Origin of the sequence: Dyella terrae (genome assembly GCF_022394535.1) — a bacterium.
Lineage (GTDB): Bacteria > Pseudomonadota > Gammaproteobacteria > Xanthomonadales > Rhodanobacteraceae > Dyella.
Window position 1 is genome coordinate 1,727,238 of record NZ_CP089414.1, and the last position, 57,190, is coordinate 1,784,427.

The 57,190-nt window shown below is 61.5% G+C and carries 56 protein-coding genes and 2 tRNA genes (2 of these 58 only partly in view); 26 read left to right on the forward strand and 32 right to left on the reverse strand.

What is annotated here, in order from left to right; genetic code table 11:
• Positions 1-920 carry the 3' portion of a homocysteine S-methyltransferase family protein gene (locus DYST_RS07195; RefSeq protein WP_102302286.1) on the forward strand. The gene continues 160 nt to the left of window position 1, outside the view, so 920 of the gene's 1,080 nt are visible here — the last part of the coding sequence; its start codon lies off the left edge, out of view; the stop codon is at positions 918-920.
• A 156-nt stretch (positions 921-1,076) separates the two neighbouring features.
• Positions 1,077-3,761 carry a methionine synthase gene (gene metH, locus DYST_RS07200; RefSeq protein WP_239950987.1) on the forward strand — a complete coding sequence of 895 codons (2,685 nt, stop codon included), beginning with the start codon at positions 1,077-1,079 and terminating at the stop codon, positions 3,759-3,761.
• A 110-nt stretch (positions 3,762-3,871) separates the two neighbouring features.
• Here the strand turns inward: metH and DYST_RS07205 are convergent, their stop codons facing one another.
• Complete coding sequence (locus DYST_RS07205) at positions 3,872-4,213, reverse strand: lipid-A-disaccharide synthase N-terminal domain-containing protein (protein ID WP_102302589.1); 342 nt, start codon at positions 4,211-4,213, stop codon at positions 3,872-3,874.
• A 131-nt stretch (positions 4,214-4,344) separates the two neighbouring features.
• Between DYST_RS07205 and DYST_RS07210 the strand changes: the two genes are divergently transcribed.
• Positions 4,345-4,419, forward strand: a tRNA-Val gene (locus DYST_RS07210).
• Between the two features lie 141 nt (positions 4,420-4,560).
• Here the strand turns inward: DYST_RS07210 and DYST_RS07215 are convergent.
• Both DYST_RS07215 and DYST_RS07220 read right to left on the reverse strand, forming a co-directional pair.
• Complete coding sequence (locus DYST_RS07215) at positions 4,561-5,046, reverse strand: RidA family protein (protein ID WP_239950989.1); 486 nt, start codon at positions 5,044-5,046, stop codon at positions 4,561-4,563.
• Between the two features lie 105 nt (positions 5,047-5,151).
• Positions 5,152-5,745: a TetR/AcrR family transcriptional regulator gene (locus DYST_RS07220; protein WP_239950990.1), complete on the reverse strand. Its 594-nt coding sequence runs from the start codon at positions 5,743-5,745 to the stop codon at positions 5,152-5,154.
• Positions 5,746-5,967: 222 nt separating this feature from the next.
• Here DYST_RS07220 and DYST_RS07225 point away from each other — a divergent pair, with 222 nt between their 5' ends.
• Complete coding sequence (locus DYST_RS07225; protein WP_239950992.1) at positions 5,968-6,369, forward strand: nuclear transport factor 2 family protein; 402 nt, start codon at positions 5,968-5,970, stop codon at positions 6,367-6,369.
• A 22-nt stretch (positions 6,370-6,391) separates the two neighbouring features.
• Positions 6,392-7,147, forward strand: coding sequence for an SDR family oxidoreductase (locus tag DYST_RS07230; protein WP_239950994.1), 756 nt, complete (start codon positions 6,392-6,394; stop codon positions 7,145-7,147).
• 79 nt (positions 7,148-7,226) lie between these two features.
• Here the strand turns inward: DYST_RS07230 and DYST_RS07235 are convergent, their stop codons facing one another.
• Positions 7,227-8,123: a LysR family transcriptional regulator gene (locus DYST_RS07235; RefSeq protein WP_239950996.1), complete on the reverse strand. Its 897-nt coding sequence runs from the start codon at positions 8,121-8,123 to the stop codon at positions 7,227-7,229.
• Between the two features lie 248 nt (positions 8,124-8,371).
• Here DYST_RS07235 and DYST_RS07240 point away from each other — a divergent pair, with 248 nt between their 5' ends.
• The 5 genes from DYST_RS07240 (at position 8,372) to motB (ending at position 13,865) form a co-directional block, all read left to right on the forward strand.
• Positions 8,372-9,445, forward strand: a complete 1,074-nt coding sequence (locus DYST_RS07240) for an alkene reductase (RefSeq protein ID WP_239950997.1) — start codon at positions 8,372-8,374, stop codon at positions 9,443-9,445.
• A gap of 108 nt (positions 9,446-9,553) precedes the next feature.
• Positions 9,554-10,753, forward strand: a complete 1,200-nt coding sequence (locus DYST_RS07245; protein WP_239950999.1) for an SGNH/GDSL hydrolase family protein — start codon at positions 9,554-9,556, stop codon at positions 10,751-10,753.
• Positions 10,754-10,837: 84 nt separating this feature from the next.
• Positions 10,838-11,584: a 2OG-Fe dioxygenase family protein gene (locus DYST_RS07250; protein ID WP_239951001.1), complete on the forward strand. Its 747-nt coding sequence runs from the start codon at positions 10,838-10,840 to the stop codon at positions 11,582-11,584.
• Positions 11,585-11,976: 392 nt separating this feature from the next.
• Complete coding sequence (motA, locus tag DYST_RS07255; RefSeq protein WP_239951003.1) at positions 11,977-12,846, forward strand: flagellar motor stator protein MotA; 870 nt, start codon at positions 11,977-11,979, stop codon at positions 12,844-12,846.
• Positions 12,843-13,865: a flagellar motor protein MotB gene (motB, locus tag DYST_RS07260; protein WP_239951005.1), complete on the forward strand. Its 1,023-nt coding sequence runs from the start codon at positions 12,843-12,845 to the stop codon at positions 13,863-13,865. The genes motA and motB overlap by 4 nt, the downstream gene beginning before the upstream one ends.
• A gap of 10 nt (positions 13,866-13,875) precedes the next feature.
• Here motB and DYST_RS07265 read toward each other — a convergent pair whose 3' ends face one another.
• Positions 13,876-14,805, reverse strand: coding sequence for a LysR family transcriptional regulator (locus DYST_RS07265; protein WP_239951007.1), 930 nt, complete (start codon positions 14,803-14,805; stop codon positions 13,876-13,878).
• A 109-nt stretch (positions 14,806-14,914) separates the two neighbouring features.
• Here DYST_RS07265 and DYST_RS07270 point away from each other — a divergent pair, with 109 nt between their 5' ends.
• Both DYST_RS07270 and DYST_RS07275 read left to right on the forward strand, forming a co-directional pair.
• Positions 14,915-15,559 (forward strand): NADPH-dependent F420 reductase, encoded by a 645-nt coding sequence (locus DYST_RS07270; RefSeq protein WP_239951008.1) that lies wholly within the window; start codon positions 14,915-14,917, stop codon positions 15,557-15,559.
• A gap of 71 nt (positions 15,560-15,630) precedes the next feature.
• Entirely contained in the window at positions 15,631-15,963 is a 333-nt protein-coding gene (locus tag DYST_RS07275; RefSeq protein ID WP_239951010.1) for a YnfA family protein, read from the forward strand.
• 27 nt (positions 15,964-15,990) lie between these two features.
• Here the strand turns inward: DYST_RS07275 and DYST_RS07280 are convergent, their stop codons facing one another.
• Positions 15,991-16,608, reverse strand: coding sequence for an HAD-IA family hydrolase (locus DYST_RS07280; RefSeq protein WP_239951012.1), 618 nt, complete (start codon positions 16,606-16,608; stop codon positions 15,991-15,993).
• A 157-nt stretch (positions 16,609-16,765) separates the two neighbouring features.
• On the opposite strand from DYST_RS07280, the gene DYST_RS07285 reads away from it, so the two are divergent.
• From DYST_RS07285 to DYST_RS07310, 6 genes are all read left to right on the forward strand, one after another.
• Complete coding sequence (locus tag DYST_RS07285; protein ID WP_239951013.1) at positions 16,766-17,485, forward strand: hypothetical protein; 720 nt, start codon at positions 16,766-16,768, stop codon at positions 17,483-17,485.
• A gap of 109 nt (positions 17,486-17,594) precedes the next feature.
• Positions 17,595-18,110, forward strand: coding sequence for a Spy/CpxP family protein refolding chaperone (locus DYST_RS07290; protein ID WP_102302302.1), 516 nt, complete (start codon positions 17,595-17,597; stop codon positions 18,108-18,110).
• 50 nt (positions 18,111-18,160) lie between these two features.
• Positions 18,161-18,853, forward strand: coding sequence for a response regulator (locus DYST_RS07295; RefSeq protein ID WP_239951014.1), 693 nt, complete (start codon positions 18,161-18,163; stop codon positions 18,851-18,853).
• A 4-nt stretch (positions 18,854-18,857) separates the two neighbouring features.
• Positions 18,858-20,090 (forward strand): sensor histidine kinase, encoded by a 1,233-nt coding sequence (locus DYST_RS07300; protein WP_239951015.1) that lies wholly within the window; start codon positions 18,858-18,860, stop codon positions 20,088-20,090.
• Between the two features lie 513 nt (positions 20,091-20,603).
• Entirely contained in the window at positions 20,604-21,005 is a 402-nt protein-coding gene (locus tag DYST_RS07305; protein ID WP_239951016.1) for a YkgJ family cysteine cluster protein, read from the forward strand.
• Between the two features lie 79 nt (positions 21,006-21,084).
• On the forward strand, positions 21,085-21,240 hold the full coding sequence (locus DYST_RS07310; RefSeq protein WP_239951017.1) for a hypothetical protein: 156 nt from the start codon (positions 21,085-21,087) through the stop codon (positions 21,238-21,240).
• Positions 21,241-21,349: 109 nt separating this feature from the next.
• Here the strand turns inward: DYST_RS07310 and DYST_RS07315 are convergent, their stop codons facing one another.
• The 8 genes from DYST_RS07315 to DYST_RS07350 all read right to left on the reverse strand — a co-directional run bounded on the left by DYST_RS07315 (position 21,350) and on the right by DYST_RS07350 (position 26,370).
• Positions 21,350-21,562, reverse strand: a complete 213-nt coding sequence (locus tag DYST_RS07315) for a cold-shock protein (protein WP_102302306.1) — start codon at positions 21,560-21,562, stop codon at positions 21,350-21,352.
• Positions 21,563-22,097: 535 nt separating this feature from the next.
• The gene (locus DYST_RS07320; RefSeq protein WP_239951018.1) at positions 22,098-22,745 is read right to left on the reverse strand and encodes a GNAT family N-acetyltransferase; all 648 of its coding nucleotides are present in this window, start codon (positions 22,743-22,745) and stop codon (positions 22,098-22,100) included.
• Positions 22,746-22,934: 189 nt separating this feature from the next.
• Entirely contained in the window at positions 22,935-23,312 is a 378-nt protein-coding gene (locus tag DYST_RS07325) for a hypothetical protein (protein ID WP_239951019.1), read from the reverse strand.
• A 127-nt stretch (positions 23,313-23,439) separates the two neighbouring features.
• Positions 23,440-24,033, reverse strand: coding sequence for a histidine phosphatase family protein (locus tag DYST_RS07330; RefSeq protein ID WP_239951021.1), 594 nt, complete (start codon positions 24,031-24,033; stop codon positions 23,440-23,442).
• Between the two features lie 166 nt (positions 24,034-24,199).
• The gene (locus tag DYST_RS07335; protein ID WP_239951023.1) at positions 24,200-24,628 is read right to left on the reverse strand and encodes a hypothetical protein; all 429 of its coding nucleotides are present in this window, start codon (positions 24,626-24,628) and stop codon (positions 24,200-24,202) included.
• 120 nt (positions 24,629-24,748) lie between these two features.
• A complete protein-coding gene (locus DYST_RS07340) occupies positions 24,749-25,075 on the reverse strand; it encodes a nucleotide pyrophosphohydrolase (RefSeq protein WP_239951025.1) in 327 nt (108 codons plus the stop codon).
• Positions 25,076-25,261: 186 nt separating this feature from the next.
• The gene (locus tag DYST_RS07345; RefSeq protein ID WP_239951027.1) at positions 25,262-25,675 is read right to left on the reverse strand and encodes a VOC family protein; all 414 of its coding nucleotides are present in this window, start codon (positions 25,673-25,675) and stop codon (positions 25,262-25,264) included.
• Positions 25,676-25,893: 218 nt separating this feature from the next.
• The gene (locus DYST_RS07350; RefSeq protein ID WP_102302313.1) at positions 25,894-26,370 is read right to left on the reverse strand and encodes an Lrp/AsnC family transcriptional regulator; all 477 of its coding nucleotides are present in this window, start codon (positions 26,368-26,370) and stop codon (positions 25,894-25,896) included.
• A gap of 119 nt (positions 26,371-26,489) precedes the next feature.
• On the opposite strand from DYST_RS07350, the gene DYST_RS07355 reads away from it, so the two are divergent.
• Both DYST_RS07355 and DYST_RS07360 read left to right on the forward strand, forming a co-directional pair.
• The gene (locus DYST_RS07355; protein ID WP_239951029.1) at positions 26,490-27,155 is read left to right on the forward strand and encodes a glutathione S-transferase family protein; all 666 of its coding nucleotides are present in this window, start codon (positions 26,490-26,492) and stop codon (positions 27,153-27,155) included.
• A gap of 346 nt (positions 27,156-27,501) precedes the next feature.
• Positions 27,502-27,753, forward strand: coding sequence for a hypothetical protein (locus DYST_RS07360; protein ID WP_239951031.1), 252 nt, complete (start codon positions 27,502-27,504; stop codon positions 27,751-27,753).
• A gap of 134 nt (positions 27,754-27,887) precedes the next feature.
• Here DYST_RS07360 and DYST_RS07365 read toward each other — a convergent pair whose 3' ends face one another.
• The 4 genes from DYST_RS07365 to DYST_RS07380 form a co-directional block, all read right to left on the reverse strand.
• Positions 27,888-29,747, reverse strand: coding sequence for a glycoside hydrolase family 2 protein (locus DYST_RS07365; RefSeq protein ID WP_239951033.1), 1,860 nt, complete (start codon positions 29,745-29,747; stop codon positions 27,888-27,890).
• Positions 29,748-29,776: 29 nt separating this feature from the next.
• Positions 29,777-32,173, reverse strand: a complete 2,397-nt coding sequence (locus tag DYST_RS07370; protein ID WP_239951034.1) for a GH92 family glycosyl hydrolase — start codon at positions 32,171-32,173, stop codon at positions 29,777-29,779.
• A 141-nt stretch (positions 32,174-32,314) separates the two neighbouring features.
• The gene (locus DYST_RS07375; RefSeq protein ID WP_239951035.1) at positions 32,315-35,509 is read right to left on the reverse strand and encodes a TonB-dependent receptor; all 3,195 of its coding nucleotides are present in this window, start codon (positions 35,507-35,509) and stop codon (positions 32,315-32,317) included.
• Positions 35,510-36,339: 830 nt separating this feature from the next.
• Positions 36,340-36,945, reverse strand: coding sequence for a M17 family peptidase N-terminal domain-containing protein (locus tag DYST_RS07380; RefSeq protein WP_239951036.1), 606 nt, complete (start codon positions 36,943-36,945; stop codon positions 36,340-36,342).
• Between the two features lie 199 nt (positions 36,946-37,144).
• On the opposite strand from DYST_RS07380, the gene DYST_RS07385 reads away from it, so the two are divergent.
• Together DYST_RS07385 and DYST_RS07390 are read left to right on the forward strand one after the other, a co-directional pair.
• A complete protein-coding gene (locus DYST_RS07385; protein WP_239951037.1) occupies positions 37,145-37,585 on the forward strand; it encodes a MarR family winged helix-turn-helix transcriptional regulator in 441 nt (146 codons plus the stop codon).
• Between the two features lie 39 nt (positions 37,586-37,624).
• Complete coding sequence (locus DYST_RS07390; protein ID WP_199178921.1) at positions 37,625-38,008, forward strand: hypothetical protein; 384 nt, start codon at positions 37,625-37,627, stop codon at positions 38,006-38,008.
• Between the two features lie 56 nt (positions 38,009-38,064).
• On the opposite strand, the gene DYST_RS07395 is transcribed toward DYST_RS07390, so the two are convergent.
• Together DYST_RS07395 and DYST_RS07400 are read right to left on the reverse strand one after the other, a co-directional pair.
• A complete protein-coding gene (locus DYST_RS07395; protein ID WP_239951038.1) occupies positions 38,065-38,736 on the reverse strand; it encodes a DUF998 domain-containing protein in 672 nt (223 codons plus the stop codon).
• A 209-nt stretch (positions 38,737-38,945) separates the two neighbouring features.
• On the reverse strand, positions 38,946-39,572 hold the full coding sequence (locus DYST_RS07400; protein ID WP_239951039.1) for a CGNR zinc finger domain-containing protein: 627 nt from the start codon (positions 39,570-39,572) through the stop codon (positions 38,946-38,948).
• A gap of 155 nt (positions 39,573-39,727) precedes the next feature.
• Here DYST_RS07400 and DYST_RS07405 point away from each other — a divergent pair, with 155 nt between their 5' ends.
• Entirely contained in the window at positions 39,728-40,420 is a 693-nt protein-coding gene (locus DYST_RS07405; RefSeq protein ID WP_239951040.1) for an alpha/beta fold hydrolase, read from the forward strand.
• A gap of 37 nt (positions 40,421-40,457) precedes the next feature.
• On the forward strand, positions 40,458-41,315 hold the full coding sequence (locus DYST_RS07410) for an alpha/beta fold hydrolase (protein ID WP_239951042.1): 858 nt from the start codon (positions 40,458-40,460) through the stop codon (positions 41,313-41,315).
• A gap of 212 nt (positions 41,316-41,527) precedes the next feature.
• Here the strand turns inward: DYST_RS07410 and DYST_RS07415 are convergent, their stop codons facing one another.
• The 4 genes from DYST_RS07415 to DYST_RS07430 all read right to left on the reverse strand — a co-directional run bounded on the left by DYST_RS07415 (position 41,528) and on the right by DYST_RS07430 (position 44,319).
• Complete coding sequence (locus DYST_RS07415; RefSeq protein WP_239951043.1) at positions 41,528-42,142, reverse strand: trimeric intracellular cation channel family protein; 615 nt, start codon at positions 42,140-42,142, stop codon at positions 41,528-41,530.
• 236 nt (positions 42,143-42,378) lie between these two features.
• Entirely contained in the window at positions 42,379-42,807 is a 429-nt protein-coding gene (locus DYST_RS07420; RefSeq protein ID WP_239951045.1) for a DUF4259 domain-containing protein, read from the reverse strand.
• Between the two features lie 702 nt (positions 42,808-43,509).
• A complete protein-coding gene (locus DYST_RS07425) occupies positions 43,510-43,857 on the reverse strand; it encodes an FxLYD domain-containing protein (protein WP_239951046.1) in 348 nt (115 codons plus the stop codon).
• A gap of 81 nt (positions 43,858-43,938) precedes the next feature.
• Entirely contained in the window at positions 43,939-44,319 is a 381-nt protein-coding gene (locus DYST_RS07430) for a VOC family protein (protein WP_239951048.1), read from the reverse strand.
• Positions 44,320-44,497: 178 nt separating this feature from the next.
• On the opposite strand from DYST_RS07430, the gene selD reads away from it, so the two are divergent.
• Positions 44,498-45,538, forward strand: a complete 1,041-nt coding sequence (gene selD / locus DYST_RS07435; RefSeq protein ID WP_239951050.1) for a selenide, water dikinase SelD — start codon at positions 44,498-44,500, stop codon at positions 45,536-45,538.
• 17 nt (positions 45,539-45,555) lie between these two features.
• Here selD and DYST_RS07440 read toward each other — a convergent pair.
• The 3 genes from DYST_RS07440 to selA all read right to left on the reverse strand — a co-directional run bounded on the left by DYST_RS07440 (position 45,556) and on the right by selA (position 49,020).
• Positions 45,556-45,652, reverse strand: a tRNA-Sec gene (locus DYST_RS07440).
• Positions 45,605-47,599: a selenocysteine-specific translation elongation factor gene (selB, locus tag DYST_RS07445; RefSeq protein ID WP_239951051.1), complete on the reverse strand. Its 1,995-nt coding sequence runs from the start codon at positions 47,597-47,599 to the stop codon at positions 45,605-45,607. The genes DYST_RS07440 and selB overlap by 48 nt, the downstream gene beginning before the upstream one ends.
• On the reverse strand, positions 47,596-49,020 hold the full coding sequence (gene selA / locus DYST_RS07450; protein WP_428993965.1) for an L-seryl-tRNA(Sec) selenium transferase: 1,425 nt from the start codon (positions 49,018-49,020) through the stop codon (positions 47,596-47,598). Before selA ends, selB begins: the two co-directional genes overlap by 4 nt.
• 72 nt (positions 49,021-49,092) lie before the next feature.
• On the opposite strand from selA, the gene DYST_RS07455 reads away from it, so the two are divergent.
• On the forward strand, positions 49,093-50,304 hold the full coding sequence (locus DYST_RS07455) for a permease (RefSeq protein ID WP_239951052.1): 1,212 nt from the start codon (positions 49,093-49,095) through the stop codon (positions 50,302-50,304).
• Between the two features lie 332 nt (positions 50,305-50,636).
• On the opposite strand, the gene fdhE is transcribed toward DYST_RS07455, so the two are convergent.
• From fdhE to DYST_RS07485, 5 genes are all read right to left on the reverse strand, one after another.
• On the reverse strand, positions 50,637-51,587 hold the full coding sequence (gene fdhE, locus DYST_RS07460; RefSeq protein WP_239951053.1) for a formate dehydrogenase accessory protein FdhE: 951 nt from the start codon (positions 51,585-51,587) through the stop codon (positions 50,637-50,639).
• The gene (locus DYST_RS07465; protein ID WP_239951054.1) at positions 51,584-52,243 is read right to left on the reverse strand and encodes a formate dehydrogenase subunit gamma; all 660 of its coding nucleotides are present in this window, start codon (positions 52,241-52,243) and stop codon (positions 51,584-51,586) included. Before DYST_RS07465 ends, fdhE begins: the two co-directional genes overlap by 4 nt.
• Positions 52,240-53,151 carry a formate dehydrogenase subunit beta gene (fdxH, locus tag DYST_RS07470; RefSeq protein WP_239951055.1) on the reverse strand — a complete coding sequence of 304 codons (912 nt, stop codon included), beginning with the start codon at positions 53,149-53,151 and terminating at the stop codon, positions 52,240-52,242. The genes DYST_RS07465 and fdxH overlap by 4 nt, the downstream gene beginning before the upstream one ends.
• A gap of 10 nt (positions 53,152-53,161) precedes the next feature.
• Positions 53,162-56,239, reverse strand: a complete 3,078-nt coding sequence (gene fdnG / locus DYST_RS07475) for a formate dehydrogenase-N subunit alpha (protein WP_275666941.1) — start codon at positions 56,237-56,239, stop codon at positions 53,162-53,164.
• A gap of 257 nt (positions 56,240-56,496) precedes the next feature.
• Positions 56,497-57,190 carry the 3' portion of a LacI family DNA-binding transcriptional regulator gene (locus tag DYST_RS07485; protein ID WP_239951057.1) on the reverse strand. Its footprint extends 383 nt past the window's final position, so the window shows 694 of its 1,077 coding nt (coding positions 384-1,077); its start codon lies off the right edge, out of view — the gene reads right to left on this strand; it ends in the stop codon at positions 56,497-56,499.

The window sequence follows — 57,190 nt, forward strand, 5'->3', positions numbered from 1 at the left end:
ACAGCACGCACGCGCATGACCACCCCGGCGATTGCGACCTCAAGGGCAACAACGACCTGCTCACGCTGACCACCCCGGACATTATCCGCGGCGTGCACGAAGCGTATCTGGCCGCCGGTGCGGATCTGGTTGAAACCAACACCTTCAACTCCACACGCATCAGCCAGGCCGATTACCACCTGGAGCATCTGGCGTACGAGTTGAACCGGGAAGGCGCACGCCTCGCCCGCGCCGCCTGCGACACGTTCGAAGCAAAGACACCGGACAAGCCGCGCTTCGTCATCGGCGTGCTCGGCCCGACCAGCCGCACCGCCTCGTTGTCGCCTGACGTCAACGATCCAGGCTTCCGTAACGTCACTTTCGAAGAACTGGTAAGCAACTACACCGAATCCACCGCAGGCCTGATGGACGGCGGTGCCGACGTGATCATGGTCGAAACCATCTTCGACACGCTCAATGCCAAGGCCGCGCTGTTCGCCATCAGCGAACTGTTCCGCGAGCGCGGTGTGCGCCTGCCCGTGATGATCTCCGGCACCATCACCGACCGCTCCGGCCGCACGCTCTCCGGCCAGACGGCCGAAGCGTTCTATTACTCGGTACAGCACGCGCGCCCGATCTCTGTGGGCCTCAACTGCGCGCTGGGCGCCGCCGACCTGCGCCCGCACGTGCAGGTGCTGTCCGACACCGCCACCTGTTTCATCAGCACGCACCCGAACGCAGGCCTGCCCAATGCCTTCGGCGAGTACGACGAAACGCCGGAGCAGATGGCCTCCGTGATCAGCGGCTTCGCCCGCGACGGTCTGCTCAATATGGTCGGTGGCTGCTGCGGCACCACGCCCGCACACATCAAAGCCATCGCCGATGCGGTGCGTGACGTCGCGCCGCGTGCCCTACCTGCCAAAGCGCAGGAGGCCGCATGACACTCCCTCTCCCCTTCGGGCGACCCGAAGGAAGTCCCGTGGGAGAGAGGGTTGGGGTGAGGGGTCAACCTGGCCTCAAGCTCGCACTTTTTGAACGGCTCGCAAGTCCCGCCCCTTCACCTCAGTCCTCTCCCCGCCGGGGAGAGGAGGAAAAGCATGATGCCCCGCTATACCCGCCTCTCCGGCCTCGAACCGCTGGTCATCACACCCGACCTGTTGTTCGTCAACGTGGGCGAACGCACCAACGTCACCGGCTCTGCCCAGTTCCGCAAGCTCATCAAGGAAGAGCGCTACGAGGAAGCGGTGGACGTCGCCCGCCAGCAGGTGGCCAGCGGTGCACAGATCATCGACGTCAACATGGACGAGGGCCTGATCGATTCGGAAGCGGCCATGACGCGCTTCATCAATCTGATCGCGGCCGAACCGGACATCGCCCGCGTGCCGGTGATGGTGGACTCCTCCAAGTGGACCGTGATCGAAGCCGGACTGCGCTGCCTGCAGGGCAAAGGCATCGTCAACTCCATCTCCATGAAGGAAGGCGAGGAGCTCTTCCTCGAGCACGCGCGCAAGGTGCAGCAGTATGGCGCTGCCGTGGTAGTGATGGCTTTCGACGAGCAAGGCCAGGCCGACACCTGCGAACGCAAGGTGGAGATCTGTACGCGTGCCTTCGAACTACTCACCACCAAGCTCGATTTTGCGCCTGAAGACATCATCTTCGATCCGAACATCTTCGCCATCGCGACGGGTATCGAAGAGCACAACAATTACGCGGTGGACTTCATCGAAGCCACCCAGGAACTCAAACGCCGCTTTCCGCATTCGCATATCTCGGGCGGCGTATCGAACGTGTCGTTCTCGTTCCGCGGCAACAACATGGTGCGCGAAGCGATCCATTCGGTATTCCTCTACCACGCCATCAAGGCGGGCATGGACATGGGCATTGTCAACGCCGGCGCGTTGATGATCTACGACGACCTGCCCGAGGAGCTACGCGATCGCGTCGAAGACGTGGTGCTGAACCGCCGCTCCGACGCCACCGAACGCCTGCTGGAAATCGCCGACAACTACAGGGCGAAGAAGGGCGAAGTCGTCACCGAGAACCTCGCCTGGCGCGATAAACCCGTACGCCAGCGCCTCAGCCATGCACTGGTGCACGGTATCGACCAGTACGTGGTGGAAGACACCGAACTCGCTCGTCAGGAATCCACCCGTCCGCTCGACGTCATCGAAGGCCCGTTGATGGACGGCATGAACGTCGTCGGCGACCTGTTCGGCGCCGGCAAGATGTTCCTGCCGCAGGTGGTGAAATCGGCCCGCGTGATGAAAAAGGCCGTGGCGCACCTGATCCCCTTTATCGAGGAAGAGAAGGCACGCACCGGCGAAGCCAGCAAGTCCAATGGCAAGATCGTCATGGCCACCGTGAAGGGCGACGTACACGACATCGGCAAGAACATCGTCGGCGTGGTGCTCCGCTGCAACAACTTCGACGTGATCGATCTCGGCGTGATGGTGCCGACGCAGAAGATCTTGGAAACGGCCATTGCCGAGAACGCCGACATCATCGGCCTGTCCGGCCTTATCACGCCATCGCTCGAAGAAATGAGCCAGGTCGCACGCGAAATGCAGCGGCAGAACTTCACCATCCCGCTGATGATCGGCGGCGCCACCACGTCGCGCGCGCACACCGCGTTGAAGATCGAGCCGCACTACAAATCGCCCACCGTATGGGTGAAGGACGCCTCACGCGCCGTCGGCGTGGCACAGTCACTCCTGAGCAAAGAGCTGGTCGACAACTTCATCGCCAAGGTAAAGGCCGACTACGCCGAAGTGCGCGAGCGCCATCGCAACCGCGCCGGCGGCAAGTCCCTCGTTTCGCTGGACAAGGCACGCGCGCAACGCTTCAACACCGACTGGGCCAGCTACGAGCCGCCGCAACCGAAGAAGCCAGGCATCACCATCTTCGACGATTACGATCTTGCCGAACTGCGCGAGTACATCGACTGGTCGCCGTTCTTCAACGCATGGGAGCTGGCCGGCCATTTCCCTGCGATCCTTACCGACGAAATCGTCGGCAAGCAAGCCACCGAGCTGTATAAGGACGCGCAGGCGATGCTGGACACGCTAATCGCGGAGAAGTGGCTGAAGGCCCGCGGCGTCATCGGGTTCTGGCCGGCCGCGAGCGTGGGCGATGACATCCGACTCCAGCGCGAGAATGGCGAAACTGTCGTGCTCCATCATTTGCGCCAGCAGGTGGACAAGCCCGTGGATCGGCCGGACTTCTGTCTCTCCGACTTCATCGCGCCCAAAAGCGCGGGCAAACACGATTGGATCGGCGGCTTCGCCGTGACCGCAGGCATCGGTATTGATGAGCACGTTGCGCGCTTCGAAGCCACGCACGATGACTACTCCGCCATCCTGCTGAAAGCGCTGGCCGACCGCTTCGCGGAGGCCTTCGCCGAGCGCTTGCATGAGCGCGTGCGACAAGAGTTCTGGGGCTACACACCCGACGAGTCACTCGACAACAAGTCGCTGATCGACGAGAAGTACAGCGGCATCCGCCCTGCTCCCGGCTACCCGGCCTGCCCCGACCATACCGAGAAAGGCACGCTGTTCACGCTGCTCGACGCCACCCACAACGCGGGCATCGAACTGACCGACAGTTTCGCCATGTTCCCGACCGCCGCCGTATCCGGCTGGTATTTCTCGCATCCGGACAGCCAGTATTTCGTGGTGGGCCGTCTCACCCGCGAACAGGTGGACGACTACGCCAAGCGCAAGGGTTGGACACGCGACGAAGCAGAACGCTGGCTGGCACCGAACCTGGATTACGACCCCGATTGAGGGCCTCTGAAGCGGGTCGCGCACATGGACTCTGTGCGCGATCTCTGTGTCTCCGCACATCGCAGCGATCGGTTATCGCCGCCGGAAATCTTCTGCAAGAAGGCTTTCCCTCAGACCTCACTCTCGATCAACGAGCGACGCTTCATCTCGCGCATGTGCACAACGAGGTTGTAGACGGACACGAACGACGGGAAGAAATTCGACAGGATGCCTACCGAGTCGTTCTTGCCGAAGATGAAGTAGGACAGCAGCAGCGCGCTGCCAACCACCGACAGCCACCAGAACGACAATGGCATCACCACGCGCTTGAGCTTGCGCGTGTAATACAGCTGCACGAACCAGCGGCTGGTGAACATCACCGACCCCAGAAGGCCCACCATTTTCCAGGGCGTCAGTTCGAACCGATGCAAGGCTTCGAGGACGTGGCTGAGTTCGTGAGTCAGGAAGTCCATGGGCGGATAGCTGGTAGCTGAAAAGCCGAGCATTGTACTGGTTCACCTTTCAATCAACTGCCATCCCGGGCACTTTTTTGTGTCAGAGGCTTGACCGGTTACCCCTCTCCCCGTATATTTGCGCGCTCGGCGGGCGATTAGCTCAGCGGTAGAGCACTGCCTTCACACGGCAGGTGTCGCAAGTTCGATCCTTGCATCGCCCACCATCAAGATTCTGGAAAAGCCACCCTTCGGGTGGCTTTTTTGTTGCGCGCCTCACGCGTAGTAACCGGGGTAACTACTCCAACTACACCCGCATTCGGGTGGCAGAGGACATCATCGGCTAGCGGCGCCAGTAACTCCTCACCTTACGGAAACAGCGAAAGCTCGCCTTCGACCTCCACCGGAATATTGAACGGCAACTCCGCCATGCCGACGGCACTGCGTGTATGCGCGCCCCGTTGCGGCCCGTAGAGCGCAATGATCAGGTCCGAGAAGCCATTGATCACGTTCGGTTGCTCGATGAAACCGGGCGCGGAGTTGACCATGCCAAAGATGCGATGCCAGCGCCGGATACGATCCAAATCGCCAATGCTGCGCTTGAGGCTCGCGAGCACGGAAAGCGCCACGAGGCGAGCGGATTGGTAGCCCTCGGCCACCGTGAGGTTGGTACCCAGCTTGCCGAATGGCGGCGCCATCAAGCCATCGGCACCCTGCGGCCCATGCCCCGAAAAGAACACGCGCGTGCCATCCACCTGCACGGCGTCGAACGGCAGGCGCAACCCAGCTGGCAGGGTGAAAGGTGGCGGCAGCGTCAGCCCCATGTCCGCAAGGCGTACATCGATCTCGCTCACAGGCACTCCGTCGTCAAGAAGGCTGGTTGAGTGGCTCACGCGCCTACGGCCATCCTTTCAGACGGCCATCGCTGCGTCAAAGACGAGCCGGCCAGAACAACCCCATCACTCCCGCATGGCTTGCAGCAACGGCTGGCGTCCATCCTTGAGTATTTCATCGGCGAGCGCTGGATTGGCCTCCGCGACGGCGCGCGACAACACCAGTGAGCCCACCATCTGACTGAAGAGTGCGATGGCTTTTTCCCGGTTGGCCTGCGCGTTCTCGCCGCCGATCATCTTCGCCAACTGGTCGACGTTCCACTCCAATCCCTGCGCATAGGCCTGTCGCGCTTCTGTGCCGAGTCGGCGTACGTCACCGGCGAACGCTGTCAACGGGCAGCCCGCCTCGATGTTGCCCCGATGGTCGCTGGACAGATACCACTCTACGTACTGCTGCATGGGGTCGACGGCTCCCTCCTTGGAGGCCTCAATGCCCGACACGAGCAAGGCCACGCCGTCCTCCATCGCCTTGTCCATGACGGCATCCACCAGCGCGTCCTTGGATTTGAAGTGGTTGTAGAAGCCGCCCTGGGTGAAGCCAGCCGCCTTGGTCAGCTCCGCCAAGCCTACGGCAGCCACTCCGCGCTCGCGAAAGAGTTTCTCCGCTGCGGCGACGATTGCCTTTTTGTTTTCAATGGCTTGCTGCTTTGAGACGCCCATTGCCCACTCCTTTCCGGTGACTACCGGGCACATATTTCAAATCACAATGGCGATCACCATTGACATTTGGCGAAAGCGGGCTCATTGTAACCGATGTCGATGGTGATCGCCATTGTGATCCATCCAAGGGCCTGAGGCAGCACCTCCCGCATCACGGTTGGACCGATACCTGCGCCGGGGCTCGTCGAGATCCGCACATCCGTCATCCAAGAGGAAACGACCATGTCAAAGACGTCACCCGAGCAGAACAAGGCCCTGGTCCTGAAGGCGTTCGACACGCTGTTCAACCAGCGCGACTACGCCGCCGCCGAGCGCTTCTGGTCTGACAGCTACATCCAGCACAGCGCGCATATCGAACCGGGCCGCGATGGCCTGATCAACCTGATCCGCGCCATCCCCGACACGCTGCGCTATGAGCACGGGCTGATTCTCGCCGAAGGCGACTACGTGATCGTGCATGGACGCTTCTCCGGCCATGGCCGCCCCGCCGCGTGGGTTGCCGCGGATGTGGTGCGCATCGAGAACGGCAAGCTCGCCGAACACTGGGACGTGTTGCAAGACGAAGCCACGCAAACCGAATCCAAGAGCGGACTGCCGATGTTCGGCAACCGCTTCCCCGCATAAACCTTTATCTCAGGAGAACATCATGAAACTTTCTGGCCACACGATCTTCATCACCGGCGGCGGTTCGGGCATTGGGCGCGGACTCGCTGAAGCGCTGCACAAGCGGGGCAACAAGGTGATCATTGCCGGCCGCCGGCGTAGCCATCTCGATGCGGTGATCGCCGCAAATCCAGGCATGGAGGCGATCGAGCTCGACATTACCGACCCAGCCAGCATCGAACGCACTGCAGCCACCTTGATCGCCGAGCATCCCGAGCTCGACGTGTTGATCAACAACGCCGGCATCATGCAGCCGGACACCGTGGCCGGAAAGATCGACGACGCGCTGCTGACGGCCACCATCACCACCAATCTGCTTGGGCCGATTCGCATGACCTCCGCGCTGATCGAACACCTCAAGCGCAAGGAGAACGCCGTGGTGGCGTACACCAGTTCCGTACTGGCCTTCGTGCCGATGGCAGTCACCGGCATCTATTCCTCAACCAAGGCCGCGCTGCACTCCTACGTGCTATCGCAGCGCTTCATGCTGCGTGGCACGGGTGTTCGCGTGCTGGAGATTGCTCCGCCGTGGGTGCGCACCGAGCTCATGAACAGCCAGGAAGCCGAGCAGGCCATGCCGCTGGATCAGTTCATTGCGGAAACCATCACCGTGCTGGGCACGGATGCGGATGAGATCCTGGTGGATGCCGCCAAGCTTTTCCGCGCCAACGTGGGCCCGAACGAGCACGACTTCGTCAACAACTTCAATAATCAGGCGCTTGCGCTGTTCGCCGCCTGAGCGGGCAACGGCACGTCGTCGCGCCTCAGAAGCAACGCCCCGCTACGGTGACGCAGCGGGGCGTTTTATGCCTCGCCGATCAGGGCTGGCGCGACCGCGCGTCGCCTCCGGCGAGGCGCTCTTTCAGGAATTCGATGAAGCGCTGTGTCTTTGCCGGAAGCAAGCGTGTCTCCGTAAGCGCATACACCGGCACGGGCTTGCCGTGCCATTGCGGCAACACGCGAACCAGCCGTCCCGCCGCCAGGTCATCCACCACCAGTTCGTCAGTGAGCATGACGATTCCCATGCCGAGCGTGGCAAGGCGCGCAATCAAACCAACGTTGTTCAACGTGAAGCGACTGCGGATGGTGACCTCGGCGGACTCCTTTCCGCGATGCAATACCCACGGCCGCTCCTTGAGGATGTTCAGACACTCGTGGCTTTCGAGGTCGGCGGGCTCAGCGGGTACGCCTGCGTGCTCGAGATAACGCGGCGACGCGTAGAGATGCGGAACAAACGACGCCAGCGGACGCGCGATCAGTTGCGAACTCGGCGGCTCGCCGATACGTATGGCGACGTCGAACGGTTCGCTCACCAGATCCACCTGGCGTGGCGTCAGATCCAAGTCGAAAGTGATGCCGGGATAGCGCTGCGCAAACTCCGCAATCAACGGCGCTATGTAGACAGTGGCGAAATCGACCGGCAGCGAGGCGCGAAGCACACCGCTCGGCTGCGCCAGCATCTCGCCCAACTGTTCGTGGGCCAGCCGTGCCTCGTCAACGATGCGCTTGCAGCGCTCGAAATAGACCTGGCCGGCCTCAGTCAGCTCGACCTTGCGCGTCGTCCGGTGCAACAGGCGAAGTCCAATGGCCTTCTCCAGCCCACTGATCCGTCGCGAGAGAGTGGAGTTGGGAACGCCGGTTGCCTCGGATGCGCCCCGGAAACCCCTGGCTTTGACGACTTCAACGAACAGCGCCATGTCGTTGAGGAGTTCCATTCTATTGCTCCATTAACGGATCAATGATCTCCACTATACCCGCTTTATCCCATGGATGATTTTCTCCAAGATGTGCTCCTACCCACCCAGGACATCGTCGTGAAACCAGACCGGCATGCGAGCGAGCCGTCATCCGGACCGACCGACGCGCACGCACACCCATTCTTGGCCGCTCGCGCTACGCATCGAAGCACGGCTTCATCCCTACGAAGCCATGCCCCCGGCACATCACTTTCGAGGACTGCATCATGAACACACTATTTTCATCCGTTCGCATCGGCGAACACGCTCTTCAAAACCGCCTCGTCATGGCCCCCATGACCCGTAGCCGTGCGCAGCTCGACGGCACGCCCGGCGATCTCGCCATCGAGTACTACGCACAACGCGCCGACCTCGGTTTGATCGTCACCGAAGGCACGCAGCCCTCGGACGACGGCCAGGGCTATCTCACCACGCCTGGCATCTATACCGACGCGCATGTCGCCGGTTGGAAGAAGATCACCTCAGCCGTGCACGCCCAAGGCGGCCGTATCTTCATCCAGCTCATGCATGCGGGCCGCATGTCGCATCCCGACAACACGCCGCATCATCGCCAGGGCGTCGCGCCCTCCGCGATTGCGCCGGGAGCGCCCATGTTCACGGCCAAAGGCATGCAGGACATCCCCACCCCGCGCGCCCTGCCCACCGAGGAGATCCGCCAGACCGTAGCCGATTTCCGCCATGCCGCGCGACGCGCGATTGATGCCGGCGCTGACGGTATCGAAATCCACGGCGCCAACGCCTATCTGGTCCACCAGTTCCTCGCCCCCAGCGCCAATACACGCACCGACGAGTACGGCGGCTCCATCGAGAACCGCGCGCGCTTCGCCATCGAAGTGGCCACAGCCATTGCTGAAGAGATCGGCCCGGAGCGCACGGCTATCCGCCTGTCGCCAAACACCACCATGTGGGGCATCGACGAGGGTGTGGATGGCCCGGAGCTCTATCGCTACCTCGTGACGGAACTCGACAAACTGGGCCTCGCCTACCTGCACATCATGCATTTGGGCAACGATACGCTGCTCGCCGACCTTCGCCAGCGCTGGAAGACATCGCTGATTCTCAACCGGCCGGGGCGTGCACGCGAGCAGATCGGCAGCGACCTGACATCTGGATTGGCGGATCTGGAATCCTACGGACAAATGGTCTTGGCCAATCCGGATTTCATCGCCCGGCTGAAGACGCACGCACCGTTGAACGACGCCGACCGCAACACCTTCTTCGGCGGTGGCGCGCAAGGTTACGTCGACTATCCCGCGTTGAGCGAAGCCATCACCGCATAAACAGCACCGCCATCGACGACGCCGGGTGCACATCCACGCACCCGGCACGCGCCGGTGCCGTAAGCATGAGAGACAATCTCAAACTCTCTCCTTGTTTGACGGTTGGATATGGACATCGATGGCGCCCCTCTTCTGACCACACCCATCACGGAAGCCATCCTGAAGGGTGCTGTAGAGCTGGAAATCACACCGCACGGATGGCTGCCACATCGCCTGCCCGCCTGGGCGCGCCGCCAGTCCGGTGATCCACAGTTGCTCATGGCGGAATCGCAACCATCCGGTATCCGCTTGGTGTTTCAGAGCGAGGCTACAGTCATCGAACTCGATGTCGTGCCTACGCGACGCATCTACGTCGGTTTTCCGGAGAGACCGCCAGGCATCTACGACCTGATGATGGATGGCCAGCCGTTCGAGCAGGCCAGCTCGAACGGCGGCAACACGATCAGCATCGATGTTGGCAGCGGCGCCGTCACGAAGATCGATGGGCCCATCGCCACCGTGCGCTTCGACGGATTGACGGCTCAGCGCAAAACGCTGGAAATCTGGTTGCCTTTCAACGAAACATGCGAACTTGTCGGCTTGCGTACGAACGCGCCCATCGAGCCCATGACGGAAAGAAAGCCGATATGGCTGCACCACGGAAGCTCGATCAGCCAGGGTTCCAACGCCGATCGTCCATCAGCTATCTGGCCCGCTCTCGTTGCACGCCATGGCGGCCTCGACCTCGTCAATCTCGGCTTTGGTGGTAGCGCGCTGCTCGACCCGTTCACCGCGCGAACCATGCGCGACATTCCGGCTGACTTCATCAGCGTGAAGTTGGGCATCAACCTGGTCAACACGGATGTCATGCGGCTTCGCGCCTTTGGTCCCGCCGTGCATGGCTTTCTCGACACAATTCGTGACGGTCACCCGGACACGCCGCTGTTGGTCGTTTCGCCGCTCTACTGCCCCATCCATGAAGACACGCCAGGTCCGGGCGCGTTCGATTTCGATGCGTTGTCAAAGGGCAACATCGCTTTCCGCGCCACGGGCAAGGAAGAAGAAAAGGCACAAGGCAAGCTGACGCTGACGGTGATACGCAACGAGCTGTCCCGCATCGTGCGGGAACGCTCGCTTACGGACCCTAACATCCACTACCTCGACGGCTTGGCGCTTTATGGCCCTGCCGACTTTGAGGAGCTTCCGTTGCCTGATCGGCTTCATCCGGATGCAGCAACCCATCGTCGCATCGCCGAACGTTTCACGCGCAGCGCCTGGGGCGATGGTGGCGCGTTCGCCAGCACAAAGAACACGCGGGTCTCCACCTAGTGCGCTCGATCACCACGAAACCTGGGCGCAGGCTTCCAGGCGCAACGTACGGCGCCGATGATCGCAACCGCTTAAGATAAGCACATGCACAACCCCGCCGACGTATTCGCTTCACCGCTGCTTGACCAGCTGAAATCGCCTGGATTCGCCTTCGTGGAAGGCAACGCCATGCGGCCACTCCTCGCTTCGATGGGCGAGTTGGCCGATTGGACGGATTTCGTGGAGAGCTGGAACCACTTGGAGCCCGATCAGTATCTGGCTGCCAAGGGACGGTTTCGCCGGCGACGTCACGCGACATTTTCCGCAGAAGCGGATGGCGTCGTGATGCCCGAGCCCCATCAGGCCCATTTCCAGAGCCTGCAGTACAACACTCTTCAAGGTGATATCGCGCGCTGGTTCGACCCCATCGCCACACCCGTCGCCAACGGCGCCACACTGCGCACCATTCTCCAGTTCTGCCACGATCTGTTCGGCAAAGCTGCGCCATCCATACGTCGCTGGCATATCGAAGTTCACCAGTTCCGCATCGAGGCCTCCGCCGACACGGCTGGCGAGCCGACACCCGAAGGCAGCCATCGCGATGGCGTGGACTACGTGCTGGTGTTGCTCGTCAACCGCCAGAACATCGCCAGCGGCACCACCACCATCCATGCACCCGATGGCCGGTTACTCGGCGATTTCACGCTGACCCATCCCCTTGATGCGGCGCTAATCGACGATCACAACGTCTATCACGGCGTGACACCGGTGAAGCCTTTCGATGCTGGCCAGCCTGCATGTCGCGATGTATTGGTCGTGACGTTCAAGGCGTCGGCCAACCAACCCGAATAGCTGGAAGTATCAGCGCCAGATCGGTATATCGAGGTAGCTGCTTCCCATCCAGCGGATGTCGAGTGGATCACCTGCGTCGGCGACGGTCTCGTCGGTGACGTCTTTATCTACTTTGAGCGTTGCCGTCGCGACGTTCGTTGGCCCCTGCTCGCTTAGCCCGTAATCGCTACTGTCCTGACGCTTCCCATCGCGCCAGCGACATTCGAGGCAACCTGTCCACCTTCGTTTGAACGTCCCCTGGGTGCACCTGCCCTCGAATGCGAGGAGTGTTCCCGGAAGCCGGGCAAGAATAGCGTGATCAACGGCCGTCCATGAGCGCGTTCTCAACTTTCCCCTTTCCACGCCGATAAAACGAGAGCGCGGAGTCATCGGCTCCGGATCCCGGAGCAAGTATGTTGGTCCTCATCGGTGCGGTGGTCGTCCTCGTGTGCGTGCTCGGCGGCTTTGTGCTGTCGCATGGACAGATCATGGCGTTATGGCAGCCCTATGAGCTGCTGATCATCGGCGGCGGCGCGGTGGGTGCCTTTCTTTCGGCTAACCCGCCCAAGGTCGTCAAGGCCGCGCTCAGCGATGCCATCGGCCTGCTGAAGGGCCCCAAGTACAACAAGCAGGACTATGTCGACCTGTTGTCGATGCTCTACGACCTGTTCAGCCTGATCCGCAAGGAAGGCTTGCTCGGCGTGGAGGAACATATCGAGGATCCGCAATCCAGCACGGTGTTCTCCGCCTATCCGCGCCTGCTGCGCGAGCACCACCTGATCGAGTTCACCACCGACTGCCTGCGCCTGATGGTGGGCGGCAGCATGAATCCGCACGAGCTGGAACAGCTGATGGATGTGGAATTGGAAACTCACCATCACGAAGCCATCGCCCCGGCACTGGCCATGACCAAGCTGGCTGACGCCCTGCCCGGCTTCGGCATCGTGGCGGCGGTGCTCGGCATCGTCACCACCATGTCGCAGCTCGACGGCGATACCTCGCGCATCGGCATGCACATTGCTGGCGCGCTGGTCGGCACCTTCCTGGGCATCCTGCTCTGCTACGGCTTCATCGGCCCGCTGGGCGCCGCCATGGAGAATCGGGTGCAGGAGGATGGCAAGGCCTTCGAGTGCGTGAAGATCGGCCTGTTGGCCAACCTGCGCGGCTACAACCCCAAGGTGTCGGTGGAGTTCGCGCGCAAGGTGCTCGCTTCGCAGTCACGTCCGCGCTTCCAGGATCTGGAGGAACACCTGAAGGCGCCGCGAGCCAAGGCGGCCACGTGAGCGAGCAAGGCGAACTGCCACCCATCATTATTCGCAAGGTCAAGCGGAAGGGTCACGGCCATCACGGCGGCGCCTGGAAGGTGGCTTACGCGGATTTCGTCACCGCAATGATGGCCTTCTTCCTGGTCATGTGGCTGATCGGCGTGGGTACGCGCCAGCAGCGCGCGGCGATCTCGGAGTACTTCAAAAACCCAAGCATGACGCAAGGCAACGCCACCATGGCGCCACCGGGCCGCACGGGCCCTGGTGGCGCCAGCAACAGCATGATCAAGCTCGGCGGTGCGATGGACTTGCCGCACGGCCCAGGACACGACAGCAAGGGTGCCGCGGCAGCCAGCGTCGACCCGAAGGAGATCGAGAAAGAAGCGCGCAAGCAGGAACGCGCGCGGCTCGAAGAACTGATGCAGCAACTCCAGGCGGCGATTCAGAGCAGCCAGGCGCTTGCTCCGTTCAAGGACCAGTTGTTGCTGGACATCACGCCAGAGGGCCTGCGCATCCAGATCGTGGACAAGCAGAACCGCCCCATGTTCGACCTGGGCAGCGCGCAGCTGAGGACGTACACCACGGCGATCCTCCAGGAGCTCGCCAGCTTCATCAATCGCGTGCCCAACCGCATCAGCCTTTCCGGCCATACCGACGACGCGCCGTACTCCAGCGATCATCACTACAGCAATTGGGAACTGTCTGCGGATCGCGCCAATGCAGCGCGCCGTGCCCTGCTCTCCGGTGGGTTGGCGGAAGACAAGATCGCGCGCGTCGTGGGGCTCGCCGCCTCGGTGCCGTTTGATCGCACCAACCCCGGCGACGCGATTAACCGTCGCATCAGCATCATCGTGATGAACCGGCAGGCCGAGGAAGCCTCGCTGTCACAGGAAGCGGGTCCGGTCGGGGACAAGACCGCGGCCGCCTCACTACCCGCCGTCACACAGGTCGTGGCCGCTGCACCTGCGGCTGCCGCCGTAAGCACGGTCGAACCCGTCACCGATGCCGCCGCGCGACCGCACCCCAGGTCACCCTGAGGCACCGCCTTCAGCCCGAATTTCCCGCAAAACGCTCGGCGTATTGATGCTGCTGGAAGTCCTCGACGACGTGGTCAATAAACACACGCGTCTTGGCGGATAGCGACAAGCGCGTCGAGTAGTAGATCGAGATCGATCCGGCATCGACGTACCAACGCGGCAACAGACGCACCAGCGAACCACTCTCCAGGTGAGGCAACACATCAGGCATCGCCAGCAAGGCAACGCCCAGGCCCTGCACCGCGGCCTCAGTCATCGGCCCGGGATCGTTGAACGCCACACGCGCCTTGAGCGGCACCACTGCTTCGTCGCCGCCCACATGGTGCATCACCCAACTGCGCAGCCGACCGGACGTGCCAGACCGCATCACGATGGCATCCCAATCGGCAAGATCGTCGGGCGACTTGGGCAGCTTTCTTCCCTTCAGATAAGACGGCGATGCCACCGCAACGATATGAGCCGGCGCCAGCGGTCGAGCCACCACGCCGGGCGAGAGTTCGAAGCCACCGCCGATAGCCGCATCGAATCCGTCGGCAACCAGATCCACTTGCCGACTGTCGAACTGCCAGTCGACACGCACGTCCGGATAGCTCTGCAGGAAAGCCGGCAAGGTCGGGATCAGATAACGCATGCCGAGCGACATCGGAACGCTGACCTTCAGCACACCCGCCGGCTTTCCCTGATCGGCATTCGCATCGCTGATGGCGGACTGCAACGCGTCCAGATTGCCGCGAACAGAGAGCAGGAAACGCTCACCCGCCTCGGTCAAGGCCAGCTTGCGGGTGTTGCGATGAAACAGACGCACGCCGAGGTTTCGCTCCAACTGCGCCACGTTGCGACTGATCGCGGCTGGCGTCAGGCCCATGTAGCGGGCTGCAGAGGAAAAGCCCCCGAGTTCGGCGCTACGGACAAAGGCTTCCAGGTTAGCCAGCGTCTCCATGACCACCTTCAAATATTCGTTGAAAATGATTCCATCGATTTAAGGCTACTCGCGAGGTAATCGAAATTCCATAGTGACGTCCAGGTCATAACCCCCTGGAGACTTCGTCATGAACACCCCTGTTTCCCCATCACACCCGGCTCCGGCCGACAACGCCCCCCGCATCGGCATCATCGGCGCGGGTCAGATTGGCTCCGCCTTCGCCCGGGCACTCGCCCGCCGCCATATCCCTGCCGTCATCGCCAACAGCCAGGGCCCGGCATCCCTGCTGCCACTGACCAGTGAGCTGGGGCCGTCCCTTCGTGCGGGTTCCCGCGAAGAAGCCGCCAAGGCCGACATCATCCTGGTTGCGGTGAACTGGTCGAAGCTGCCCGATGCATTGGCCGGACTCGATCTGCGCGGCCGCATCGTCATCGACGCCAACAACCCCATCGAACCGCCCACGTTCCAACCACTCGACCTCAAGGGGCGCACATCGAGCGAAGTCTTCTCCGATCTCGTTCCCGGTGCACGCGTGGTCAAGGCCTTCAATCACCTCCCTGCGCACTTGCTGGCCGAGGAAGCACAAACGGAAGGCGGTCGCCGCGTGCTCTTCTTCTCCGGCGACGATGCACAGGCTAAACAAGCCGTCGCGCAGCTGATCGATTCGCTGGGCTTCTTTGGCGTAGATCTTGGCAAACTCGTCGCAGACGGGCGACTGGCGGGCATCCCGGGCGGCCCCCTTGTTTTGCATGACCTCATCAAACGGGGTTGAGCCCTCAACTGGCAGACGATCTTCATTGTCTGGACAATGGCACGCGTTTCCACCGGAACGCGTGCCAACCCATGGTCGACTTCACCAAACAAGTCGCGTTGTTCGCACTCACCGCGCTGGCAGAGATCGTTGGCTGCTACCTGCCGTGGCTTGTGCTGAAACAGGCGAAGAGTGCGTGGCTGCTGCTGCCCGCCCTGCTCTCGCTGAGCTTGTTCGCGTGGTTGTTGACCCTGCACCCCACCGCCGCCGGTCGTACCTATGCAGCCTACGGCGGCATCTACATCGCCGTCGCGTTGGTCTGGTTGAGAGTCGTGGACGGCGTGAAGCTCACGAGCTGGGACGTTGGCGGCGCATGCATTGCGCTCCTGGGCATGGCGATCATCGTGGTGCAGCCGCAAGCCTGAAAGCCGCGCTTGGGAGCGCGAGCCCTGTCAGCTATCCGCTCGAGCACCCAACCGACGGAGTTCCTTCGCCAGCGCGTCGATATCGTTCTTGCCGTCATCGTGGAAGATCGCATGCATGCCCAGCGTGCGCGCCATCGCTACGTTGGGCTCACTGTTGTCGATGAAAATGCACTCCTCCGGTGCCACGGAGGCACGGGACATAGCGCTCAGGAAAATCTCCTGCCCTTGCTTGCTGCTGCCGACTTCCGCCGAGGCGACGATGGGGCTGAACAAGCTGTCCAAGTCCTGGTGCACCCGGAGATGATCCATACGGTCGATCGGATTGTCGGTAATGATCCCGATCGAATGGTGTGCCTGAAGCGTCCGGGCCAACGAAACCATGGCACCGTTCAACGGCGTGCTCTCGAAGGCCTCGAAAAGCAGCCCGATATCCAGATCACTGTTCAACGACTCGCACACCCCGGACCAGATATCGGCATGACGCGCGCGACCCGTGAACAGGTCGCCGGCATAAGGATGAAAGGCCGCATTGATCGTTGACAACGCGATGCCACTGGCCTCACTCAAATATCGACATGTCGTCAGCGAACCACTCTTGTCCGTGGTGAGGACGCCGTCGTAGTCAAAGAAAATCGTCCTGATCAATTCGCTCTCCTTTCGGCCGAAGAGGCCATGTTCCATCGGCGAGTGTACGCAGGCGGTCTTCATAATTCTTTACAGACCGTACATACCGCAGCCAAACCGACGACCTAGCGTGATGTCCCGCACGTCCCGTGCGCTTGGACAACGCGAAAGGATCGCCATGACTACCCGCATCGAATCGTTGCCGTACCCCACCGAGCATCAGGCAGCAACCATCCCAGCGGGCGGCGATGTTCGCCTCGCCGGGCTCGCCATCCTGGCAAGCGCCATTGTATCCACCGCCACGGTGGCGCTGGATCGGGGGGCGAGTGGCAATAACACGCAAGAAATCCTGCAGAGCATGCTGCAGATCCAGTCGTGGCATCAGAACGTACACGTGGTGGCGATGGCCTGCATATGCGGCCTGATGTACGGCTACACCGTGCTGTCTCAGCGACTGGATATGCGACGGCCCTCCGTACTGATCGGGCTCACCACCTACGCCCTGGGCAGCATGTTGATGTTGTTGGGCACCATTCTCGACGGCTTTATCAGCACGGGCATCGCAGCGGATTTCGTCAACGGCACACCAGAGGCGCAACAGGCCGCGCGTTGGATGATCCACGTGGTCGAATCCATCGCCTTGACCGACATCGCCCGAGTGGCATGGGTGCTGCAATCAGTGGCGGCCATCGCATGGGCCGTCGCCCTGTTTCGCGACGCTGGCACGCGACGCGTGGTGGGTTGCATCGGCCTGATCGCGGGAGGTCTGCCAGCAGTACTGGTGATCGCTGCCGGCTCGAAGATGGACCTCAGCGTGGTTGTCGGCACCTTGTTGCTGCAGGCCATTTGGAACGTTGCCGTGGGCGTGCTGTTGCTGCGTGAGCGGTCGTCGACCTGACGCGATTTCCGCTACTTCATATTTCTTTACCTGTGCTTCGTAAAGCACTCATGCACCGGGCTCAAGCTTGGCCCGGTCAACACAACTGACCCCACCCAGGAGGAAAACCATGGCTATCACGTCAACCACCTCAAAGAACCACACTCTGCGCACGGCACTGCTGGGCTTTATTGGCGGCGTCTCGCTCGCGGCAGGTATCGCCGTTCTCGCGAACGATGGCGGCGTCGCAGCCATGCACCACATGGCAGGACCTGTATCCCAGGCCGACATGGCCGCGCATATCGACAAGGTATGCCAGCACCTGTATATCGAGCTCGATGCAACGGACGTCCAGAAGTCCGCCCTGGATCCGATCTTCAAGCAAGCAGCCGCCGATCTGCTGCCCATGTTCCAACAGCTTCACACCGGCCATGCGCAAGTGCTAAGTCTACTGATGGCCCCCACTATCGATCGCACCGCGCTGGAGCAGGCGAGTGCTGCGCAAATCACCGTGCAGGGCCAGATAACACAGCGCATGACCAGGCTGGTGGAAGACAGCAGCAACGTATTGACGCCCGATCAGCGGCAGAAGCTGGTCGCGCACTTGACCCAGCATATGGCGACGAACGGGGCGATTCATGGTTGAAAACATTCGCCGGCGGCTATGATGTGGCTTTCGTCCTCAGAGCGGTAACCATGAGCGAACGCATCCTGGTTGTAGAGGACGATCCGCGTCTGGCCGGCATGCTGGACGAATACCTGCGCAACCAAGGGTATGTGGTGTCACAGGCGGCAAACGGGGCGCAGGCGCTGGAAAGACTCGGCGCAGACGTCCTGGATGCCGCCATCCTCGACCTGATGTTGCCTGATATGGATGGGCTCGACGTTTGCCGCAAACTGCGCGAGCGTTCCGACTTACCCGTGCTGATGCTCACGGCACGCGGCGATGCAATCGACCGCATCGTTGGCCTGGAGATCGGCGCCGATGATTACCTGCCCAAGCCCTTCGAGCCCCGCGAATTGCTCGCGCGGCTACGCGCCATTCTGCGTCGGCGCACAGCGCCAGCCTCAGGGGCGACCAAGGTGCTGGTGTTCGGCCAGTTGGAGATCGACGCCGATGCGCACGCGGTGAAGGTCGCCGGGCGCGAAGCCGATCTGACCACCTATCAGTTCGAGCTATTGCTCGCACTGGCGCAACACGCTGGGCGCGTGTTGTCACGCGAGCTATTGATGGACTTGGTGCGCGGCGAGCAGCCTGACGCGTTCGATCGCTCCATCGACGTGCATGTCTCGCGCATTCGCGCAGCCATAGAAGACGACCCCAAGTCGCCCAAGCGCATCATCACCGTGCGTGGCGCCGGTTACCTGTTCGCACGCAAGCAGGATTGAGCCCATGACGCGCCTCTACCTGCGCATCTACCTCACCGTCGTCGCCAGCCTGCTGGCCTACGCCGCCGCTTTTGCCTGGGTTTGGCACAGCAAGGGCGGTCCGTACGAGACGGCAATGCATTCTCAGGCACAAGTCATCCTCAATGCCCTGCCGCCTGCACAGGCGCCCGCGCTGGAGCAACAGCGATCCCTTGATAAGTTGGCGAAGGGGCAGCCGGGGCGCCTGGCATTACTGGATGATTCCCGACGACTGATTGTCGAGTCAGATGGAAGACCGAGCATCGACGACCAGCATGCTCTGCCCCACTCGAGCGAGTCACTGTGGACGCTGCATTTGCCTGATGGTCGCTGGCTGGAGGCAAGCCCGCCGCGCGATGGGCATCAGCCGCTGCACGTATTGCTGCTGAGCCTTTTGACGCTGGCCGCCATCATCGGTGTCCTGGTGCTGCCGGTCGTGCGGCGGATCACTGGTCGCCTGGAGCGACTGCAGCGGGCGGTAGAGTCGCTGGGCGCCGGCGATCTGCATGCCAGGGTTGCGGTGGAAGGTCGCGACGAGGTGGCGCGTCTAGCGGGCAGTTTCAATCAGGCCGCCGATCGAATCGAGGCGCTCGTCGGCCATCAGAAGTCATTGTTGGCCAACGCCTCGCACGAGTTACGCACGCCACTCACGCGCATCCGACTGGCGCTGGAACTTATCGGGCCCGCCGTCGATGAGGGGCGCCGAGATGGCTTAAAGCAGGACATCGGCGAGCTGGATGCCTTGATTGACGAAATTCTGCTGGCCAGCCGCCTGGAAGCGTTGCCGCATCTGGAAGCGATCGAACCGGTCGATCTACTGGCGCTCGCTGCGGAAGAATGCGCGCGCCACGACGGCGTCGACCTGGAAGGAACACCGGTGACCGTAAAGGGCGATCCGCGGCTATTGCTTCGGCTACTGCGCAACTTGCTGGACAACGCCACTCGCCATGGATTGCCGCCCGTCCAAGTGCGACTGCGGCTGACGGAAGGCCGCGCCGAACTTGTGGTGCGCGATCACGGCCCCGGGTTGACGGAAGACGAATCTCACCGAGTGTTCGAGCCGTTCTACCGAGGTAGCGCAGCACGCGACCGCGCCGGTACCGGGTTGGGACTCGCGCTGGCGCGGCAGATCGCGCGCCACCACGGCGGCGAGCTTGGCTGCCGATACGAACCCGATGGTGCTTTTGCCTTGGTAATGTCCATACCCGCTGAGATGTGACGCGGCTTTAGACGGCAAGGCGAGCGGCAAGCTTGAAATCCGATCACCAGCCAGGCCACGCCACAACCCGTTCGAAAACAGCTTCGAGGCGTTTCCGCCTACGGCCCGGATCCGCTCTTGGTGGTTCTCGAAAGCGTCCGATTTGGGTTGGCGACACTAAACGCCATCACACCTGGGACTTTTAACATTAAGCATCCCAAGGAAGCGTAACGTGGATCGTCCAATTGTCGTCAGGTGCCCCTATGGAAAAGGTCGATAAGCCGCTTTCGACGGTTTACATTCACTCGGTCTACTCGGGAAGCAAAACCACCCGTCTAGTGGACCAAAAGAAGTCCTTTCAATCGACCAGCCAGTTTGATCGTGATCCGGCCCATTCCGGCCAGGCACCAGAGCACCCGACCCCGGGTAGAAAGCCCTATCGCAAATAGTTGGCTCTGGACCGCGGCCACGGCTTGACTCTGGCCTGCTACCTGGGGGAAACGGCGCTTTACACCTGCTGGGGTACACTGCCTTATGAATAACCCCCAACGCCCTTCCCTACCGCAACAACACGTAGGGCCAGACTCAGAGCCGGGCGACCCTTCTGCGCATGCTCCCGCGAACAAGCTCCGCCTTGGGCGGGCGCATTGTTCCACCTGCCAAGCGGGGTGCTGCCGCCTCACGGTCGTCTTGCAGCCGGACGACCGCGTCCCCGATCACATCACCACGTATTCACCCGAAGGCCTGCACGTTATGAAACGTAGCGAGGACGGCTGGTGCGTGGCCCTGGATCGGGAACACATGAACTGTGGCATCTATGAGACGAGACCCTCGGTGTGCCGTCGCTTCGTCATGAATGGCCCCTACTGCAGAACCATTTATGCTGATTGGAGCAATTCCGTCGCCGTCAGTGCGCGGCCCAAGCCGGTCGCATAGCTTCTGCCCTTTCTTTCGCAACACCGGTGGATGCACCGCACGAGCCCGGCCACACATCACTACACACGAGGACGTTCCATTGGCAAAACCAAACTATTCCTTCGAAAAGCGCCAGCGCGAAATCGCAAAGAAGAAGAAACAGGACAACAAGCAGGCGAAGAAAGAGGCATCACGCGATGGTGCTGGTGCCAAGACGCCGCCCAGCGCGAACGCATCAACCGCCGAGGGCTCCTGAGCCCCACCGGCGATGGAGCACGCGCTGGCCCAATGCATTACGGGCGCGCGTTTGCGGTAAAAAAAAACCCGGCACATGGCCGGGTTCTTTTAGGTAGAGCCGGGGGTCGTTAGACCACCTGAACCTGCTCTGCCTGCAGGCCCTTCTGGCCCTGGGTCACAACGAAGGACACCTTCTGGCCGTCGACCAGGCTCTTGAAGCCCGACGACTGGATGGCGCGGAAGTGCACGAACACGTCGTCACCGCCCTTGTCACGGCTGATGAAGCCGAAGCCCTTAGCATCGTTGAACCACTTAACCGTACCGGTTTCTGTCTGAGACATGTCTATTTTCCTTGGAGCAAGTAAAGCCGCAAAGCGGCGGAAAGGCTGGTCGCAAGGAGGAAGGCGGTACAACGGTGTAGTGGAACTGCGACCTACAGCATCGGGCCACGATTCATGGTGACCCCTGAAACTCAGCCCGTGAAAGATAGGGCTCCTGGCGCCAAAGTGCAAACACCAACTAGTTTAGGGTACCCCTCGCACTGGGGATTCTACTGCCAGCACAGCCACTTACCCAAGAGTCGATCGATTCCGTCCGAGTGTGCTTTGAGGGCCAAAACGCAGGTTCCCGCCCTGCATCAAGCGCCCCGCCAATCATCCGCAGCGCCCTGGAGCGCTCCCAATGCTTTACGCCAGCAAGTTCGAAAAGGCTCCAAAGCAGACAACCAAGACGCCTTGGAACGATCTAACGAACGGAAAACGAGACCAAAGAACACCATGTCCCAAATAAGGACGAAGGCAAACGGGTAACGCCTGTTCGTGGCCATGCCCCCAACCCTCGCAAATACCGTACTAACTTGCGATCGCCAGCCTGACATCAAAACCCTGTGTCCGGAATGGTTGCAGCAGCGAAAGGTGCGATCACCGTCCAGCCGAGGCGCGTATAGAGACCGCGACCATCTTCGGTCGCAACCAGGAGCTGGGGGCCGGTGAAGCACCTCCTCGCGGATCCGAGAGCATTCATGACAGCGACGCCCAGCCCCTTTCGTCGGTGATCCGGCGCGGTCTCGATGCGATCGTAAATGAAGACATCCGTCGTCTCCGCCGCACAGCCGCTGGCGGCCACATCTCCATCCGGTGCGATGACGTGAACTTGGGTAACCGGCCCGTCCCGATGAAACTCCATCTCGTATCCGTCGGGCAAAGAGCTTGCTTCAAGGGCGGTCGCGGTCGCCTTCATAAAGTAATTCGCCGGCTGAATCTCCCAACGTTCGGGCAGCGCGCTTCGCAGTTCGTCGTTGGCGCCACACAACTTCAGATAGTGCTTTGGCGCCGTAATCTCAGATGCGATGTCGTGTAACCCTTCGCATAGCTGCGGAAAAACCCAGCGCTTCACTTCCTTCTCCGAATGGGTATCCACCCTAAAGCCCCCACGATCGTGGACAGGAAGCGGGGATTTTCTTGCCATCGAATGCGCTGTTTGCCACGCGAAAACAAGTTCCGGATCGAGATAAGGATTGACCATCGTTGGTTCCATGCAGTAGCTAGCTTGAGTGGTGCCGTGCGTTGCCTGATGTTCCCTCGTAGTTACCAGAGCTTCGACGGTTCAATCGTCGTATATCCGCCAGTCCAATGATCCATGCTTGTGCGACCCTCGCATTCTGCGTTGCGTCGAAAACGGGCGCTGCCCCGGCTCATCTTGGCTGAATCGAAATCAGGTCTCTACGTAGACCTCGTGCCAAAGTGTGACCCGTCCTTGTGGATCAAAAGAAAGCAGCAGCATGGCCTCAAACCTATCCACTGCGCCATCCAATCGCGTAACGCGCGCGGTCATGGCCACCACGATACTCGAGCCTTCAGCAACGTCCTCGTGGAGGTCATAGTCAATGGCTTGAATGTTTCGGCGAAAACCGTTTAGAAAATCCAGGTAATTCGAGTGGTTCGCGGGGTGAATGCGGCCGTTCGCCTTGATCACGAACTGCGTCGCAAAGACCTCTGCAATGTCGGATTCGCTAAGCGAGCTGGTTGAGGTCAAATGGCGCCGGTTCCAATCAAGCAATCGGCGAAGATTTTCTCTACTTTGGTTTTGCATCTTGCTTGTGTGCCTTTCGGATATCAGTAGATATTCGCGTGGGGTCCAGAGCGGACAGCCACGGCCAGTTCCAAATGCCATTGCTCGGCAACACACCCGTGTAGGCCATGCCGCTGTCAAAGCCGATTTATGGCTGGAGATTCCACTTGACGATGGCCCGGACTTCGCGCTCGAAGCCGAGCACGCTGACGGCCGCCGTATCGAGCGCCAGATGCGCGCCCAGCGATGGTTCACTCGTTGCCCAAACAGCGGCGAGCGTGCGCAGGAAGTGTGCGTGCGAGAACAGAGCGATGCTGCTTACATCGCGGCTCAGCAAGCGATCGATGAGTGCCTGCGCACGTGCGCCGACCTGCGCGGCGTTCTCGCCGTCGGGAATGGGTGATGTCCACACGGACCAGTCGGGCGCTTGCTCGCGGATATCCGCCGTCTTGCGCCCTTCATAGATGCCGTAGTTCCATTCGTGCAGTTCGGGCTCGATCTGCGCCTTATCGCCCAGGCCAGCGAGCCGGCACGTTTCAATGGCGCGCTGCATCGGGCTGGTCAGCACAAGGTCGAACGTCTGCCCCGCGAGCAGCGATGCGAGCGCGGAGGCCTGCCTGCGGCCTTGCTCGGTCAATGCGATGTCAGTAGTGCCTGTGTGCTGGCCGGACTTGCTCCATTCGGTTTCGCCGTGGCGAATCAGCCAGATGTGCGGGCCAGGCTTAGGGGTCATGTCGCTCATGAAGGTCCGATAGGAGTGCCAAGAACGCTATTGTGCGCTGATGGTCCCGGCTACGTCCTTAAAACCCCGGTGATGTCCAAACTTGCCGAACGCGACTAAAGCTCCACCCTGCTCAGCCTCGGTCAGCAACTGGAATTCCTGGTGCATCGACCCAGCTGATCGGTGACTAATCGTTGGCGAACAAAAGATAGTGAGCACCGACGGAACGATCCACCGTCAAAGGCACAAACAGCTCGCCGTTCATCGCAAAGATACCGCCCGGCGGCACAACATCACCACAGGCCAGCGCAACCCCAGGTTGTGCCCGGATGATGGCAATAAAGCTGTTGCCTTCGTCGGAGTAGCTACCCAAGCCAATCGCATCGCACATACCAGTCGATGGCGCGAAATAAGCGCGAACGGCTTCGACGGTCATGGGCATGTAGACCTCGATATGGTCCTGCCAGATATCCTCATCCTCCTCGTACATCCACATGCCGTAGCCATCGTCCTGGCGGTCGATGAACACTTGCTGGTCCACGTGCGTGCGGTAGCCGCCGATGAAGCTGTTGTAAGTACTCAAGTCATCGGGTGGTGGGGAAATGAAAACGCTCACTAGCGGCCTTCCTTGGGCATGGAGATGGAATGGGTGTTGGCATGGCACCTAACTCCCGTGTTCACGCGCGAGTTCGAGCGACCCAAAGCGGCGCCGAATTCGTCGCCGTGGAATCTTCTGCTATGTGCGAAGCTCGCTAGATACGTATTCGGCTAGCTCTCCGGTGTTTCTGACAAACTCCGCCTCTAAATCGATACCGCACTTATTTGCAAGAACAATAATCGACCATAAACAATCCGACAATTCATGACCAAGTTTTGCTTTGCAGTCGTCAATATCTCGGATACCAGCGTTTGCCTGGATCAGTTTTGCCAGGTCGCCTACGTCCCCTACGAAACCAAGCGCAAGCTCTCCTGTAGTCCAGATGCGCCCATACCTTTTGATCTCAAGCTGTTCGTAGAGTTCGTTTAGCTGTAGCGCTGACTTCTCAAGATCACTGAATTTCATGTTGATTGCACCTAACCCTGGTTATACGTCGCGGTGATAATGGCGCTCACTAACGTCCGCGTCGGGTCGAAATCAGGCCTTGTCACAGAGCCATGAATCAACCCATCCTGAAGTCCGCCTCGCTCTCGAAGCGGACTTTCTCTATGGACACGACCGGTGCGATACACCTGTTCGCTGCAGAATGACTTAGCCCTGCGGCGGGATGGCGCTCGGATCCATCCACATCACTTCCCAGATATGGCCGTCCGGATCTTCAAAGCTTCGGCCATACATAAAGCCATAATCCTGCACGGGCGTGGGGTCGGCCTTGCCGCCTGCGCCGCTCGCCTTGTCGACCATGCCGGTCACCTCGTCACGACCATCGGCTGACAGACACAACAGAACCTGTGCGTCGACATGGGCATCGACGATGCGCTTGTTCGTGAACTGACGCCATTTGTCATGGGTGAGAAGCATCACGTGGATCGTATCGGAGAGCACCATGCAGGCCGCAGTGTCGTCGCTGAAGGCGGGGTTGTTCACCGCGCCCACGGCTTCGTAGAACGCCTTCGATCGCTTGAGGTCAGTCACCGGCAGGTTGACGAAGATCATCTTGCTCATTATTGGTTCCTTTGGACGTCAGCCGCGACAGGATTGCCGCAGCACATGACCGACGAGTGGAAAGGGAAGAAATCGACAACACGTGCAAAATACAGATCCAGCGCGAGCAGGCCTATCCGTCTTTAGCAAACACACTTCGCCCTGCCTTGCACTTGGCTGACGACAGCGGTCTTTCGAGACTCCACATAAGCCAGCATGCACGGCTGGCGTAATGCCGCTCAGGCCGATGGCTCCAGCGGCACCAGCATGCCGCGCTTGAGCGTGCTCAGTGCCACCCGGGTCTGGAAACGACGAACATTCGCGTTGTCCGCGACGAGGCGTTGCATGAGGGCTTCGAAATCGTCGACGTCACGAGCTACGACAATCAGCACATAGTCGCCCGCACCCGTGACGTACCACGCCTCCTGAATGCAGGATTCGGCAACGATCCATTGCTTCAGGCTCGCCAATAACTCAGGCCGCTCTCGTTCCACTTCAACGTCAACGATCATCGTCAACGGGCGCCCCGCCCGCTTAGGATCCACCACCGCGACCTCGGCAAGAATGACGCCATCCTCCCGCAGGCGGACGATGCGTCGCTGCACCGCGGAGGCGGACAGGCCGACGTCCGCGCCAATCAGCTCGGCGGGCCGGCGCGCGTCCTTTTGCAGGACGCCCAGGATGCGTTGGTCAATCTTGTCCAGTTCACCGGTCACGTACGCGCGAACTCCATGCAAGACGCAGGAAACAGGCGTTGCCCCGCCCTAAGTTGCGGGCTGGCCGCGCGGGCGGACTCTAGCATAGCCCGCACCTTCAAGATCCAGAGCGCCGTTGCATGAAGCTCCACTATCAGTCGCATTCACCGTACGCACGAAAGGTGCTGGTGTTCGCTCACGAAGCTGGGCTGGCCGATCGCATCGACGTGATCCATCAGGAAACCAGCCCCGTGCAGCGCAACGATGAAGTGTTCGCCCTCAACCCGTTGGGCAAGGTTCCCGTGCTTGTCTGCGATGACGGCACGGTGCTGTTCGAGTCCAGTGTCATTTGCGAGTACCTGGATGATCTGCATGACGGAAGCAGGCTCATTCCATCGACGCCCTCGCGACGCTTTCCGGCCCTGCTCCGTCAGGCCGTCGCCCAGGGTTTGGCCGATGCCGGCATTGCGGCACGCTGGGAATCGGAACGACGTCCCGAGGCGCTGCGATGGCCGCCCTTGCTCGAAGGTCATCTGCGGAAGGTCATCGCCGTCTGTGACTATCTGGAAGACCATATCCCCCACAACGAGCAGGTGGATATCGGCGATATCGCGCTCGCGACCGCGCTTAGCTGGATTGCTTTTCGGCGTGTCCACGACTTTCAACCGGGACGCCCGCGGCTATCCGCGTGGTACCAGCGGTTCTGCGCGCGCCCATCCATGATCGCCACGCCACTCTTTGGCGACACCATCGACCAACCTTTGTCGGCAAGCACGGGAGCCACGCATGTCGTCGCCATGGTTTGACCTGTTGTGCCTGCATGGCTACATCACCGAAGTGCGATGGCTGCATCCGCGAATGAATCGTCCACCCGCCACGCCGCAACCCAAGCCTGTACCGCGGAGCACGGGTGCCGTGCTCGCAAGGCGAGCTGTGACGTCCTTACGGCTATGCCTTGGCATTGGTGATGGCGCTTTGCGCTCGCAATAACGGAAGACGCGCTCAAGTCAGATTCACTTCGAATTCAAGGGAAGTAAACCTGACGCCAAAACTCAGTCTGGCTCCCCGCGAAACGTCATCAGGTGACTAGTTCTTCGCTAGGACTTTTCCGATAGAAGCGCCATGGCGTTTCCTGCCCAATGCGATCTGGCCATGCCGGCCAGCATTCCAAAGAGCGGAGAGCGTGTTATGGGCATTCTGGATACCTTGGGCGAAGTAGTGGGCGCGGTAGCCGCCGTCGAAGCGGCTGAAAAGCTCGATCCGAACGCAGGCCTTCTGACCAAGGGCGTGGCGGCGATCGCTGGCTTCAAAGGCGCGGGGGCGCTGGAATCGACCCTGGCAAAGAAAGAGGGTGATGCCGATACCAACGAGGCCGAATCACAAGAGCCAGATTCGCAAGCCTGATTGACAAACGTAACAAAAGGGACCGGCAGTGACGCTGCCGGTCCCTTTTTGTTTGCGTCAATCAAGCGACGTCGCCAACCCCGGCGCAAGCACCATCGGAAGATCGATGGACTCGCCCTTCCACACGCAGGGTCTTAAGGTTGACCACCTGCGCGTATCGTCGCTTCGTTGGTCGCGCGCACTTTCGCCTCATCCACCTTTTCTATCTTGCGGTCATAGGTGAACAAGCCGTTGTGCTCACCCTCGACGTCGGTGATCTGTGTGTAGACGCTGCCAGACACACCCACGCCAGGGCCTTTATCACGCAGCACGGCGGTATTGGCGACGTAACCGTCGGTCAGCGCGGCGCTGTCCTTCACTGACCCGTACGGATTGATCGGCGTGTTCGGCCAGACATGACCGGGAACGCCAAGGGTCAGGCCACCGTGTTCGCCATCAATGGCGGCGCGTGTTGCGTCCGGGCTGGGTAAACCGGGCCCTTGATAGTCGTGCACGTCATAGACGTCGCCGGCGTGCGGGTCGCCCTTGGTGTCGCAGCAGTTGGCACCGCTACGCGCATCGACCAGACGCGAGGGATCACGCTGCTTGATCAAGCCAGCCAGCTCCGCCGCGGCAGGAATACTCCACTGACCCCAGCCCTCGTTGAACGGAATCCAGCCGATGATCGAGGTTTCACCCTTGAGCTGGTCGACGATGGCCGACACGTCGGTACGGAAGCCCGCCTTGTCGGCCGCACTGAGCGCGTCGTTGTGGCCGTTCGGCAGTGCTGGCATGTCCTGCCACACCATCAGACCGATGTGGTCGGCCCAGTAATACCAGCGCGCCGGCTCCACCTTGATGTGCTTGCGGATGGTGTTGAAGCCCAGGTCCTTGGTCTTCTGCACGTCGAACTTGAGCGCCGCATCGGTGGGTGCGGTGTAGATGCCATCCGGCCAGTAGCCCTGATCCAGCGTAGCCAGCAGGAAGGTCGGCTTGCCGTTCAACACGATGCGGTTGCGTCCGCCCACTTTCTCCACGGCGACGGAGCGCAAGCCGGCGTAGCTGGTCACCTCGTCACGTTGATCGCCCCGCGTGAGCGTGGCCTTGAAGGTGTACAGGAAGGGATCCTGTGGGCTCCACAGGCGCGGATGCGCGATGGCCAGATGCAACGGTTGGCAGGCCGACCCACTCGTTTCGCTCACGATCCCGCCATCAGTGTAGGCGGTCACATTGAGCGTCGCGCCTTTGCAGCCACCATTCAGCGTCGAGGTGACGGTGAAGGCGTCCAGGCTGCGCGTTGGCGTGAAGCTCAGCTGCGCGAGACTGGTAGCAGGCACCGGCTCCAGCCACACCGATTGCCAGATACCCGAGGCCGCAGTGTAGAAGATGCCTTCAGGCTTCAGCCGCTGCTTGCCGACCATCACGTTGGTACCATCCACCGGCGCATGCACGGCGACGATGATCTCCTGTGGCCCGCTCGCCCGAAGCCCCTGAGTGATGTCCGCGCTGAAGGACGTATAGCCACCGGCATGCTTCGCCACCTGTGTACCGTTGACGTACACCGTGGCCTCCTGCGCCACCGCACCAAAGTTCAGCCGTACGTGCTGGCCGTGTGCAGTGAATGCGGTCGGGATGTCCACCAGTCGACGGTAGGTCAGGAAGTCCGAATGCTTTTGCACGCCCGAGAGCACCGATTCGATCGGGTACGGCACCAGCACTTTGTCCTTCAGTGTCTGACCGAACTGCGGCGTGCCTTGCACATCGCTCGACGCGTATTGCCATAGCCCGTTGAGGCTCATCCATTGCGGATGCTCCAGCGATGGGCGTGCGAGCTGTGGGCGTGGATACTCAGGCAACGCATTGTCAGGTGACACCTCGGCAGTCCACGGTGTCGCCAACGGCGCCGCCTTGCCGTTCCAGACCATCGACTGATCCGGCGACGCGACGGCCATTGATGCAAAGCCCATCGCCACGATCATGCAGGCGCATGCGCCCCGTACTTTGATGCGGTCCATGATCCGTTCGTTCCTCATCGCGCCCGTGATCATTTCCGCTCCCCTGACATCGAGGACGGTGCATCGTGCGGATCGGCGCCCCATGCCTTATTCGGCTCTGGCCCCATCGTCAACACCAATGTAGCGCCGTTCGCGATGTCGGCATGGCTGAACCATGGCTTGGTCCACGGCTTGCCGTTGAGCGTGGCGGACTGGATGTACATGTTCTTGGCCGAGTTGTTGCGCGCGACGATCTCCAACACCTTGCCGTTGCCCATGTGCAGGCGAACCTTGTCAAAGATCGGGCTGCCGAGGATGTAATCGGGGCTGGCAGGATCAACCGGGTAGAAACCCATCGCGCTGAGCACATACCAGGACGAGGTCGAGCCCTGGTCGTCCATACCGGGGAAAGCGTAGCCACTGGCGTCGCTGCCATACATCTCGTCAAGAATGCGGCGCGCCAGCGCCTGCGTCTTCCAAGGTTGGCCGCTCCATGCATAAAGGTAGGCCGCCTGCTGGTCCGGCTGGTTGCCTTGCACGTACTGCCCGATCAGGCCTGTGCAATCTCGGCAGATACCCTTGGGTTGGTAAGGCGTGGAGAAAAACGCGTCGAGCTTGGCGTTAAATGCGTCGCGCCCGCCGAGCAGATCGATCAACCCCTGCACGTCGTGTGGCACCAGCCATAGCGTGGACCAGCCGGAGGCTTCTTTCATCATGAAGTTGTAGTACGGCTCGCCCGGATCGAATGGCGAAATCCACTTGCCGTCCGCCGTGCGGCCGCGTATGAAGCCCACCGCAGGATCGAACACGTTGCGGTAATTCGCGGCGCGACCCAGGAACATCTTCGCATCGTCCGCCTTACCGAGCCGGCTGGCGACGTCGGCTAGCGCGTGATCATCCCAAGCGTATTCGAGCGTGGTCGCGGCACCGGCCTTGCCATCCGCGTAGGGAGGGCTGGCATTGGCCGGCGGGAGGATGTCGGAGATCCAGCCGTTCTTCATGTACTCGGCAAGATAACCGCGCGGCCCCTTGGGATCGGTGGCGTTCTTGCGCAGGTACTCGTAAGCAGCCGCGTAGTCGAACGGAATACCGCGCTGCCAGGCACCGTCGTAAAGGAACACGGCGTGGTCGCCGTGGAACGAGGTGTCCATGTAGCCGCGTTCGCGTGCGCGATCCAGCTCAGAGCGCATGATGTCCTGCACGACATTCGGCTCGAGCAGCATCAGCAAGGTGATCTGGTTGCGACCCGTATCCCAGAACGGCACCGGGCCATAGCGGTCGTAGCTGGCGACCTGCACGCGGCCATCCTCACCGGTGAAGTGGTCGCCTTTGCGCGCGATCAACCGTGGGCTGGCGAAGGAGTGATACAGCGTCGAATAGAACAGCATGCGCTGCTTGGGCGTGCCGCCGGTGACTTCGACACGGTCGAACAGCTTCGCCCAGGCTGCGCGCGCCTGAGCGTGCACGCGATCGAAATTCGCATCAGGATCTTCGTCGCGCAGTCGCTGCTCGGCCTCGTCGGCACTGTGCCCATGAGCGACTCTCACCAGCACCTGCTCGCCGGCCTTCGTATCAAAAGTGACATAGGCGCCCGCATAACTGCCGGATACGGTACGTCGATCGGTTTGCACGTCTTGGTCACCGATCCCATAGCCCTGGTGTTCATGGTTCGCGCGGAACGTGCCGAAGCGGACGAATGGTCGCGAGAATTCAGCGACAAACCACGGGCCGTCCGCATCGTTGTCCACGCGGCCACCCGTGGTGACGCCGCGAATCGTGCGGTCGCCGACGACTTCCACGTCGCCACCCGGGCGACGCAGATTGATGATGACGTTCGAACGATGGCTTTCCGGAAAGGTGAAACGCATCAGGCTGGTGCGCTGCGTCGCCGTCAGTTCGACCCGAGTGTGGAACGTGGCCAGATCCACCGCGTAATAACCGGGCGAGGCTTTTTCACTCGCCTTGTCGTAATACGACTGCGCATAGTTCGGTGGCATGGTCCAATCGCCGACCACCGGCATGATCATCGGCGCAGCACGACCACCGTAGGTCGAGCCACCACCGGTGAAGCCGATCATCGTCGGGTTGGCGTAGTAGTAAGACATGGCCACGCCGGTGGGATAGCTCAGGTCGACATTCACGTTGACCGGTGTCGCCTCCGTCGCGCTTTGCGGCAGGCTGGCGCCCGGCGATGTCATGCCTGAGTACAACGGCTCGCCCGGCGGCGGCGCATTACCGATCAGCTCCTGCCGATCCAGTGGCGCGGTGCCGACCAGCGGGTTGGCTTCATCGACGGCCGACGACGCAGGTGGCGACGTGCTGTCGTTCTTGGCATACCCCACGCCGATGCTGCCAAGCGCGAATACCGCCAGCGCGAGAGGCCACGCGGTGCGCTGGCTGTGGGTCCACGAAACACTTCGGCGAAGTCGTGCAAGAGACGGATTCATGATCGCTTCCTGTCGGAAAGTAGGCGTATCCGCTGCGATGCGGACAGCGACCTTTCACCTCCCCCGCCAGGAGGAAGGTGAAAGGCGTAAAGGCCGATCGCTGCGGGGTCAGGCAGAACGCCCGACCCCGCATGCGGTTTCTCAGCCGCCATCTCCGAACTTGTAGGTCAGGCCCACGTAGTACTGACGTCCTGCATATTCGAGCTGATACAGGCGTGCGGTCGTATCGTCGCCAAGGTACTGGCGAGGCGTGGAACGCGTCAGGTTGATCACCGACGCGGTCACCATCAGGTGCTTGGTGAACTCGTAATCGCCGTTCAAGTCGATCTGGTTGTAAGGCTCCGTATAGATGGGAAGACCGGAGGAAAGGCCTTGCATGGTGCGGCCCGTCCAGTTGCTGGTGGCACGCAGCAGCAACCCGTTCTTTTCATAGAACAACGAAATGTTGCCCACGTACTTGGCGCTGCCGATCAGTTCCGATTTGCCGACCGCCGTGTCGCCGAGCGTCACCGCAGTTTCGTTGGTCTTGTTGAGCGTGTAGTTGACGGTGTAGCCAAAGCCCACGTCGAAGGTGTGCTGCGTGTAGAGCTCCACGCCCTTGGACGTGCCCGAGCGACCGTTAGCATTGGTGCTGTACTGCATGAAGTTCTGTCCGGTGCCGCCGACGTTCACCGTGACGTTGTTGACGGTGACCGGTACAACGAAGTTCTTCACGGTCTTCTGGAACACATCCACGCCCACGACTGATTCCGGCGCGTAGTACCACTCGCCCGCCAAGTCGAACTGGGTGGCGGTGAACGGCTTCAGGTCGGCGTTGGCGCCACTGCCGTACCAACCCGGCAACGGTGCACCGAACTGCTTGCGGTCGTTGTAGTAAGCCTGCGTGTTGTTCGTGAGGCTACCTAGCTGGGCCAGGTCGGTGTAGTTGGCACGGGCCATCGCCTGCGAACCAGCAGCGCGCAGCACGAAATCATCCGCGAAAGTCCACGCGATGTTGAAGCTCGGCAAGAGCTTGTTGTACCGCTTAGAGGTGGAGGCGTTGGAGAACGTCTGGACCACCGCTTGCTCGCGCGGCAGATACTGGAAATCGCCCGCCGCGCACGCACCACCGCCCGCGTTCACACCGCTGGCCGGACAGATCAGGATGTTGCCGTTCGCGTCGTGGTAGTACACGGCGTTGTTGGTGGTGATCTCGTCGGCGACGGTCAGGTCCTGCTTCGTGCTGACGAAGCGCAAGCCAAAGTTGCCGCGCAGCGAGCCCGTATCGAAATTCGCCTGGGCGTAGAGGGCCGAGATCTGCTCCTGCACTGTCGACTTGTCTTCGGGGTGGTTGTAGAGCACCCGGTCGTAGGTGGAGTTGAGGTAGTTGTAGTACGCCGGAAAATTGATCGCCGGGAACACATTGTCGTGGTACGCCTGCGTGTTTCCATCCAGATAATTCGGCTCGAGGAAGCCCGACGGCAGCTGGCCTGCATTGGGATCGCAGGTCTGGAACTGCAACTGAGTGCCCTTGCAGTACCAGCGCAGTTCGTTGTTCTGCTGCTCAGCGTGGTTGTCGCGGTACTTGGCACCGAACTGCAGCGACTTCAGCCAGGTGCTGTCCTCGAAGGCCCACGTAAAGTCCGCCTGCGCGAAATTCTGCGAGGTGCTGGTGTTGACCATGTTGGAACCGGTCGAGCCAAGATCCACCTGGCCCTGACCGGCAAGCATGTTCTGCAGCAGATTCGGCGACGCCGTGAGCGTCGGCGTACCGCTCAGGTTCCACGCGGCGCCGTTGCTTCCATCCACCCATTGGCCGTTGACGAAGTTACGCGGCTTGGCGGCCATGCTCAGTTCCACCGACGGACCACCCGTCGCCCACGTACGACCGACGTTGAACGTTCCGCTGAGGGCACCGCCGTTATCCCACTCGCCTTCAAGGTTGATAGTCTGCGAGGTCGCCTTCTCGACGGAGTAATTGCCCGTGACCCAGGGGATTTCCGTGGAGCAGACATCCACTGGCTGACGCGTTGCGCCGGTGACCGGGTTGGTCAGCGAATTGCAGCCCGTGCCCGCAGGCGGAAGGACGTAGTTCGCCCCGGTGACGACGGTATGCGACGGGTCGAACGTCAGGCCATTGGGCGCAAGCAATCTGCCCTGCTGGTTTGCGTAGGTATCGGTCGGCAAGCCCCACTCCGGAACCTCCAACGTGTTGGTGATCTGGGTCTGCTGCCGCTGGAAGCGGAAGTAGTTGCCCGTCAGCAGCAAGTGATCGATGGGCTTGAACTGCAGCGTCACCTGGGCGCTCTTGTTCTTCAGATCCAACTGGTTCTGGCTGGTGGCGAACTGCTGCGGCATCCAGTAACCCGAATAGCTCTTGCCGGACTGATCCGTCACGCCGCCACCGGGCCACAACGCAAGGTTGGGCGCCACAGCGGGGCCGTACTGTTGGCCATGCACATTGGTGGGCTGGGCGGTACACGTCGTGTAGTCGGTACAGTCGTTGGACCACCAGTGCCAGCTCGATGCATTGGACTGGTAATCGATGTCACGGCGCTTCTGGTACGAGCCGGCGACGAGGACGCCAAAGGTCTGGTCCTTGTTCTTCCATGACCACAGGGCCGAGCCCTGCGGCGTGACCTTGCCGCTGTTGTCGGAACCCGCGGCGTTGACGGAGACGAATCCGTCGTTCACACCCATCTCCAGCGGGCGACGCGTGCGCAGGTCCACGTTGCCGCCGATGCCACCTTCGTCCAGGCGGGCTTCCAGGCTCTTGTAGAGCTGGACGTCCGAGAACATGTTGGCGGGCATCAGCGTGTAGTTGAACGAGCGCGACAGGCCAGCCGACGTATCCGCCGAGGCCACGTAGTTGCCGTTCAATTCAGTGAGCGTCAGCTCGGGCGCAAGGCCGCGGATGCTGACCGTTTTGCCTTCGCCCGATTCACGCGTGATAACCACGCCAGGCACATGCGCCAGCGCGTCGGCAATGTTCTTCGCGGGGAACTGCGCGATGTTCTGCGCGTTAATCACCTCGACGATGGAGTTGGCGTCGCGCTTGTCCTGCATGTTCTGGTCGATCGACTGGCGATAGCTGGTGACCACCACCGCCGCGAGATCGGTGGGGTTGTTCGGGTCCGCCGTTTTGCTCTTATCGTCTTTCTTGTCCTTGTCGGACTTCTTTGCGTCTGCGCTGCCGGACGCTTGCGCGGTCGGCGGTGTGGTTGGTGTTGCAGCGGGCGCAGCGGACTGCGCAAAGGCATTGGCAGGTATTCCCAGGCAGCCACCAAAGGAAAGCGTCGCCAGGGCGAGCGCGACGTACAACGGATGGCGCTTAGACACGTACGGCTGATTAGTCATTTTTCTAAAGTCCCCTACTCGGTAAGCGCCCTTGTGGAGTTGGCGCGGCGATCCCCCGTTCGATCACGTGCTGCAGATGCGCGAGCTATGACTGCACGACGTTCTCCTTTCTTTTTTATTAGATCGATCCAAACAATGGGCGCAAAACGAGTGCCCGATGCTTCAGTGACGAATGCTTCAGGACGACAGATGAGCTAAGGCGAAGACCCAGGTCGGGCGTCGCCGCGTGTTCCGGTAAAACGGAGGCCTGACACGTGACTGACGACAACGCCGCCGGTGTGGGCGTTGTGGTGCGGAAGGCTATTCAGTGCGGCCGGTACGGATAGTCGTACCAGGCGTACTTTCCGAACCCGGCTGCTTGCGGGCAAACGAGGATAGCTATCGCCGCGTGCGCGGCGGCATTCAACAGCGCCCACGAGTGAGGGCACGCAGGCGGCACGCGGGTGGATCGTCACTTCAATGCAAACAGCTTTTGGTTTCATACGGCGGCCTCCCAGTCCCTCAACCTGCCTAACGGGAAGACGCACTAACCCGAGCGCACGCTTGACGCATGCGTTCTCAGCTCTCCCCGCCCCGTCCAAGCCGTTCAGATACGCCGCACTCGCGCCGTGAACTGATTCACATAACTTGGATCGATCTAAACCCCTTGGGTAGATTAAGACGCCGAAGACGCAACAAGTCACGCTGCGGCGCAAAAACGCCGCGACCGATGAATGGGTTCGGGTGCAAACGGGATCGTTGAAGTGCAGACAGAACACGCGTGAGGTTCAGAGCGGCCCTATTCATGGCTCTCTGAAAACGATCGGACTCTTTGCGGCGGACTGCGCGCGTCAACCCGTCTCGAGTTGCGCCAATGCGGCCCGAAATTGCTCCGTCGCCGCGGCAAAACCCGCAGCGCCCACATCGAACGCCCAGCGACGCAACGAGGGTGCGGGCGCCAAACCATAGGCCGCGATGCTCACTTGCGCATCGATGGTACGGGTAGCGGCCTTCATCATCACTGGCGCAACACCCGACGTCGCTTGAGGCGTCAGCCCCGAATCGAGCAGGCTCGGCGCAAACGCCGCGCTGCCCACGCCACGTTGCACAGCAGCGCTTATGGCAGTCGCTACTGCCCTGCCCGTCACCGCTGGCGTCCACGCGGATGGATCGCCCATGCCAATCACCATGACGGCCCGTGCAGCCATGCCCGCAGGCGGCTGGCTGATAAGCAGGGTTTCCATGGGCTCGCCGAGAAATACGCCTTCATCGCGCAGCCGCATCAGCATGCCCGATAGCGCTTGGTTCAAATGAAGCAGCCCGCCACGTGGGTTGCCATCCAGCTCGCGCGTGAACATGCAGGCAAACGAGAGATCCACATCCGCCATCACGCCATCCATGACGGCAACGTCGATGGATACCCCCTTCCAACGTCCTAGCGCCTGGTGCTCGGGCATGTGTCCTCCGGAGATCGTCGGGGCTTGATCATATCCCGCGCATACGCAAGCCCGATGTCATCGCCGCCACCGAAGGACTCGAACATCATCGCAGGTGTCATGACGCATCCATCCGCGCGCCACTCTCTTGCGTGGGTCCGTCTTAATCAATTTAACAGTTTAACTTGCAAGTTAAACTTTCTATCTATACGCTGGATGCATGATCAAATCTTCACCCAAAGCCTCCATGGAGGCGTCCGTCAACGAGTTGACGACCGCCATGGGCCAATTGCTACGCCGTTTGCGCTCGGAGACAGGCTCGGACGAACTCAATCTTTCGCAGCTTGGTGTGCTGGGCCGTCTGGATCAGCAAGGCCCCATGACCACGGCGGATCTGGCGCGCTCCGAATCGATGAAGCCCCAATCCATGGGAACCATTCTTGCCGGCCTGGAGCAGGAAGGCTTGGTGCAACGCAAGCCTCATCCTTCGGACGGACGACAGATTCTTTTTGCGATGACGGATAAAGCCGTCGGCATTCGGCGCAAGCGCGGCAACGCCAAGCGCGAATGGTTGCTTGCAGCACTGGCAACGCTGAACCCCGCCGAGCAACGAACCCTTATGGACGCTATTCCACTTATCAAACGCCTGAGTGAGTCGTAACGACGAGCCACCGAGCCCGTCTCGTTGATCGTCAACCGCATGAACACGCATGACTGCATTCAACGCCTTCGTGCCCAACTCGATGAGGATCACACCGTGGTGAACTGGCTTCACGATCTTTCGTACTTCTTCGGCGGCGTGTTTCTCGCCAATGCCGTCCCCCACTTTGTCAGCGGCATGATGGGCCGCGCGTTCCAGTCACCCTTCGCCCATCCTTCTGGCGAAGGCCTGTCTTCTTCGACGGTCAACGTCCTCTGGAGCTTCGTGAATTTCGTGCTCGCGTACGTGCTGCTGGTACGCGTCGGCAACGTCGATCTGCACGATATGCAATCGACGATCGCGTTAGGCCTGGGCGCGCTAGTGATTAGCCTGGCGATGGCAAGGCATTTCGGTCGCTTCAACGGCGGCAATCTTCACGGCTGAGTGCATATGCGCTCGAGCACAGCCCACGATCCTGCAAGGATCGTGGGCCTGTCGCACTACTCCGTCACGGGCAACGGCGTGCCTACCGAGTCATCCAAGACGCTGCGGCTTTTCATCAACATCACGCTGATGACAGCAAGCCATAGGCACCATATGAAAAACAGCGAGCGCTGGACGACGCCATAGAAAGGCCGTTCATGCAGCCAAAGCCAACTGTGTAGATCCAGCACGCTCAGATTGGCAAGAATGGCTATCCACAAGAGCGTGCCCATCGTCCACGAGAACGGCACAAGTCCGCGGACCGTCGTTTCGCGACGCCAGGTGAGCGCAAGAACCCAAGGCGCCTGATAACCAACAAACTCCGATAGCCCGAAAACACCATGCAGCGGATGCGGGTACGCGAAGATCCCCACACCCACCGACGAAACCGCCATGAACCCCGCCAGATAAGCCGCCACCGATGGCCGGCCGAGTTTGACTGAAGCGTCCCGAAGCCCCCAGGCAAACAGCAGCACGCAGACCGCAACCATGCAGAGCATGGCGGCGAATGGAATCCTTGCCGGCGAATCCATCTCTCCGATCTCGCTCACGGTTTGCCTGATCGAGTCGTATCCCGGAACCAGCAACGGGAGCAACACGAAGCCACCCCAAAGCACGAGCGCCGCCACCACGCCGAACGAAAGCCGGAGGTGAAGCAGGCGGTATGTGTCATTCGTCGATCGGGACATCGATGCAAGCCTCCTCATGGTGAGAGAAAGGGATGTCCGCCGTGCATCGGATCGGACACCTTGAGCCTACGAGTCACACGCCGGTGGATGTTCCGTATCCTTCGCGTGCCTCACCTCCTTATGAAGGATGCGCGGCTCGCTGCGTACACTCGGCTGAGTATGCGCTCTTGGTCAGATGCTATATCGATCATCGCGACAGGCGTCGCGCCTTAAGCTTCCGCCTCCTTCTGACGACGCCTATGGGCGGCCTGTTTTGCGCGATTGCCGCAGAACGCCATGCTGCACCAGCGACGGGCGTGTCCTCGCGTGTGGTCGGCAAAGAGCAAGGTACAGGCAGGCCCTTCGCAGGCTTTCACGTACGAGAAGTCTTCGTCGCAGATCAAGCGGGCCATCGCCTCGGCGATCGGCAGCAGCAACGCCTCAGGTGAATGCCAGCGGCGCTTCGCAGCCAACGTAAACACCGGCGCAACCTCCGACGGCTGAGCAACGATCTCGCTGTAGCGCTCGTCGCGGCGGAGCAGCTCATTCAAGGGTTCGAGTTCAACCAGATCTTCCGGTGTGAGTGGCCGCCCTTTCCGATCGCGAACGAAGGTACGGAACCACTCCCTTAACGCCCTCACCTGTCCGGCCAGTCGATCCATCTCGCCTGGAATCGCCCGCTCCCGAATAGCGCGAAGCACCTCGTCAGGCACGAGCTGCGCCTGCTGAAGCCAGCTCAACAGTCCCTCGCCATCGGCGAGCCAGTCGACAGGCGTATCGACGGGCGTCGCCACGGAGTTGAGGAAGTCCAGTCCGGTGGCATCGGCCAGGAAAAGGGCGGGCATGGTCGTGGTCATGGGAATCTCCTGGACTCAGCGTAACCGCCTCGTTGGCACTTGACAAGTTACTTTTCACAAGAATAACCTCTCAGTCGACATTTATCAGGTTACTCAGTCGGGCGCGGACAGCCTGACGAGAGAAGCACTTCATCCATCCCTGGGAGGGCGAAACCATGAAAGATCTATCGGCGACGGTGGTTATGGCCCACGGTGCCTGGGCCGCAGAATCGAGCTGGAAGAAGGTGGTTGATCTCATCCACCAAAAGTCCATCAAGGCGGTTACTTTCGAACTACCCCTGTCTTCCTTGGCCGACGATGTAAAGGCGCTCGATGGCGTGCTGGCGACGATCAACGGCCCCGTGGTGCTGGTGGCACACGCATACGCCGGTGCGGTGATCGCAGCCACGCAGAGTTCTAAGGTGAAAGCCCTGGTCTATATCGCCGGCCTTGCGCCGGATGAAGGCGAAACCGTCGCCGACGTGTTCAATCGCTTTGGACACGACGACAAAGCACCGACGTTGGTGCCAGCAAGTGACGGACGCATCTGGTTGCCGCCGGAGGCATTCGGAACAGCTTTCGCGCAACACGCCACAGCGCAAGAACAAAAAGCACTCGCCGCTGCTCAGCGCCCCATTTCACCAGCGTGCATCACGGTTCCCGTTGGCGCCCCTCTGTGGAAGCACGTACCAGCCTGGTACCTCGTGGCCCAACACGATCACATGATTCCTGAAAGAACGCAGCGCTTCATGGCCGAACGGATGAAGGCGCATATGCGTGCCTACCCCGTCGACCACTTGCCGAGCGTGACGGCGCCATCACAGGTAGCCGACCTGATCATCGACGCCCTGCGCAACACCACCACCTGATTCCCACTCGATGCAAATCAACGTAACGGAGATTGCCATGTCGACCATTCACTATCGCAGCGCTGCTATCCAAGGCCTTGACGTTTTCTACCGTGAAGCGGGCACACCCGGTAAACCGAAGTTGCTTCTGCTCCACGGCTTTCCAAGCTCTAGCCACATGTTTCGCGATTTGATCCCGCTGCTCAGCAACGACTTTCACATCGTTGCACCCGACCTGCCGGGCTTCGGAAAAACGGACATGCCATCGCGCGATACATTCAAGTACACCTTCGATCATCTGGCCGACATCATCGACGGCCTTACTGAAGCCATCGGTTTTGATCGCTACATCGTTTACGTGTTCGATTACGGTGCACCGACAGGTTTTCGCCTGGCGGTGAAGCATCCGGAACGAATGCAGGGCATCGTTACGCAAAACGGCAATGCCTACGTGGAAGGGCTGAGCGAAGACGGCTGGAACCCCATTCGTACGTATTGGGAGAAACCCACTGACGCCAATCGCAATGCGCTGCGCGCTTTTCTGACGCCGGAGTCGACGCGCTGGCAATACGTTCACGGCACCACTGACGAGTCACAGGTATCACCGGACGGCATCGCGTTGGACAACTACTACCTCGCTCGCGAAGGCGCGCATGACGTGCAGTTGGATCTTTTCTTCGACTACCAGAGCAATGTCGCCCTCTACCCCACGTTCCAGGCGTACTTCCGCAAACACCAGCCACGCTTGCTGGCTGTGTGGGGCAAGAACGACCCCTTCTTCCTGCCACCGGGCGCGGAAGCGTTCAAACGGGATATTCCCGACGCCGATGTGAGGTTCCTCGATACCGGTCACTTTGCGCTGGAGACGCATGCCGGCGAGATCGCGGAGGCCATCCGCGCTTTCTTCAAACCGTAAGCCCGTCAAAAATAGTTGTTGAGCGCGGTATCAAGCACATCCGCGTTATTCCGCCCCTTTTCGAAAATGCTGACATTCCACCCGAGCCCGATGCGGGCTCGGGACGGAGATCTATACGCTGTGGATGTCTCCAAGCTTGAACTCGAAGCCCGCGCCAGCATCCGCGACACGAGCTCTAACCGCGCATTCCGAAACAAAGCCGAGCGCTTCCTTCAGATAACCCGCGGCAACTGCCAGTTGAACCGAACCGCCGCGACTCGCAACACGAAGCACACGACACCACCAAGCACCGCCGCTACGGCCGGAGGACACCCTAAGCGACGACCGATAACGAGCACCGCCGCACCCAGCAAGGCCGCGCTAGCGTAGATGTTCGCGACCAGCACCATCGGTATCCGTGTAAGCAACATGTCGCGCATAACGCCTCCGCCACACCCCGTTATCGTACCCATCAGCGTCGCGATGAACGGGTTGATCTCAAAATCGAGCGCCTTCTCCGCACCGGCCACCGCGAACAACGCGAGGCCAGCCGCATCGAGCGTGGTCAGCACCATGGCAGGCACCGCCTCCACCTGCGTATGAAGCAAAAACGTGAACAGCCCCGCCGCGAACGCCAGCACGGGATAGCGCCAGTCGCGTATGGCGCTGGGCGGTGCTGCACCAATCAACAGATCGCGAATCACGCCACCACCCAGCGCGACCATGAATGACAGCACCAACACGCCGAGCAAATCCAATCCGGCATGGATGGCGGCACTGGCACCCTCGATCGCAAATACCACCGTACCGGCCAGATCAGCCCAGAGCACGACCTGCTTGCGAAGCATCACCATCCCCTCAATCACGTTGATTTGGCTCTGTTCTGAACACCCAAGCGCGATCGACAAGCACTCGGCTGCATATCCTCATGGTTGCGCTGTGTACGCCCGTTCCGGGTCGACAGAGGACATTAGGCTCACGCTTTTGGAAGATTGCGTAGCATCATCCTAGTCCGCCATGAGTCGGGAGCGGATATGCGCATCATGAAAACTACTGATTGAACAAGTCCGCGGTCCTGTGCAGTTCACTGACCGGAGCGGCTGTGCTTCAAGCCTTCCGCAAGCGATTCAACATTGCGAATCCAGGCAGTAAACAAACCCTCATCGTCTTCCCAAAGCTCCCTGAGTTCACTGGACTCGCCACATACCCGCAGACAGGCCTTTGAACCAAGTTCGACTAGCGAGGAAAAGTCGAGTTTGGCTAATCTCTCGCGCCAAGCTATCCGGGCCTCGGTTTCGTCATCGTCCAATGGCTGACCGCCTTTCGCAGCGACGATGACCGCCGCAGAAGCAAGAACCGCTTGGCCGGCGTCATACTCCAAATAGTCCGCAGCAAGTGCGGTCTCGAACGCCTTTCGCATGACAACCCGTGGGTCGGCCTGTGGAATTAGCTGCTCTTCAAGGAAATCCAAAGCGGAGTCGTCCTCGAAGACTTTCGCACTCCATGAACCCATGCGCTCCTCCATAGTTAGTTAGCTGAAACACTAAAATAGGCCGATCGCCGCAACCCCGAAAGTCGGCTTTGGTCGCCCCATTACAAGGGTCCATTTTGGGCCGTAAACGGACCTGACGGCGAACCGATTTTTCCTGAGACTTCCCACCGAGGAATGAGTTCAGCAATGAGTGTGAACGCAAAGTACGCGACAGGCGTGGATAACACTCCCAACCCAAATCGGGCCCAATAGTTCCTAGGCCATCGAAGAAACGAGAGCGCCACCCCTCCCAGCGCTAACGCTACGTAAGGCGCAAAGGTCATTACCCACATGGCGTAAAAGGCAAAAGCATCTGATTTCTCCCGCGAAACCAGAAAGCTCGCCGCTATCGCTCCGTACAAGCACAACGCGGGAAACAGAGCACCAAGTATGACTAGCGCCCTTGGTCGGGCTGCGGGTCTTAGAATCATGAGCACCAGCAACCCTGCGGGGAGCCCGAGCTCTAGAACAATGGCACCAATGTTCAAGGATGTCTCGGTCATGCTCCACCCCATCAGAGATCGACTATCCATGCTTTATCCACTCTGCGTCGAAAGCTAACATTCAACGCGTCAGATAGACGACCCACTGGAACACGTAGCCGGAATAGAACAGCAAAGCGAAGCCTAGAAGCCACAGCGCCCGCCATGGCAACAGCATCGCGGCCAACCGCGATAGCCAGCTTTAGCGCGTCTCTACGCGCAGCAGCCGTGCACGGCTGACATTGCCGCGGGCGCTAGCGTGGAATTTCTGGCTCTGGCCCGGCCCCAGGTCGTGCACTTCGTCGGTGGCGCGACCAATCGCGTGCCCTTTGGCGTCGAACAGCCGGAAGCTGACCTTGGCGGAGTGCACCGGCTTATGGCCCACGTTGGTCAGCGTGCCCACCACTTTGTTGCGACCGGGCGTGACGTCCCGCTCGACGCGATATGAGCCCACCCGCACGCTGGGTTTCGCGGGCGTGGCGGCCCACGCTCCGGACGAAGCCAGACCCAAACTCACCAACAGCACCAGCGCGGTCGAACGAAAATTCATCGTGTACTTCAAGACGAAATGGAACGTAGGAAAAGGACCGCATAGCTTAGCCGTGTCTCGCCCTTCCGTATGCCACGCCCGTCACTCCCAGCGATTGGCGTTCTTCGGGAATCCCGGGCGCTGTATCCGCACCACGCAGAATCGGTGCCCCGAGGGCGCTTGCATGACCACCCAGCGTTCCAACCGGCTCACGACTTGCGCTCCCAGTTTTTCCAGCCGGGCGACTTCGGCAGGAATATCGTCGGTTTCGATGTCCAGGTGAACCCGGCTCTCGTGATCCACGCGCTGAAGCTGGACGATGGGCTCATCTTCCGGCGTTTCCAGCATGCGGTAGTTGCCGCGCGTGCCGGGGTGGCCCATGTCGACTGGCCGCCCCAGGGCCTGTGCCCAGAAGCGGGCAGCATCGTCGATATCGGGCACGTTGCAATCGATAAGCAGCGCGCAAAGGCGGGAGTGATGCATGGTGTCTTTCTCCGAATGGGTACGTGATGCGCTTTGCGGCGACCGTACGCCAAAGGGCCGGGAGAGCGGCAGTGCCAGGCGTTACGTCCGGCCCATGCATCGACGCTAGCGTCGCGCGACTTTCGCTATGCTTCGCGGAACATGGCCGCGCGCCATTGGCACTTTCGGAGGATCCAGCATGACCTCTGTTCGTTTGACCGACCTTGCCCATGGCGGCGGTTGTGGCTGCAAGCTCGCACCATCCGTACTGCAGCAACTGTTGGCCGACAAGCCGACGGCGATGCCTTTTGCGCAACTGTTGGTAGGTACCGAAGCGAGTGACGATGCGGCGGTATGGCAGGTGGATGATCACACCTGCGTCATCGCCACCACCGATTTCTTCATGCCGGTGGTGGACGATCCCTTTGATTTTGGCCGCATCGCCGCGGCCAATGCGCTGTCTGACATCTATGCGATGGGCGGCAAACCGATCATGGCGCTGGCGATCCTCGGCATGCCGCTCAACAAGCTGGACGTGGATACTGTGCGCGCCATTCTTGCCGGCGGCGAAGCGATCTGCGCGCAAGCGGGCATTCCCATTGCGGGCGGACACTCCATCGATTCCGCCGAACCGATCTACGGCCTTGCCGTCATCGGCCTTTGCGCGCCGGCCGATGTGCGTCGCAATGGTGGTGCGCAGGCGGGTGACGCCATCATCCTGACCAAGGGCCTGGGTGTGGGCATCTACTCGGCAGCCTTCAAGAAGCAGGCGCTGCCACCCGAGGCGTATGCGGAAATGGTTGCATCGACCACGCAGCTCAACAGCGTCGGTCACGCCCTGGCTAAGGATAAGGACGTCCACGCGATCACCGACGTCACTGGCTTCGGCCTGCTGGGTCACGGCCTGGAAATGGCCCGCGCCAGTGGTGTGCGTCTGCGCATCGAGGCGTCACGCCTGCCCTTCTTCACGCAAGCAGAGGCACTGGCGCAGGCTGGCTATATCACCGGTGCATCCCATCGCAACCGGGACAGCTACAGCGACAGCATCACCCTCCCCTACGGCATGCCGGAGTGGCAGCGCGCCCTGCTCACCGATCCGCAGACGTCAGGCGGCCTGCTGGTGGCCTGCAAGGCCGAACGCGCCGAGGCCATTCGGGCAATGATTGAGGACTCGGGCTATTCGCGCGCAAGCATCATCGGTACCGCCGTGTCGGGTGCGCCGGGTATCGAGATCACCTAAGAGCCTGTCCGCGCAAATGGCGGAAGAGAATGGGAGTCGAACCCACCCGAGGCAGTCTGGGCTGCCTCACCCGGATTTGAAGTCCGGACGCCCCACCGGGGACGATGCTCTTCCATGGATTGAGGTTACCGCAGACGCGGGGCCATACAAGTCCAGGTAGCCAGCCTGGATCCTGCGTACGGTACCCCGGTTGAGCGTCACGCCCTGTCGGTCGAAAAATTCCAGTATCTGGATGGCCACCTTGCGCCCGTTGTCCAACCGGTCGCGAAACTGCGCTGCGGTGAAGCGGCCGTCCGGTATCTGCGCAGCGATGTCGGCAGCAACCAACACCATTTCATGCATGGTCGTGCGCAGAAAGAAGTGATCATGCGCCACCTCGTCGACCAGCCCCAGTCGCGCGGCAAACGCCATCAGCCGGCGGATCTCCTGTTCCGGACGTGCCAACTCCGCCGCAATGTCACGCACGCGCGGCGGGCGAAAGCGGGCCTCACCACCCAGCAACGGCGCGATGCTCTGCCATAGCGCCTCGCGCTCGGGGAGCCACTGCATGGAATGGCTGGCAAGGCGCACGAATGCACCATCGCGAACCACGCTGCCGACCACATCGTCATGTTGTAGCGCTTGCGCAAAGGCCGCCGGCGGCAACTTGGGTTGCGTTGCCAGCCGCAACTTCTCCCGGCTCACGCCTTGCAGGTCAGGGTTGGCGGTGTGGAAATCCTGCAGGTATCCCGTGAGATTGGCGACAAAGGTTTGCCAATGTGCGGGATTCATCGCGATGCGCTGCTCGCCAGCATCGAACACGACGGGCGTCAGCGCGGCAACGATATCGTCGAGCGTCGTTTCGGCCAGCGCACGGTCGCGGGCGAAACCGAGAAGATCCCAGGTAAACGGCGGCGCCTCCAGCAAGGCAGCCAGGGCCTGTTGGGTATCGTCCATGGCGAGTGCCGCGCGTACCGCAACGCGGCCGGCCGTGCGGCGCTGGCGCGACGGCGGCCGCAGGTCCAGAAAGCGGCCGCCACCAATGGTTCGCTGCGCCGAAACATCGCGCAGCACAAAGCGGTCGAGCGCGGCCGCGGCAATGGGACGGTCCAGCACCAGCTGCACATTGGCCGTATGACCGGCCAGCAGCGAAGCGCCCTGCAGCAGTACGACGCGAACACCGACCTCCACCGCGCCGTGGTGCAATCGCGCCGGAAACCATTGCCCCATGGGCTTGGGTTCGCTGGGCAGCACATGCAGTTGTGCGTCGATGCGGTCGGTCGGTGCGTGCAAGAAAGGATCGACCACCATGTCGCCGCGATGGATGGCGTCCTTGGTGATGTCCTCACCGGTCAGGTTGAGTGCGCAGCGGTCACCGGCCTTCCCGCGTTCCTCCGGGCGATTCTGCGCATGCAGCGAACGCACGCGCGCGGTGAGCCCCGAGGGGCTTAGCATCACAGAGTCCTTCACGCGCACCACGCCGGACAACACGGTGCCGGTCACCACGACGCCAATACCCGCCAGCGTGAACACGCGATCCACGGCAAGTCGGAAACGACCGTCATCAGCACGCTCACCCAAGCGGCGCGCCTCAGCGGCAAGTCGATCGCGTAGTGCATCGATGCCCGCGTCCGTTGTCGAAGACACCGGCAGGATGTCCGCGCCCTCAAGCACCGTGCCCGCCGTGGCCTCACGAATCTGCACGCTCACGTCGGCGAGTCGTTCGGGTGTCGCCAGGTCCGCCTTGGTGAGTGCGATCAGGCCACGGCGAACACCGAGCAGATCGAGGATGGCCAGATGCTCCAGCGTCTGCGGCATCACACCGTCGTCGGCCGCCACCACCAGCAACGCGAGATCGATGCCGCTGGCACCGGCCACCATGGTGTGCACGAAACGTTCGTGACCGGGTACGTCGACAAAGCCGAGCACCGAACCATCATTGAGCGGCAAATAGGCAAAGCCGAGGTCAATGGTGATGCCGCGAGCTTTTTCTTCCTTCAGGCGATCCGCGTCCACGCCGGTCAGTGCTTTCACCAGCGACGTCTTGCCGTGATCGATGTGGCCTGCGGTGCCGACGATCATGGAGGGTGCGCGACTCCGGCGTCAGGATTCCATTGCGCCAGCGTCGAGGCGAACGTGGCTTCGTCCGCTTCCTCCAGGCAGCGCAGATCCAGTTGCAATGCACCGTCGGCGATGCGTCCAACCACCGGACGCGGCAATGCCCGCAGCGCGGCGGCCAGTTGTTCCACGTCACGCTGACTGCCACGCGCACGTATCCGCAGCGCGGCGCTGGCGAGCGTATCCAGCGGAAGCGCGCCAGAACCGACCTGGCTTAGGCAGTCGCCGACATCGACGATGAAGGCATGGCCAAGCCGCTCGGCCACCAACGGCTGCAGGCGTCGAGCCTGTGCTTCGATATCCGCCTTGCGGCGCGTGAGGAAGCGCAACGTAGGCAGGCGCTGCGCAAGGCGATCCGGATCGCGATACAGCTTCAGCGTCGCCTCGATGGCAGCAAGGCGCATCTTGTCCACGCGCAATGCACGCTTGAGCGGGTTGCGGTTGATCTGACCGATCAGCGTGCGGTCGCCCACGATAAAGCCCGCCTGCGGACCGCCCAATAACTTGTCGCCGGAGAACGTAACCAACCGCGCGCCCTCTTCCACGGCGTCGCGCACAGTGGGTTCCCGTGCCAGTCCGTAGGGTGACAAATCCACCAGACTGCCTGAACCCAGATCGTTCAGCAGCGGCACGCCAGCCGCATCCGCCATCACTGCCAACTCACGCGCGCCGACCTCGGCGGTGAAGCCCTGGATGCGGTAGTTCGATGTATGCACCTTGAGCACGATACCGGTGCGCTCGTTGAAGGCGTTGCGATAGTCAGCGGGATGCGTGCGATTGGTCGTGCCCACTTCGACCATGTGCGCACCGGCCCGCGCCATAATGTCTGGCATGCGGAACGCGCCGCCGATCTCGATCAACTCACCGCGCGACACCACCGCCTCGCGCCCTAGCGCAAAGGTGTTCAGGCCAAGCAGTACGGCGGCGGCATTGTTGTTGACCACGGTGGCGTCTTCCGCGCCGGTCAGTTCGCACAGCAGCGCACGCACGTGGTCATCGCGCTCACCGCGCGTGCCGTCGTCCAGGTCGTACTCCAACGCTACGGCGTAGCGCATCGCCTCGGTCGCCGCCTCGATCGCCACATCCGCCAGCACGGCACGACCCAGGTTGGTGTGCAGCACGACGCCGGTGAGGTTGAACAACGGGCGCAGGCCGAGTGCCGAGGCATCCAGCAGGCGCGCGGCGCGCTGTGCCAGCTCGTTCGCGCCGGGAGGTGTGCCAGGGGTAACTCGCAAAGTCTGCCGCGCCTCGTCGATGACCTGTCGAATGGCGTCCGTGGTGGCAAGACGTCCGTGGCGCTCCAGCAAACCGGCGGCCTCCGCCGTTGCCAACACCGTGGCCACCGCAGGGAGCTGACGCAGGAGAGACACCTCAGAGTCGGTCATAACGCTGATCGCCGCACAAGGAGACCCTATGCTGCGGTGCTGACCAAGCGGGGGTCAAGGTTCGCCACGGTCATGACTTCGGCTTCATGTGGTGGCGAGCAGGATGCGTGCGCGGCTTCGCCGCCGCTGAACAACCTGCCCCGACGCAGCGCACCAGGCCTGCGGCACACGGTGGGCAAGATCGTGCCCTGTCAGGGCCGCCACCACCTGTTGGGCCTCGGGGATTTCATGTCCGCTACTTTGCCGACTACGCGCTCCTGGCGCTTGCTCGTGTTTGTTCTGCTGGCCGTTGCCGGCCTGTTCTACGTGAAATGGTTGCCGTACTACGGGCGTGCCTTCGTCGCCGCCAACCAGCATTCCATTGGCCATTCCATCCTGATGGGCGACGCGGCCAGCGCGCCAGCGCCCTCCTGGAACGCTGCGCTCGGTTACGCGCTGGCCTACGGCAAGGCGATCTGGCAGGCGATGCTGCTGGGGCTATTGCTGGGCTCGGGCATCCAGGCGCTGCTGCCGGTGGATTGGGTGCAGCGCATGCTGGGCCAGCGCCACTTCGGCAGCGTCCTTGCCGGTGGCCTGCTGGCGGTGCCGGGCATGATGTGCACCTGCTGCGCCGCGCCGGTGGTGGTGGGCCTGCGCGAACACCGCGCGTCGCCAGGCGCGGCGGTGGCGTTCTGGCTAGGCAATACCGTGTTGAACCCGGCCACCTTGGTGTTCACCGGTTTCGTGTTGGGTTGGCACTGGACTGCGTTGCGCCTGTTGCTGGGCATACCGATGGTGTTCGGATTGGGCTACGTGGCCAACCGCATGGCCGGGCCCGGCGAGCCGACAGCACCCGTTGCCTGGTCACCCACCGCAGCGGAGCCGCGCTCAGCCGCCGAGGTGGGACGGCGCTGGGCCCGGATCTTCGGCAGGATGACCCTGCGACTGATCCCCGAGTACATCGTGATCGTCTTGCTGCTGGGTGCGGTGCGTGCGTGGATGTTTCCGCACGTCAGCCCGGCGATGGGCGATCAGTGGTTCTGGATCGCGGCGTTGGCGCTGGCCGGCATGTTGTTCGTGATTCCTACCGCCGGCGAGGTGCCCATCGTGCAGGCCATGCTGGCACTTGGCCTGGGTGGTGGACCGGCCGCCGCCTTGCTGTTGACCCTGCCGCCGGTGAGCCTGCCTTCGCTGGCTATGCTCACGCGCTCGTTTCCGTGGCGGACGCTGGTTGTGATTGCGCTGGCGGTGGTGGGATTCGGGATCCTGGGCGGATGGTTTGCGGTGATGTTGGGCTTGCGGTGACTCCATATTTATTTGCCCGTCATTCCCGCGTAGGCGGGAATCCAGTGACTTTCAACGCAATGAAAAGCAAAGGCACTGGATTCCCGCCTACGCGGGAATGACAAGGTCGCGAATCTTCCTGGAAGTCACATCGTGAGGCGACCCGCTATTCGGCAACCGCTTCGCCTTCCCCCACCAGCAACAGCGGGTTGGGTGCATGCCGCGCGTAACCGGCTTCGGTGACCAGGATGTTGGGCTTACGGTGACTCCATATTTATTTGTTCGTCATTCCCGCCTACGCGGGAATGACGAGGTCGTGAATCTTCCTGGAAGTCACACCGTGAGGCGACCCGCTAATCGGCAACCGCTTCGCTTTCCCCCACCAGCAACAGCGGGTTGGGTGCATGCCGCGCGTAACCGGCTTCAGTGACCAGCATGTCCAAACCCAGCGAGGCCAGATCGTCCGCGTATGGGTCAACCTGTGTGTCCTTCAATTGGTAGAGCAGCTTGGCGTAGGTGTGGCAGTCATCGCAGGTTTCGGCTTGCACCACACCCGGATCGCCCTCAATGGTACGCAGGGACAGATGACGCGTACCGCCACAGGTGATGCACACAGCGCGCACGTGGTTCCACGCCGCGGAGCACAGCGAGCAATACAAGTAGCGCGTGCCCGGCGTGATACCGGTGGCCGTAATCAGGCCCGCAACGGAAGGCGAGCCGCAGCAGGGGCACAGCGCGCGTTCTTCCAGTAGTCGCAAGGTGTCGACCTTCAGGCGTGCCGCCGAGCAGGTGAAATAGACCTGCAGCGCCGCGGCGACAAACACCGCCGCGCCTGTATCTGCAGCAGTCAATCCGCCACGCAGGAACCGGTCGGCCAGTTTCTCCAGCGCCACTGCATCGCTATTACGCAATTGCTCGATCGCGTCTTGCGCAGCCTGTGGCAACTCGCTGTCGTCAATGCGCTCGAGCAGCAAGGCCAAGCCGTCACGCCACTGGGCATCGCGATGATGTCCATCGGCCGCGAGTGGCGGCAGGCGTGCATCGACGCACCGCGTCACTATCTCCGCGCTCAGCGTGGCCGCAGGGGCGCTTTCCGTGGTAACCGCATGCTGCGCCCGTGCCAGCACCGCCATGAAACGCAACCACGGTTCCAACGGATGCCCCGCGGACAGTTTCCCCAGACGTTGCGCAGTCGCAGCGAAGCGCCGTGATGGATCAGCGAGCAGGATGGGATCGGGTGCCTTGACGCCAGCATGCGCCGGGCCAGTCCATTTGCCTTCGGGCGGCGCGCCGGCTTGCTTCATGGGCGCTTCCTGATGACGTCTTTGCCGTGCTCACCATTCGCCACTTCGCGCAGCCACGTGCGGTGGTGACGCCACGCCCAGCCTGGAGTGACGTAACCCTGCGTCATGGCGCGCACCGAATCGCGCACCCAGATCGCCGCGTACACATGGACCACCCATACGATGATCGCCGCGATCGCTGCCAGGCTGTGGATCAGCACGGCTGCGCGCTGCACCGGAATGGAAGTGGCCTCACCAAAATAGACTTCCCAGATCACCAGCCCCGAGAAGAACAGCACCGGAATAAGCAAGGTCATCGACCAGAACACAAACTTCTGGCCGGCATTGTTGCGCCCCACCGGTGGCACATGCTCCTCATCGTTGGCCACCACGAAACGCATCTGCTTCAGCCACTCCACGTCATTCTTGTGCACCAGGTTCTCGCGCCAGAACTGCACGATCAGGCCAAGATAGCTGAGCAGCAGCAGGCAACCGATCCACGGATGCGCCGCGCGCATCCATTGCCCGCCACCGAACAGGCCCGATAGCCAGAACAGCATCGGGTGGAACATCGCCAGCCCCGACAGCGTCAGCAGCACAAAGCAGATGGCGGTGATCCAATGGTTGATCCGGTTCACCCTGGTGTAGCGGATGATCACGGTCTTGGGGCGGCTCATGGCGTCTTCTCCCCTTCGTCGAGAACGCGCTCGCCTTCGGCCTCGTCCTCTTCGGTGACCTCGTTCGGGCCTTCGGTGATCCAGTGGAAGAAACCGGCCAGCGCCGCCAGCGCGATGCCGACTACAGCGATGGGCTTGATGATGCCCTTCCACGCCATCACCACCGGGCTGATCCGTGGCTTGTCGGGCAGGCCCGAATACAGCGACGGCTTGTCCGCGTGGTGCAGCACGTACATCACGTGCGTGCCGCCGACTTCCTGCGGGTCGTACAGGCCCGCTTGCTCGAAGCCACGCGATTTCAGATCGACGATGCGCTCCTCCGCCCAACTCTTCATGTCGGTCTTGGAGCCGAACATGATCGCGCCGGTAGGACACGCCTTGACGCATGCGGGCTCCAATCCGACCGATACGCGGTCGGAGCACAGCGTGCACTTGTACGACTTGTGGTCTTTCTTGCTGATGCGCGGAATGTCGAACGGGCAACCTTTCACGCAGTAGCCGCAGCCGATGCATTTGTCGCTGATGAAATCGACGATGCCATTGGCGTACTGCACGATGGCGCCCGGCGCCGGGCACGCTTTCAGGCAACCCGGATCTTCGCAGTGCATGCAGCCGTCCTTGCGGATCAGCCACTCCAGGTTGCCCTGCTCGTTCTCGTACTCCGCAAACTTCATCAGCGTCCACACGTCGGGGCTCAAGTCGTCCGGGTTCTGGTACGAGCCTTCGAAGTGGCCGATCTCCTGCCGCAGGTTGTTCCATTCCATGCACGCCGACTGGCAGGCTTTGCAACCGATGCAACGGCTGACGTCGATCAGCTTGGCCACTTGGTCTTCGTAACTGCGCGCCTTGGGTGGCGTCATGGTTGACGCGGAGCGGCGGACGTAGTCTTGCGATTGCAGGTCGGACATGTCGGCTTCCTCAGGCGGCGACCGGTGCGCTGGTCTTTTCGACGTTGACGAGGAACGCCTTGAACTCCGGCGTCTGTGTGTTGGCATCGCCGACGGACGGCGTCAGCGTGTTGGCGCCGTAACCCTTCCTGGCCTGGCCGGTAAAGCCCCAGTGGATGGGGCAGCCGATCACATGCGTGGGTTTGCCATCCACCATCATCGGTTTGATGCGCTTGGTGACATACGCCTTGCATACCACCTCGCCCCGCTTGGACGACACCTTTACCCAGCCGCCCTGCTCGATGCCCTTTTCCTTCGCCAACACTTCACCGATCTCGATGAACTCCTCCGGCTGAAGGATGGCGTTGATCAGCGCGTGCTTGGTCCAGTAGTGGAAATGCTCAGTGAGGCGATAGGTGGTGGCCACGTACGGAAACTTGTCTGGACTGCCAAACGCCGCGCGGTCGTCGGCAAACACGCGCACCGCTGGGTTGTTCTTCACCTTGGGATGCAGCACGTTCTCCACTGGCGATTCCAGCGGCTCGTAGTGTTCCGGGAAGGGGCCCTCCGCCATCAAATCGCGAGCGAACAAACGCCCCATGCCCTCGGCATTCATGATGAAGGGACCGACACCGTCGGAAGGCTTCACCGTGGGGCCGTAATCAGGCACATCGATGCCCACCCAGCGCGTGCCATTCCACGAGATCACTGGCTTGGCGGGATTCCACGGCTTGCCATCCGGATCTGCGCTGGCGCGGTTGTAGAGAATGCGTCGGTTGGCCGGCCACGCCCACGCCCAGTTCGGCGCAATGCCCTGCTCGCGTGGATCGGTGGCGTCACGGCGCGCCATCTGATTGCCCTTCTCGGTAAAGCAGCCGGCGAAAATCCAGCAACCGGATGCCGTCGTGCCGTCATCGCGCAACTGCGCAAACCCATCCAACAAAGTGCCGGCCTTGGTCGCCACTGTGTTGGTGGCTGGATCGGCGAGATCGGTCAACGCACGGCCATTCATTTCCTTGGCCAACTCTTCTGGATCCGGATTGATGGGATCGGTGTACTTCCACGTCACGTTGAGCAAAGGATCGGGGAAAGTTCCGCCTTCCTTGCGATACATCTCGCGCAGACGATGGAAGATGCCGCTCATGATCCAGATGTCGGACTTCGCCTTGCCCGGCCCTTCCGCTGCCTTCCAATGCCATTGCAACCAACGCGCCGAATTGACCAGCGAGCCGTTCTCTTCGGCGAAACACGTGGTCGGCAGCTGGAACACCTCGGTCTGGATGTCGGCGGAATGTGCCGGGTTTTGCAGACCGAAGTCCTGCCAGAAACGCGAGGTTTCGGTGTCCAGCGGATCCATGGTGACGAGGAACTTCAGCTTGCTCAGGCCACGCCGGATCTTGCCTCGGTCTGGGAATGCCTGCAGCGGGTTGAAGCCCTGGCAGATGTAGCCCGTCATCTGACCGTTATTCATCATCTCGAACGCCCGGATGATGTCGTACAGCGGCACATCCAGCTTGGGCAGCCAGTCGAAGGCCCATTGATTGTCCTGCGTGGCGGCGTCACCGAACATCGCCTTCTGGAAACTCACGAAGAACTTCTTGTAGTTCTGCCAGTAGCTGGTTTGCCCCGGGCGTAGCGGCTTGAACAGCTTGGTCTTCATGTAGGTGTCGAGATCGGTTTCCTTGTCCTGGGGCAGATTCATATAGCCCGGCATCTGGTTGGAAAGCAGCCCGACGTCGGTCAGCCCCTGGATGTTGGAATGCCCGCGCAAGGCGTTCATGCCGCCACCGGCCACGCCGATATTGCCCAGCAGCAGTTGCACCATCGCCATCGAACGAATGTTCTGCGCACCCACCGAATGCTGCGTCCAGCCCAGCGCGAACAGGCTGGTCATGGCCTTGTCGGGCGCAGCGGTGCTGGCCATCAGTTCACACACATGCAGGAACTTGTCCTGCGGCGTGCCGCAGATGCGCGACACCATCTCCGGCGTGTAACGCGCGACGTGCTGCTTGAGCAGGTTGATCACACAACGCGGGTTTTGCCACGTATCGTCGGACTTGGCGAAGCCCTGGTCGTCCAGCTCGTAATCCCAGCTGGACTTGTCGTATGCGTGCGTTTCCTCGTTGTAGCCGCTGAACAAGCCGTCATTGAAGGCGAAGCCGTCCTTCACGATCAGACTGGCATTGGTATAGGAGCGCACGTACTCGTGCTGGATCGCGTCCTTCTCCAGCAGGTAGCGCATCACGCCACTCAGGAAAGCGATGTCCGTACCGGGACGGATCGGTGCGTAGTAATCGGCCACCGATGCCGTGCGCGTGAAGCGCGGATCGACCACGACCAGCTTGGCGCCGTTCTCGATCTTCGCCTCGATCACCCACTTGAAGCCGCACGGATGCGCCTCGGCAGCATTGCCACCCATGACGATCACGACGTTAGCGTTCTTGATGTCCTGCCAGGTGTTGGTCATTGCACCGCGACCGAATGATGGGGCCAGACTGGCCACCGTCGGTCCGTGTCAGACGCGCGCCTGGTTGTCGAACACCACCATGCCGAGAGAGCGCACCACCTTCCACGTGAGGTACGAGGTTTCACTGGACGACGCGGAAGCCGCCAGCATGCCCACACTGGTCCAGCGATTGACCGTGGTGCCGGCGGCGTTCTTGGCGATGAAGTTCTTGTCGCGGTCGTCCTTCATCAGGCGCGCGATGCGATCCAGCGCGAAATCCCAGGAGACTTCCTCGAACTCCGTGCCACCCGGCTTGCGATAGCGCGGCGCTTTCAAACGCGTGGGTGCATGCACGATGTCGAGCAGCGCCGAGCCCTTGGGGCATAGCGTGCCGCGATTGACCGGGTGATCCGGATCGCCTTCGATATGGATGATGTTGGAGAGCGCGTTCTTCGCGCGGTCACCCATGCTGTAGATAAGGATGCCGCAGGCCACCGAACAGTACGTGCAGGTGTTGCGCGTCTCCGTGGCGTGGGCAAGCTTGAAAGGCCGGACGGCGGCGGCTTGCGCCTCCCCCGAGGCCCCGAAGCCGAGCATGCCGAGGCTCGATGCTGCTAAGCCCAGGCCGGTGAACTTGATGAACTCGCGGCGGGTGAGTGCCATCGCTTGCGCTCCGGAAAATCTGGCTGGACTTACCGCCCGATGGATGAGCGGTGGACGTGGCTCGACAATCTCCGTGAAGACAACGGGTGTGACGCCGTTGTCTGGTCAAAAATGTAGCACAGATTCCGGGGTCGAGCCGGCCAGATTCTTGCGATTCCGGGCCGTGGAAACGCCGCTTGCCCATTCGTTTGCTACCCATCGACGTGCCGTTCACGCGGCCTTTCCGCAGAGTCGGCGCCGCAGCTGCCAGACAGCCTTTAGCGCGTGCGCGAAGGCGGCGCGGTCGAACCTCGCACCACCAGGTCCGCCGACAGCACGCGCTTGCGCGGCGGCACCCCGGCATCGTTCAACAGCTCAATAAGCATGGTCATGGCTTCGCGCCCCAGCGCGTTCTTCGGCTGGGCGACGGTGGTCAGCGCGGGCGTGGTGTAGCGTGCGAAACGGATGTCATCGAAGCCGACGACGGAGACATCCTCCGGCACGCGCAGGCCATGCGCAGCGAGTGCGCGCATGGCGCCGATAGCCATTTCGTCATTGGCGCAAAACACCGCACTGAAGGATCGCCCCTGCGCCAGCAGCAGCTCGATGGCGCGCTCCCCTGCTTCGATGGAGAAGTCGCCCGCGACAGTGAGGTTGGCGAGGAACGCCATGTCCGCGCGCTTCAAGGCGAGCCGGTAGCCCTGCTCGCGATCCACACAGATCGGGCTCGACGGCGGGCCACCGACGAAGGCGATGTCGCGGTGACCAAGCATCACCAGATAATCGACCGCGACGCCCGCCGCAGCAACGTTGTCGACATAGACGCTGGAGATCTGCGCGTCCTTGACGTACTCGCAAGCGTTGACCACCGGCAACCGCCCCTGCACCGGGATCGCCGGCACGCGCGGCGACATGGTGATGATACCGTCTGCCTGGCGCGCCGCCACCATGTCCGCATACGCCTGCTCGCGC

Coding starts and splice junctions, on each gene's coding strand:
- DYST_RS07415 (WP_239951043.1), bottom strand. CDS start 42,142: ATGCTTCGCAAGCAGGTCGTGCTCTGGGCTGATCTGGCCGGTACGGTG.
- DYST_RS07250 (WP_239951001.1), top strand. CDS start 10,838: ATGCACAACCCCGCCGACGTATTCGCTTCACCGCTGCTTGACCAGCTG.
- DYST_RS07375 (WP_239951035.1), bottom strand. CDS start 35,509: ATGACTAATCAGCCGTACGTGTCTAAGCGCCATCCGTTGTACGTCGCG.
- DYST_RS07240 (WP_239950997.1), top strand. CDS start 8,372: ATGAACACACTATTTTCATCCGTTCGCATCGGCGAACACGCTCTTCAA.
- DYST_RS07290 (WP_102302302.1), top strand. CDS start 17,595: ATGGCTATCACGTCAACCACCTCAAAGAACCACACTCTGCGCACGGCA.
- DYST_RS07220 (WP_239950990.1), bottom strand. CDS start 5,745: ATGGGCGTCTCAAAGCAGCAAGCCATTGAAAACAAAAAGGCAATCGTC.
- DYST_RS07315 (WP_102302306.1), bottom strand. CDS start 21,562: ATGTCTCAGACAGAAACCGGTACGGTTAAGTGGTTCAACGATGCTAAG.
- fdxH (WP_239951055.1), bottom strand. CDS start 53,151: ATGTCCGACCTGCAATCGCAAGACTACGTCCGCCGCTCCGCGTCAACC.
- DYST_RS07300 (WP_239951015.1), top strand. CDS start 18,858: ATGACGCGCCTCTACCTGCGCATCTACCTCACCGTCGTCGCCAGCCTG.
- DYST_RS07325 (WP_239951019.1), bottom strand. CDS start 23,312: ATGCAAAACCAAAGTAGAGAAAATCTTCGCCGATTGCTTGATTGGAAC.
- DYST_RS07275 (WP_239951010.1), top strand. CDS start 15,631: ATGGTCGACTTCACCAAACAAGTCGCGTTGTTCGCACTCACCGCGCTG.
- fdhE (WP_239951053.1), bottom strand. CDS start 51,587: ATGAAGCAAGCCGGCGCGCCGCCCGAAGGCAAATGGACTGGCCCGGCG.
- DYST_RS07405 (WP_239951040.1), top strand. CDS start 39,728: ATGAAAGATCTATCGGCGACGGTGGTTATGGCCCACGGTGCCTGGGCC.
- DYST_RS07330 (WP_239951021.1), bottom strand. CDS start 24,033: ATGAGCGACATGACCCCTAAGCCTGGCCCGCACATCTGGCTGATTCGC.
- DYST_RS07205 (WP_102302589.1), bottom strand. CDS start 4,213: ATGGACTTCCTGACTCACGAACTCAGCCACGTCCTCGAAGCCTTGCAT.
- motA (WP_239951003.1), top strand. CDS start 11,977: ATGTTGGTCCTCATCGGTGCGGTGGTCGTCCTCGTGTGCGTGCTCGGC.
- DYST_RS07225 (WP_239950992.1), top strand. CDS start 5,968: ATGTCAAAGACGTCACCCGAGCAGAACAAGGCCCTGGTCCTGAAGGCG.
- DYST_RS07230 (WP_239950994.1), top strand. CDS start 6,392: ATGAAACTTTCTGGCCACACGATCTTCATCACCGGCGGCGGTTCGGGC.
- DYST_RS07340 (WP_239951025.1), bottom strand. CDS start 25,075: ATGAAATTCAGTGATCTTGAGAAGTCAGCGCTACAGCTAAACGAACTC.
- DYST_RS07380 (WP_239951036.1), bottom strand. CDS start 36,945: ATGCCCGAGCACCAGGCGCTAGGACGTTGGAAGGGGGTATCCATCGAC.
- DYST_RS07390 (WP_199178921.1), top strand. CDS start 37,625: ATGAACACGCATGACTGCATTCAACGCCTTCGTGCCCAACTCGATGAG.
- DYST_RS07270 (WP_239951008.1), top strand. CDS start 14,915: ATGAACACCCCTGTTTCCCCATCACACCCGGCTCCGGCCGACAACGCC.
- DYST_RS07395 (WP_239951038.1), bottom strand. CDS start 38,736: ATGTCCCGATCGACGAATGACACATACCGCCTGCTTCACCTCCGGCTT.
- DYST_RS07360 (WP_239951031.1), top strand. CDS start 27,502: ATGCCGGCCAGCATTCCAAAGAGCGGAGAGCGTGTTATGGGCATTCTG.
- selD (WP_239951050.1), top strand. CDS start 44,498: ATGACCTCTGTTCGTTTGACCGACCTTGCCCATGGCGGCGGTTGTGGC.
- DYST_RS07320 (WP_239951018.1), bottom strand. CDS start 22,745: ATGGTCAATCCTTATCTCGATCCGGAACTTGTTTTCGCGTGGCAAACA.
- DYST_RS07455 (WP_239951052.1), top strand. CDS start 49,093: ATGACTTCGGCTTCATGTGGTGGCGAGCAGGATGCGTGCGCGGCTTCG.
- DYST_RS07370 (WP_239951034.1), bottom strand. CDS start 32,173: ATGAATCCGTCTCTTGCACGACTTCGCCGAAGTGTTTCGTGGACCCAC.
- DYST_RS07345 (WP_239951027.1), bottom strand. CDS start 25,675: ATGAGCAAGATGATCTTCGTCAACCTGCCGGTGACTGACCTCAAGCGA.
- DYST_RS07235 (WP_239950996.1), bottom strand. CDS start 8,123: ATGGAACTCCTCAACGACATGGCGCTGTTCGTTGAAGTCGTCAAAGCC.
- metH (WP_239950987.1), top strand. CDS start 1,077: ATGATGCCCCGCTATACCCGCCTCTCCGGCCTCGAACCGCTGGTCATC.
- DYST_RS07355 (WP_239951029.1), top strand. CDS start 26,490: ATGAAGCTCCACTATCAGTCGCATTCACCGTACGCACGAAAGGTGCTG.
- DYST_RS07265 (WP_239951007.1), bottom strand. CDS start 14,805: ATGGAGACGCTGGCTAACCTGGAAGCCTTTGTCCGTAGCGCCGAACTC.
- DYST_RS07295 (WP_239951014.1), top strand. CDS start 18,161: ATGAGCGAACGCATCCTGGTTGTAGAGGACGATCCGCGTCTGGCCGGC.
- DYST_RS07465 (WP_239951054.1), bottom strand. CDS start 52,243: ATGAGCCGCCCCAAGACCGTGATCATCCGCTACACCAGGGTGAACCGG.
- DYST_RS07305 (WP_239951016.1), top strand. CDS start 20,604: ATGAATAACCCCCAACGCCCTTCCCTACCGCAACAACACGTAGGGCCA.
- DYST_RS07430 (WP_239951048.1), bottom strand. CDS start 44,319: ATGCATCACTCCCGCCTTTGCGCGCTGCTTATCGATTGCAACGTGCCC.
- DYST_RS07410 (WP_239951042.1), top strand. CDS start 40,458: ATGTCGACCATTCACTATCGCAGCGCTGCTATCCAAGGCCTTGACGTT.
- DYST_RS07365 (WP_239951033.1), bottom strand. CDS start 29,747: ATGGACCGCATCAAAGTACGGGGCGCATGCGCCTGCATGATCGTGGCG.
- DYST_RS07285 (WP_239951013.1), top strand. CDS start 16,766: ATGACTACCCGCATCGAATCGTTGCCGTACCCCACCGAGCATCAGGCA.
- DYST_RS07245 (WP_239950999.1), top strand. CDS start 9,554: ATGGACATCGATGGCGCCCCTCTTCTGACCACACCCATCACGGAAGCC.
- selA (WP_428993965.1), bottom strand. CDS start 49,020: ATGACCGACTCTGAGGTGTCTCTCCTGCGTCAGCTCCCTGCGGTGGCC.
- selB (WP_239951051.1), bottom strand. CDS start 47,599: ATGATCGTCGGCACCGCAGGCCACATCGATCACGGCAAGACGTCGCTG.
- DYST_RS07420 (WP_239951045.1), bottom strand. CDS start 42,807: ATGGGTTCATGGAGTGCGAAAGTCTTCGAGGACGACTCCGCTTTGGAT.
- DYST_RS07385 (WP_239951037.1), top strand. CDS start 37,145: ATGATCAAATCTTCACCCAAAGCCTCCATGGAGGCGTCCGTCAACGAG.
- DYST_RS07400 (WP_239951039.1), bottom strand. CDS start 39,572: ATGACCACGACCATGCCCGCCCTTTTCCTGGCCGATGCCACCGGACTG.
- DYST_RS07425 (WP_239951046.1), bottom strand. CDS start 43,857: ATGAATTTTCGTTCGACCGCGCTGGTGCTGTTGGTGAGTTTGGGTCTG.